Source organism: Collinsella aerofaciens (assembly GCF_018785265.1).
Classification (GTDB): Bacteria; Actinomycetota; Coriobacteriia; order Coriobacteriales; family Coriobacteriaceae; genus Collinsella; species Collinsella aerofaciens_AI.
Genome location: NZ_WQPK01000045.1, coordinates 1 through 57,671, shown reverse-complemented (window position 1 = coordinate 57,671; position 57,671 = coordinate 1). Strand labels below are relative to the sequence as shown.

General features: G+C 59.4%; 49 protein-coding genes and 7 tRNA genes (1 of these 56 running past the window's edge). 18 read left to right on the top strand and 38 right to left on the bottom strand.

Going from position 1 to position 57,671, the window contains the following annotated elements:
• From GPK42_RS07685 to GPK42_RS07640, 10 genes are all read left to right on the top strand, one after another.
• On the top strand, nucleotides 1–514 hold the 3' portion of the coding sequence (locus GPK42_RS07685) for a PTS sugar transporter subunit IIA (protein WP_040359007.1). Its footprint begins 50 nt before the window's first position; 514 of the gene's 564 nt are visible here — the last part of the coding sequence; its start codon lies beyond the left edge, outside the window; it ends in the stop codon at nucleotides 512–514.
• A 181-nt stretch (nucleotides 515–695) separates the two neighbouring features.
• Nucleotides 696–2,099, top strand: coding sequence for an asparagine--tRNA ligase (gene asnS / locus GPK42_RS07680; protein ID WP_117635367.1), 1,404 nt, complete (start codon nucleotides 696–698; stop codon nucleotides 2,097–2,099).
• A gap of 258 nt (nucleotides 2,100–2,357) precedes the next feature.
• A complete protein-coding gene (locus GPK42_RS07675) occupies nucleotides 2,358–3,143 on the top strand; it encodes a hypothetical protein (protein WP_196032551.1) in 786 nt (261 codons plus the stop codon).
• Between the two features lie 160 nt (nucleotides 3,144–3,303).
• Nucleotides 3,304–4,284: an ABC transporter substrate-binding protein gene (locus tag GPK42_RS07670; RefSeq protein WP_215694687.1), complete on the top strand. Its 981-nt coding sequence runs from the start codon at nucleotides 3,304–3,306 to the stop codon at nucleotides 4,282–4,284.
• A gap of 203 nt (nucleotides 4,285–4,487) precedes the next feature.
• Nucleotides 4,488–5,411: an ABC transporter permease gene (locus GPK42_RS07665; protein ID WP_006234992.1), complete on the top strand. Its 924-nt coding sequence runs from the start codon at nucleotides 4,488–4,490 to the stop codon at nucleotides 5,409–5,411.
• A complete protein-coding gene (locus GPK42_RS07660; RefSeq protein ID WP_215694685.1) occupies nucleotides 5,404–6,198 on the top strand; it encodes an ABC transporter ATP-binding protein in 795 nt (264 codons plus the stop codon). The genes GPK42_RS07665 and GPK42_RS07660 overlap by 8 nt, the downstream gene beginning before the upstream one ends.
• 158 nt (nucleotides 6,199–6,356) lie before the next feature.
• Nucleotides 6,357–8,381 carry a bifunctional metallophosphatase/5'-nucleotidase gene (locus GPK42_RS07655; protein ID WP_215694683.1) on the top strand — a complete coding sequence of 675 codons (2,025 nt, stop codon included), beginning with the start codon at nucleotides 6,357–6,359 and terminating at the stop codon, nucleotides 8,379–8,381.
• Nucleotides 8,382–8,509: 128 nt separating this feature from the next.
• A complete protein-coding gene (locus GPK42_RS07650) occupies nucleotides 8,510–9,277 on the top strand; it encodes a mechanosensitive ion channel family protein (protein ID WP_215694680.1) in 768 nt (255 codons plus the stop codon).
• A 93-nt stretch (nucleotides 9,278–9,370) separates the two neighbouring features.
• Nucleotides 9,371–11,287: a BMP family ABC transporter substrate-binding protein gene (locus GPK42_RS07645; RefSeq protein WP_215694678.1), complete on the top strand. Its 1,917-nt coding sequence runs from the start codon at nucleotides 9,371–9,373 to the stop codon at nucleotides 11,285–11,287.
• The gene (locus tag GPK42_RS07640) at nucleotides 11,284–11,994 is read left to right on the top strand and encodes a metallophosphoesterase family protein (protein ID WP_215694676.1); all 711 of its coding nucleotides are present in this window, start codon (nucleotides 11,284–11,286) and stop codon (nucleotides 11,992–11,994) included. The genes GPK42_RS07645 and GPK42_RS07640 overlap by 4 nt, the downstream gene beginning before the upstream one ends.
• 125 nt (nucleotides 11,995–12,119) lie before the next feature.
• On the opposite strand, the gene rplA is transcribed toward GPK42_RS07640, so the two are convergent.
• From rplA to GPK42_RS07585, 11 genes are all read right to left on the bottom strand, one after another.
• The gene (rplA, locus tag GPK42_RS07635) at nucleotides 12,120–12,827 is read right to left on the bottom strand and encodes a 50S ribosomal protein L1 (RefSeq protein WP_022093892.1); all 708 of its coding nucleotides are present in this window, start codon (nucleotides 12,825–12,827) and stop codon (nucleotides 12,120–12,122) included.
• Between the two features lie 117 nt (nucleotides 12,828–12,944).
• Nucleotides 12,945–13,373, bottom strand: coding sequence for a 50S ribosomal protein L11 (rplK, locus tag GPK42_RS07630; RefSeq protein WP_022093893.1), 429 nt, complete (start codon nucleotides 13,371–13,373; stop codon nucleotides 12,945–12,947).
• A gap of 120 nt (nucleotides 13,374–13,493) precedes the next feature.
• Nucleotides 13,494–14,030 carry a transcription termination/antitermination protein NusG gene (nusG, locus tag GPK42_RS07625; protein ID WP_006234984.1) on the bottom strand — a complete coding sequence of 179 codons (537 nt, stop codon included), beginning with the start codon at nucleotides 14,028–14,030 and terminating at the stop codon, nucleotides 13,494–13,496.
• A gap of 3 nt (nucleotides 14,031–14,033) precedes the next feature.
• Nucleotides 14,034–14,372, bottom strand: a complete 339-nt coding sequence (secE, locus tag GPK42_RS07620) for a preprotein translocase subunit SecE (protein WP_117635375.1) — start codon at nucleotides 14,370–14,372, stop codon at nucleotides 14,034–14,036.
• A gap of 76 nt (nucleotides 14,373–14,448) precedes the next feature.
• A tRNA-Trp gene (locus tag GPK42_RS07615) sits at nucleotides 14,449–14,524 on the bottom strand.
• Between the two features lie 13 nt (nucleotides 14,525–14,537).
• Nucleotides 14,538–14,687, bottom strand: a complete 150-nt coding sequence (gene rpmG / locus GPK42_RS07610) for a 50S ribosomal protein L33 (RefSeq protein ID WP_022093895.1) — start codon at nucleotides 14,685–14,687, stop codon at nucleotides 14,538–14,540.
• A gap of 279 nt (nucleotides 14,688–14,966) precedes the next feature.
• Nucleotides 14,967–16,157 carry an elongation factor Tu gene (gene tuf / locus GPK42_RS07605; RefSeq protein WP_215694674.1) on the bottom strand — a complete coding sequence of 397 codons (1,191 nt, stop codon included), beginning with the start codon at nucleotides 16,155–16,157 and terminating at the stop codon, nucleotides 14,967–14,969.
• Nucleotides 16,158–16,253: 96 nt separating this feature from the next.
• Nucleotides 16,254–16,330, bottom strand: a tRNA-Met gene (locus GPK42_RS07600).
• 3 nt (nucleotides 16,331–16,333) lie between these two features.
• Nucleotides 16,334–16,409 (bottom strand) — tRNA-Thr (locus GPK42_RS07595).
• A gap of 10 nt (nucleotides 16,410–16,419) precedes the next feature.
• A tRNA-Tyr gene (locus GPK42_RS07590) sits at nucleotides 16,420–16,501 on the bottom strand.
• Between the two features lie 399 nt (nucleotides 16,502–16,900).
• Complete coding sequence (locus tag GPK42_RS07585) at nucleotides 16,901–17,737, bottom strand: MurR/RpiR family transcriptional regulator (RefSeq protein WP_195232391.1); 837 nt, start codon at nucleotides 17,735–17,737, stop codon at nucleotides 16,901–16,903.
• Nucleotides 17,738–17,888: 151 nt separating this feature from the next.
• Here GPK42_RS07585 and GPK42_RS07580 point away from each other — a divergent pair, with 151 nt between their 5' ends.
• Together GPK42_RS07580 and GPK42_RS07575 are read left to right on the top strand one after the other, a co-directional pair.
• Nucleotides 17,889–19,307 (top strand): glycoside hydrolase family 1 protein, encoded by a 1,419-nt coding sequence (locus GPK42_RS07580; RefSeq protein ID WP_195444114.1) that lies wholly within the window; start codon nucleotides 17,889–17,891, stop codon nucleotides 19,305–19,307.
• A gap of 9 nt (nucleotides 19,308–19,316) precedes the next feature.
• Entirely contained in the window at nucleotides 19,317–20,717 is a 1,401-nt protein-coding gene (locus tag GPK42_RS07575; RefSeq protein ID WP_215694670.1) for a PTS transporter subunit EIIC, read from the top strand.
• A 533-nt stretch (nucleotides 20,718–21,250) separates the two neighbouring features.
• On the opposite strand, the gene GPK42_RS07570 is transcribed toward GPK42_RS07575, so the two are convergent.
• Nucleotides 21,251–21,325 (bottom strand) — tRNA-Thr (locus tag GPK42_RS07570).
• 224 nt (nucleotides 21,326–21,549) lie between these two features.
• Here GPK42_RS07570 and GPK42_RS07565 point away from each other — a divergent pair.
• On the top strand, nucleotides 21,550–22,890 hold the full coding sequence (locus GPK42_RS07565; RefSeq protein WP_215694668.1) for a DNA-binding protein: 1,341 nt from the start codon (nucleotides 21,550–21,552) through the stop codon (nucleotides 22,888–22,890).
• Nucleotides 22,891–22,917: 27 nt separating this feature from the next.
• Here the strand turns inward: GPK42_RS07565 and GPK42_RS07560 are convergent, their stop codons facing one another.
• The 6 genes from GPK42_RS07560 to disA all read right to left on the bottom strand — a co-directional run bounded on the left by GPK42_RS07560 (nucleotide 22,918) and on the right by disA (nucleotide 28,379).
• Complete coding sequence (locus GPK42_RS07560) at nucleotides 22,918–23,595, bottom strand: NYN domain-containing protein (protein ID WP_215694666.1); 678 nt, start codon at nucleotides 23,593–23,595, stop codon at nucleotides 22,918–22,920.
• Between the two features lie 3 nt (nucleotides 23,596–23,598).
• On the bottom strand, nucleotides 23,599–24,513 hold the full coding sequence (gene rlmB, locus GPK42_RS07555; RefSeq protein ID WP_215694664.1) for a 23S rRNA (guanosine(2251)-2'-O)-methyltransferase RlmB: 915 nt from the start codon (nucleotides 24,511–24,513) through the stop codon (nucleotides 23,599–23,601).
• A gap of 143 nt (nucleotides 24,514–24,656) precedes the next feature.
• Nucleotides 24,657–26,123: a cysteine--tRNA ligase gene (gene cysS, locus GPK42_RS07550; protein WP_215694662.1), complete on the bottom strand. Its 1,467-nt coding sequence runs from the start codon at nucleotides 26,121–26,123 to the stop codon at nucleotides 24,657–24,659.
• Between the two features lie 3 nt (nucleotides 26,124–26,126).
• The gene (gene ispF, locus GPK42_RS07545) at nucleotides 26,127–26,621 is read right to left on the bottom strand and encodes a 2-C-methyl-D-erythritol 2,4-cyclodiphosphate synthase (RefSeq protein WP_215694660.1); all 495 of its coding nucleotides are present in this window, start codon (nucleotides 26,619–26,621) and stop codon (nucleotides 26,127–26,129) included.
• On the bottom strand, nucleotides 26,611–27,339 hold the full coding sequence (ispD, locus tag GPK42_RS07540) for a 2-C-methyl-D-erythritol 4-phosphate cytidylyltransferase (RefSeq protein WP_215694658.1): 729 nt from the start codon (nucleotides 27,337–27,339) through the stop codon (nucleotides 26,611–26,613). Before ispD ends, ispF begins: the two co-directional genes overlap by 11 nt.
• Nucleotides 27,339–28,379: a DNA integrity scanning diadenylate cyclase DisA gene (gene disA / locus GPK42_RS07535; protein ID WP_369796797.1), complete on the bottom strand. Its 1,041-nt coding sequence runs from the start codon at nucleotides 28,377–28,379 to the stop codon at nucleotides 27,339–27,341. Before disA ends, ispD begins: the two co-directional genes overlap by 1 nt.
• Nucleotides 28,380–28,627: 248 nt before the next feature.
• On the opposite strand from disA, the gene GPK42_RS07530 reads away from it, so the two are divergent.
• From GPK42_RS07530 to GPK42_RS07520, 3 genes are all read left to right on the top strand, one after another.
• Nucleotides 28,628–29,206: a manganese efflux pump MntP gene (locus GPK42_RS07530; protein ID WP_215694656.1), complete on the top strand. Its 579-nt coding sequence runs from the start codon at nucleotides 28,628–28,630 to the stop codon at nucleotides 29,204–29,206.
• Nucleotides 29,207–29,330: 124 nt separating this feature from the next.
• A complete protein-coding gene (locus tag GPK42_RS07525) occupies nucleotides 29,331–29,801 on the top strand; it encodes a helix-turn-helix domain-containing protein (RefSeq protein WP_215694654.1) in 471 nt (156 codons plus the stop codon).
• Nucleotides 29,802–29,804: 3 nt separating this feature from the next.
• The gene (locus GPK42_RS07520; RefSeq protein WP_215694652.1) at nucleotides 29,805–31,109 is read left to right on the top strand and encodes a type II toxin-antitoxin system HipA family toxin; all 1,305 of its coding nucleotides are present in this window, start codon (nucleotides 29,805–29,807) and stop codon (nucleotides 31,107–31,109) included.
• A gap of 127 nt (nucleotides 31,110–31,236) precedes the next feature.
• Here GPK42_RS07520 and GPK42_RS07515 read toward each other — a convergent pair whose 3' ends face one another.
• From GPK42_RS07515 to GPK42_RS07420, 20 genes are all read right to left on the bottom strand, one after another.
• Entirely contained in the window at nucleotides 31,237–32,694 is a 1,458-nt protein-coding gene (locus GPK42_RS07515) for an aminoacyl-histidine dipeptidase (protein WP_215694650.1), read from the bottom strand.
• A gap of 148 nt (nucleotides 32,695–32,842) precedes the next feature.
• Entirely contained in the window at nucleotides 32,843–33,364 is a 522-nt protein-coding gene (locus tag GPK42_RS07510) for a PIN domain-containing protein (protein ID WP_215694648.1), read from the bottom strand.
• Entirely contained in the window at nucleotides 33,361–33,720 is a 360-nt protein-coding gene (locus tag GPK42_RS07505; protein WP_215694646.1) for a type II toxin-antitoxin system RelB/DinJ family antitoxin, read from the bottom strand. The genes GPK42_RS07510 and GPK42_RS07505 overlap by 4 nt, the downstream gene beginning before the upstream one ends.
• Nucleotides 33,721–33,825: 105 nt before the next feature.
• Nucleotides 33,826–36,468 (bottom strand): ATP-dependent Clp protease ATP-binding subunit, encoded by a 2,643-nt coding sequence (locus GPK42_RS07500; protein ID WP_215694644.1) that lies wholly within the window; start codon nucleotides 36,466–36,468, stop codon nucleotides 33,826–33,828.
• Between the two features lie 192 nt (nucleotides 36,469–36,660).
• Complete coding sequence (locus GPK42_RS07495; RefSeq protein WP_055285228.1) at nucleotides 36,661–37,350, bottom strand: TetR/AcrR family transcriptional regulator; 690 nt, start codon at nucleotides 37,348–37,350, stop codon at nucleotides 36,661–36,663.
• Complete coding sequence (locus tag GPK42_RS07490) at nucleotides 37,334–41,773, bottom strand: acyl-CoA dehydratase activase (protein ID WP_215694642.1); 4,440 nt, start codon at nucleotides 41,771–41,773, stop codon at nucleotides 37,334–37,336. Before GPK42_RS07490 ends, GPK42_RS07495 begins: the two co-directional genes overlap by 17 nt.
• Before the next feature lie 281 nt (nucleotides 41,774–42,054).
• Nucleotides 42,055–42,603: a DUF2798 domain-containing protein gene (locus GPK42_RS07485; RefSeq protein ID WP_055285230.1), complete on the bottom strand. Its 549-nt coding sequence runs from the start codon at nucleotides 42,601–42,603 to the stop codon at nucleotides 42,055–42,057.
• Nucleotides 42,604–42,916: 313 nt separating this feature from the next.
• Nucleotides 42,917–44,485 carry a threonine/serine exporter family protein gene (locus GPK42_RS07480; protein WP_252200209.1) on the bottom strand — a complete coding sequence of 523 codons (1,569 nt, stop codon included), beginning with the start codon at nucleotides 44,483–44,485 and terminating at the stop codon, nucleotides 42,917–42,919.
• Between the two features lie 321 nt (nucleotides 44,486–44,806).
• Complete coding sequence (gene lysS / locus GPK42_RS07475; RefSeq protein ID WP_215694638.1) at nucleotides 44,807–46,771, bottom strand: lysine--tRNA ligase; 1,965 nt, start codon at nucleotides 46,769–46,771, stop codon at nucleotides 44,807–44,809.
• Nucleotides 46,772–46,850: 79 nt separating this feature from the next.
• Nucleotides 46,851–47,321, bottom strand: a complete 471-nt coding sequence (gene greA / locus GPK42_RS07470) for a transcription elongation factor GreA (RefSeq protein ID WP_006234960.1) — start codon at nucleotides 47,319–47,321, stop codon at nucleotides 46,851–46,853.
• A 106-nt stretch (nucleotides 47,322–47,427) separates the two neighbouring features.
• A complete protein-coding gene (tatA, locus tag GPK42_RS07465) occupies nucleotides 47,428–47,703 on the bottom strand; it encodes a twin-arginine translocase TatA/TatE family subunit (RefSeq protein WP_022094895.1) in 276 nt (91 codons plus the stop codon).
• A 112-nt stretch (nucleotides 47,704–47,815) separates the two neighbouring features.
• Nucleotides 47,816–47,892: transfer RNA gene (locus tag GPK42_RS07460), tRNA-Pro, on the bottom strand.
• Between the two features lie 49 nt (nucleotides 47,893–47,941).
• Nucleotides 47,942–48,838 carry a 4-(cytidine 5'-diphospho)-2-C-methyl-D-erythritol kinase gene (gene ispE / locus GPK42_RS07455; protein ID WP_233543014.1) on the bottom strand — a complete coding sequence of 299 codons (897 nt, stop codon included), beginning with the start codon at nucleotides 48,836–48,838 and terminating at the stop codon, nucleotides 47,942–47,944.
• Between the two features lie 2 nt (nucleotides 48,839–48,840).
• A complete protein-coding gene (locus GPK42_RS07450; protein WP_117799674.1) occupies nucleotides 48,841–49,137 on the bottom strand; it encodes a Veg family protein in 297 nt (98 codons plus the stop codon).
• A gap of 130 nt (nucleotides 49,138–49,267) precedes the next feature.
• Entirely contained in the window at nucleotides 49,268–49,714 is a 447-nt protein-coding gene (gene dtd, locus GPK42_RS07445; protein WP_215694636.1) for a D-aminoacyl-tRNA deacylase, read from the bottom strand.
• Nucleotides 49,715–49,717: 3 nt separating this feature from the next.
• Nucleotides 49,718–50,359, bottom strand: a complete 642-nt coding sequence (gene rdgB / locus GPK42_RS07440) for an RdgB/HAM1 family non-canonical purine NTP pyrophosphatase (RefSeq protein WP_022094898.1) — start codon at nucleotides 50,357–50,359, stop codon at nucleotides 49,718–49,720.
• Nucleotides 50,360–50,503: 144 nt separating this feature from the next.
• Entirely contained in the window at nucleotides 50,504–51,229 is a 726-nt protein-coding gene (rph, locus tag GPK42_RS07435; RefSeq protein WP_215694634.1) for a ribonuclease PH, read from the bottom strand.
• 53 nt (nucleotides 51,230–51,282) lie between these two features.
• Nucleotides 51,283–52,167, bottom strand: a complete 885-nt coding sequence (gene murI / locus GPK42_RS07430) for a glutamate racemase (protein ID WP_215694632.1) — start codon at nucleotides 52,165–52,167, stop codon at nucleotides 51,283–51,285.
• Nucleotides 52,168–52,218: 51 nt separating this feature from the next.
• The gene (locus GPK42_RS07425; protein WP_215694630.1) at nucleotides 52,219–53,130 is read right to left on the bottom strand and encodes an HAD family hydrolase; all 912 of its coding nucleotides are present in this window, start codon (nucleotides 53,128–53,130) and stop codon (nucleotides 52,219–52,221) included.
• A 30-nt stretch (nucleotides 53,131–53,160) separates the two neighbouring features.
• A complete protein-coding gene (locus GPK42_RS07420) occupies nucleotides 53,161–54,645 on the bottom strand; it encodes a Mur ligase family protein (RefSeq protein WP_252200207.1) in 1,485 nt (494 codons plus the stop codon).
• Nucleotides 54,646–55,077: 432 nt separating this feature from the next.
• Between GPK42_RS07420 and asnB the strand changes: the two genes are divergently transcribed.
• On the top strand, nucleotides 55,078–56,946 hold the full coding sequence (asnB, locus tag GPK42_RS07415; RefSeq protein ID WP_215694626.1) for an asparagine synthase (glutamine-hydrolyzing): 1,869 nt from the start codon (nucleotides 55,078–55,080) through the stop codon (nucleotides 56,944–56,946).
• Between the two features lie 57 nt (nucleotides 56,947–57,003).
• Nucleotides 57,004–57,079: transfer RNA gene (locus GPK42_RS07410), tRNA-Val, on the top strand.
• Nucleotides 57,080–57,671 lie beyond the last annotated feature (592 nt).

Below are 57,671 nucleotides of genomic sequence, written 5' to 3'. Positions count from 1 at the left end.
GTCCGTTCCGCCCGCAGCAAGCTTCGCTACCCGCGAAGGCGTCATCTATGCCCCCGTCAACGGCGTGCTCGTCAACCTGAACGAGGTTCCCGACGAGACGATCGCCTCGGGCATGCTTGGCCAGGGCTATGGCATCGAGCCCATTACCGGCACCATCTATGCGCCCGCCAACGGCCGCATCGGTGCCACCACTGTCACCAACCACTCCATCGGCATGATTACCGAGGACGGCCTGCGCGTGTTCATCCATGTTGGCCTGGGCACCGTGGAAATGAACGGCAAGGGTTTTGCCCGCTTTGTCGAGATGGGCGATGTGGTCAAGGCAGGCCAGCCGCTCATCAGCTTCGACCGCGAGGCCATTAAGGCCGCTGGTCACGAGGACATCGTGACCGTCATCGTCTCCGAGCTCGATCGTCTTAAGAGCATCGACCATGTCGGCGAGTCTGGAACGCTTATCGGCGGCAACCCGCTCGTCAAGCTTGGCGACCCGCTGCTGGTTGCCAAGACCAAGTAGCCAGGCCCCGCGCCACACAGCCAAAAGGCACCTCGTCAAGCGCCCACGACCATTAGGCCGCGGGCGCTTTTCGTTTGAAAAACCATCCCGCCAATGCCTTATCTGTATAGCCCAAATGAGCCGAGCTGCTAAAATATCGAACTGTATGGATAACTATCATTCAACCGTTATGGGAGGATACGTGAACCGCACCAAAATCGCGCAGCTCTATGCCGATGCCGAGTCGCTCGGCGGCCAGACCGTCACCGTCGCCGGCTGGGTCAAGTCCGTCCGCGACATGAAGAACTTTGGCTTTGTTACGCTCAACGACGGCAGCTGCTTCCGCGACCTGCAGGTCGTCATGAACCGCGAGGCACTCGACAACTACGACGAGATCGCCCATCAAAACGTCTCGGCCGCACTCATTTGCACCGGCACCGTCAAGCTGACCCCCGATGCGCCCCAGCCTTTCGAGCTTTCTGCCACCTCCATCGAGGTCGAGGGCGTCAGCGCCCCGGATTACCCGCTGCAGAAGAAGCGCGCAACCGTCGAGTTCCTGCGCACCCAGCAGCACCTGCGTCCGCGCACCAACCTGTTCCGCGCCGTGTTCCGCATCCGCTCTGTCGCGGCTGCCGCCATCCACCGCTTCTTCCAGGAGCAGGGCTTTGTCTACGTCAACACCCCCATCATCACCACGAGTGACTGCGAGGGCGCCGGCGAGATGTTCCGCGTGACCACGCTCGACCCCAAAAATCCGCCCCTCACCGAGTCCGGCGAGGTCGACTGGAGCCAGGACTTCTTTGGCAAGCATGCAAGCCTCACCGTGTCCGGCCAGCTCAATGCCGAGAACTTTGCCATGGCCTTTGGCGACGTGTACACCTTTGGCCCCACCTTCCGTGCCGAGAACTCCAACACCACGCGCCACGCCGCCGAGTTTTGGATGATCGAGCCCGAGATGGCCTTTGCCGACCTTAACGACTACATGGATAACGCCGAGGCCATGCTCAAGTACGTCCTTAAGGACGTCATGGCAACCTGCCCCGACGAGCTCAATATGCTCAACAAGTTTGTGGACAAGGGTCTGCTCGAGCGCCTGGACCATGTCGCCAACTCCGACTTTGCCCGCGTTACCTACACCGAGGCCGTCGAGATCCTGGAGCAGGCCGTCGCCGCCGGTCACAAGTTTGACTATCCCGTGAGCTGGGGCATCGACCTGCAAACCGAGCACGAGCGTTTCCTGACCGAGGAGCACTTTAAGCGCCCGACCTTCGTGACCGACTACCCGGCCGAGATCAAGGCGTTCTACATGCGCATGAACGAGGACGGCAAGACCGTCGCCGCCGCCGACTGCCTGGTGCCGGGCATCGGCGAGATCATCGGTGGCTCCCAGCGCGAGGAGCGCCTGGATCTGCTCGAGGCCCGCATCAAGGACCTGGGTATGAATCCCGAGCAGTACAAGTACTACCTTGACCTGCGCCGCTACGGTTCCTGCAAGCACGCCGGCTACGGTCTGGGCTTCGAGCGCTTGGTCATGTATCTGACCGGCGTGGGCAACATCCGCGACGTCCTGCCGCACCCGCGCACCGTGGGCAACGCCGACTTCTAATCGTCGAACGCTAGCTCGCGTCGCCACACGCCAACGCTCATCGCACAAGCGTCTCTCGACATCGGTCGAGAGACGCTTTTTTCAACAGCATCCGTCAAGCTTTTGGCAAGTTTTTGGTCAGTTGAGCAGGGCTGTTGAAAACTCGACCCGCCGTTTGCCGACGACTACCGACCGCCCAGAGCGCCCTGCGCCCCTGGGAAAGCCCCGCGTCCTAGGCTCCATACCGTCGCCACCCAAAACGGAAAGGACGTGGGCACCATGACCGAAGCCGCTGTTGAAACCTACGACACCACGACGAGGGGCGCCGCCTCGATGGCAGCCTATCGCGCCGTTCGTATCCTGCAGCTCTTGAGCGAAAACACCGGCGAAGACAAGGCCATGCTTTCCGATGAGCTGATCCGGCGCCTCGCCCATCCCGACGACCCCGCCCGCATGCCCATCTCGGCGGCGCGGCGCAGCATCTACACCGCCATCTCCGCGCTTCGCCATGCCGGATACGAAATTGAATACAAACGCGGCGTGGGCTACAAACTTCTTACCCGCCCGCTCACCGATGAAGAGATCATCCGGCTCCACGGTATGGTCATGCGCAACCGCTCCACGCCTATCGCTATCCGCAAGAGCATGGCGCAGCACTTAGTTGCCATGGCGAGCGCCGACGTTCGCGGCTACCTCGATACACCCGAACCCGCTCCAAGCGCAGGCAGCAAGGCTACCAAGGCAACACGCACGCCCATCAAGCGCATCGACACGTGCGAGCTCGTCGAGCAGGCCATCGACCACGGAACCACGGTGAGTTTTGATATTTCGAGCGTCACGACACGTGGCGAAACCGAAGCAGCACGGATGACACTCCGTCCCTTTGCCATCAGGCAGCGCGATGGCATCTCGTATCTGCTGGGAACGGTCTACGACGCCCGAGGCGCCGATGACACGTTGCGTACTGTAGAGATTGGCCGAATGAGAAACGTCAGCACGCGCCTGCTCGACGGCAAGAAGCTCTTCGCCGCCTTGGACGAGGACGACGCCTCCTCCGCCGCATAAGACCCTCCGCCGCCCATTCGACTACCCGTACCGCCCATCCGATTCTGTATTAAAAAACCCGCCAGGCTGTTGTAAAAATGGACATCAGCGCTACTATAGTTCCACTTGCACTTTGTCCCAGTGCAGTGTTTCCAGCCATTTTTATACTGGGGGTAATGATATGAAGGACATCACCATCAGCCGCAGGAGCCTTCTGGTCTCCGCCGGCCTGCTCGCGCTCGCCCCGCTCGCCGGATGCGGCGGCAACTCTGGTTCCGGCTCTGCTGCCGCCGGTTCCGACTACACCATCGGCGTTCTGCAGCTCACCGAGCACTCCGCACTCGATGCCGCCAACGACGGCTTTGTCAAGGCCATCAAGGAGAGCGGCCTTAAGGTTAAGATCGATCAGAAGAACGCCCAGAACGACCAGTCCACGTGCAAGTCCATTGCCGACAAGTTCGTAGGCGACGGCGTCGACCTGATCTATGCCATCGCTACGCCCGCCGCGCAGGCTGCCGCCGGCGCCACCGCCGATATCCCCATCGTGGGCTGCGCCATCACCGACTACGCCGCCTCCGGCCTGGTCCAGGACAACGACAAGCCCGGCACCAACGTCACGGGCGCTTCCGACCTCACCCCGGTCGCCGAGCAGCTCGAGATGATGCAGAAGGTCCTGCCCGACGTAAAGAAGGTCGGCCTGCTCTACTGCACCGCCGAGTCCAACTCCGACGTCCAGATCAAGGCCGCCAAGAAGGAGCTCGACAAGCTGGGGCTCGAGTACACCGATTTCACCGTCTCGAGCTCCAACGAGATTCAGTCCGTCGTCGAGTCTGCCGTGGGCAAGGTCGACGCGCTGTACTCCCCCACCGACAACACCATCGCCGCGGGCGCCTCGCAGGTCGGCCAGATCTGCAAGGAGAACAAGCTTCCCTTCGTGACCGGCGAGGAGGGCATGTGTAAGGCCGGCGGCCTGTTCACCCTCTCCATCAACTATGAGGACCTGGGCTACGCCGCGGGCGAGATGGCCGTCAAGATCCTGAAGGGCGAGGCCAAGCCCGAAGACATGCCGATCAAGCACCTCTCGAGCAAAGACCTGGTCGTCGTCAAGAACGACGAGATGGCCGAGGCCCTGGGCATCGACCTTTCCGCTCTGGACGCGTAATGCTATACGCGGCATGCGTCTAGAGCCCGTGCTCGCGCTTTAGCCGCGTTATTCAATATCTGAGCCACAGGGGCGGGCGCTGTAGACCGGCGTCCGCCCTGCTTGTTTCAGGTAAAACAAAACGTCTGTCCGCAGCTCTTCTATGCATTGTTACCGCTATTATGGTGAATCACGTGTCCACCCTATCCTAGGAGGTATGAAGCATGCTCATTGCATTGCAGGGCGCCGTTTCGCAGGGCGTCCTCTGGGGCATTATGGTGCTTGGCGTGTTTATCACGTTCCGCCTGCTCGACATTCCCGATATGACCTGCGACGGCAGCTTTGCCCTCGGCGGCTGCGTCTGCGCTGTGCTCATCGTCAATAACAACGTCGACCCGCTGCTCGCCGTGCTGGCCGGTATGTGCGCCGGCGCCATCGCGGGTGCCGTCACGGGCATTTTGACCACCGTCTTCGAGATTCCCGCGATCCTCGCCGGAATCCTCACCCAGATCAGTCTGTGGTCCATCAACCTGCGCATCATGGGCAAGTCCAATACGCCCATTCTTGCCAAGGGCACCGTGTTTTCGGCCGTCAGCAATATGACCGGCCTGCCGCAGTCCACCGTTGCCATCATCTTGGGCATCCTGCTCGCCGTGGCTATCGTTGCCATCCTGTATTGGTTCTTTGGCACCGAGATCGGCTCGGCGCTGCGCGCCACCGGCAACAACGAGTACATGATCCGCGCTCTGGGCGTCAACACCAACTCCACCAAGATGATCGCCCTCGTGCTCTCCAACGCCCTCATCGGCCTTTCGGGCGCACTCATCTGCCAGAGCCAGAAGTATGCCGACATTGGTATGGGCACCGGTGCCATCGTTATCGGTCTTGCCGCCATTGTTATCGGTGAGGTGCTCGGCCGCCTGCTGCCCGGCGGCCTCACGCAGTTTAGCGTCCGTCTTGCCTCCGCCGTCTTTGGCTCCGTGGTGTACTTCCTTATCCGCGCCATCGTGCTGCAATTGGGCATGGACGCCAACGACATGAAGTTGCTCTCCGCCGTGATCGTCGCCGTGGCCCTGTGCGTACCCGTGGTTTGGGAGCGCTATAAGCTCCGCAGCTCCTACACGAAGGGGGATGAGGCAGATGCTTAAGCTCTCGCATGTCAAGAAGACCTTTAACAAGGGCACCGTCACCGAGAAGCGCGCGCTCACCGGCGTCGACCTCACCCTGAATGACGGCGACTTTGTAACCGTGATCGGCGGCAACGGCGCCGGCAAGTCCACGCTGCTCAACATGATCGCCGGCGTATATCCGCTCGATTCGGGCGTTATCGAGCTCGACGGCAACGATATCTCGCGTCTGAGCGAGTCGCAGCGTGCCAAGTACCTGGGCCGCGTGTTCCAGGACCCCATGCGCGGCACCGCAGCCGACATGCAGATTGCCGAGAACCTGGCCCTCGCCAAGCGTCGCGGCCAGCGTCGCGGCCTTTCATGGGGCGTCACCAAGGCCGAGAAAGATGAGTACGTTGAGCTGCTCAAGCGCCTGGACCTTGGTCTGGACACGCGTCTCAACGCCAAGGTCGGCCTGCTCTCGGGCGGCCAGCGCCAGGCACTCACCCTGTTGATGGCCACGCTCACCAGGCCGCGCCTGCTGCTGCTCGACGAGCACACCGCGGCCCTCGACCCCAAGACGGCATCAAAGGTGCTCAACCTGACCGAGGAGATCGTCGACGAGAACCACCTGACCACGCTCATGGTCACGCACAACATGAACGACGCCATCCGTCTGGGCAACCGTCTGATCATGATGCACGAGGGCCATGTGATCTACGACGTGGCCGGCGACGAGAAGAAGTCGCTCACCGTGGCCGACCTGCTGCAGAAGTTCGAGGAGGTCTCGGGCGGCGAGCTCGCCAACGACCGCATGCTGCTAAGCTAAAACCTGCCAAATAGGGACAGGTTTATTTTGGCAGGTTTTATCTGCGCAAACGTCAAAACCGCCGCTAAGGGACAGACGCCCTTGCGGCGGTTTTCGCATATGATGTCGATAATCCGATATTCAACCAGACATTCTGGCTAAGGACTAAGGAAACTGCCATGAAAAGACTCCCCCGCCTTGCGTTAGCCGCCGCGTTGTTTGCCGGCGCGCTCGCAGGCATCCCAAGCCTCGCTTTCGCGGGGAACCTGCCCGCCGCTATTGACGGCTCCGTGGCCGTCATGCACACCAACGACATCCACGGCAGCTACAAGTACAGCTACAACGAAAGCAAGGGCACCGGCACCGTCGGCTTCGACGGACTGGCAGTTCTCTATAGCGCCCAAAGCAGCGCCCCCGATCTTTTGCTCGATGCGGGCGACACCTTCCACGGACAGTCCTTCGCCACCATGAGCGAGGGCAAGAGCATCGCCGAGCTCATGGACACCTTCTACGCCGACGGCTACGACGCGACCACGCCAGGCAACCATGACTGGAGCTACGGCGCAGACAAACTCCGTACCATGACCGGCTACAGCACCACCGGCACGCCCTTCGCCATACTCTGCGCGAACGCGAAGTCTACGAGCGGCGTATGGAGCTCGAGCATCACGAAGACGCTCAATCGCACCTGGGAGGATAGCGAGGATCACTCCACATTCGACTACAAAATCAAGGTCGGCGTCGTCGGAGCCATGGATGAGTCGCTAGGTTCCTCGCTGCGCGCAGACCTGGTCGCGGGCACCAGCTTCTCGAGTGCCGCAAACGCCATCAATGCCGAGGCAGAGCAGCTGCGCAAGGAGGGCTGCGATGTTGTTGTGTGTATCGCGCACACGCTCGACGCTAAGACCTTTGCCACACAACTCGCTGGCGTCGATGCCCTTATCGCAGGCCACGAGCACATCAACCTTAACGAGAAGGTGACGGGAGCCGACGGCAAGACGATCCACGTTGTCGAGGCAGGCAGCGCCTTTGCCGAGGTGGGGCTGCTTTCCGTCCCCTACGAGTACGACACCAAGGGCACCGAAAGCACCGACGATGACACGGTCACGGTCCCTGCAGACGGCAGCGACGAGAAGCTCTACACCGCCAAGAACGTCAACGACCTTTTGGCAGACCCCGACAAGGGCTCCGACTACCAAAGCCGCCTTAAAGCCGTCCGCAACAAGATCAAGCCGCTCGACGACGCCTTTGAAATCGAATCGAACAAGGTGCTCGGCACATCCGCCACTGACTATTTCTACGGCGAGGACGCGGCAGGCACGCATGGTTGGGAAATGGTGCGCACCACCGATTTCCGCCCCAGCAACCCGGGCGACACCACCAAGGCCCAGACCATCGGCCATGTGATTTGCGGCTCCTATCTTGCCCTGACGAGCGCAGACCTCGCTATCGAGAACGCTGGCGGCATCCGCGGCGGCATCGCGGCGGGCAACGTGACCGCCGGCAACGTCATCGCTATCTCGCCCTACGGCAACACCGTGGAGACCTGGACCATGACCGGCGCGGACTTCCTCGCAGCGCTCGAGCACTCGCTACAAATTAGCGACGATTGCAACGACAGCTACGAGCTTCAGCAGGCTTATGTGGCGGCCGGTCACACCGAGCAGGAGGCGCAAGACAAGTACAAGTGGCGCGATGACTCTGGCAGCGTTCTCTCCTTTGGCGGCATCAACGTGGCGATTGATTGGACGCAGCCCGAAGGCAAGCGCATTGTGAGTGCCACACTCACCAAAGACGGCAGTACGCTCGACCCCGCCAAGACCTATACCGTCGCCACCAACAACTACATCATTACCAACACGACCGACTTTCCCACCTTTGCACACGCCACCAAGTACACCGAGTGGGGCACGTGCGAGGCGGCGCTGAGGGCGCTGATTGGGCAGAACGGCTGGGAGAGCAAGATGGCCGGGCTCGCCGGCACCATCAGCTTTGGCTCCGCAGCCGTGGACCCCACGCCCACACCGGCCCCGACGCCTAAACCCTCGCCTAAGACGGACACGACGACCACGAAGGTCATCACCAAGAAGACGACCGGTAAGCTCGCTGCAACGGGAGACCGCACGCTGGCAGTAGTTGGCGCGTGCCTTATCGGCGGCATCATCGTCATCATGCTCGGCATTATCTGGAAGCGTCGACGCTAAGCTACACCGCCGGGCCTTGCAGCCCCGCCGCGTAAACCTTATATCGAGCACAGAAGCCCGTCCGAATTTGATCGGACGGGCTTCTTGGTGGGTATCATGGTTGGACGATCATTAGGAGGTTTCCCTACATGGAATTGTTTGAGCCAATTCTTCATTTCTTTGAGCAACGGTGGGTCCACAACATCATCTGGGCCGTCATCTTGGCGATAGGCACCGCCGTCGCCGCCAAGGTCGTATCCAAGACCCTGAACCATCTGCTTAACCGAGACGATAACCCGCTTCCGGCATCGAGTATCTTCATCAACATCGCGCGCGCCGTCATCTGGATGATTGGCGGCAGCTTTATCCTCGACAACTGTTTTGGCATTAATGCAAACGCCCTCGTCGCCGCTCTTGGCGTCGGCGGCATCGCCATCTCGCTCGGCTTTCAGGACACGCTATCAAACCTTATCGGCGGCATGCAGGTGACCTTTATGGGCATCATCAAACCCGGCGACAATATCGAGGTCGGCGGCGTATCCGGCGTTGTCCAAGACATCACTTGGCGCCATACGACGATTGAGGATGCCTGTGGACAGACCATCATTGTGCCCAATTCCAACATCTCCAAGAACACGCTCGTGCATTTGATGCCCTTTGGGCGCGTGGCCGTGCCCGTCGCGGTCAAGGACACGTCCAAGTGGGCTTCACTGGACGCGCTGGCAGATGAGCTCACCGACGCCACCAAGGCCGCCGTGCTTCCCATCTCGGGCTTTGACAAGGAGCCCTACGTACTCTTTAGCGAGATCGGCGACTTTGGCATCAAGGGCAAGATCATCTTTATCGTCAGCGACGACAGCACTACTTTCACGGCAGCCGACGCCTGCATCCGCGCCATCGCCCCCATCATCGCCTAAACCACCGCAAAGGGGACAGGCATCTTTGTAGTGGTTTTCATTCGTGGTACCATGGTTTATATCGTTGTTTAAACGACTAAGGGAGTAGACACCATGGAAGAGGCCTATCGTCAAGCACGCAAGCGCGGCGAGCAGGGACGCCGTCGCGCCATCAGCCAAAGCGAGCATCCATACCTTACGGACCTCGATAGCTTGGTTGCTCAGCTCCCCTTAGGTCAGCGAGTGAGCGTCGGCCTGCGGGATATTCCGCTCGAAATGGTCGTCGGCACGGTCACCAAAGGCCGTCAGTCCGCCTTTTCATGCAACTTTATGCCCCTGCTGCCGTTTAACACCGAGTTCGCCCGCAAGTGGTCCAACCTCTACGATATCCAGGTAACCGAGGGCTATCGCGACCCCATCATCGTCACCGAGTTCATGCATCGGTTCTATGTCCAGGAAGGCAACAAACGCGTCAGTGTCCTCAAATTCCTGGACGCTCCAACGGTTTCGGCCAGGGTTACCCGTCTCTACCCCGGCACATGGGATTCCGTCGAAAGCCGCCTGTACGGTGAATTCTGCGCGTTTTGGCGCGTCTGCCCCCTATACGAGATCGAGTTCTCGCGTGAGGGAAGCTACGAGACGCTCGCCAAGATGCTCGGTCAGAACCTTATCGAAAAATGGCCGCAGAAAAAGGTCGACTACCTGCGCCACACCTTCCTGCTCTTTAAGCGCGCCTACCTTCGCGCAGGCGGCGACCACCTGGACATTACGCCTGCCGACGCCATGCTCGTTTACCTCAATGTGTACAACCAGGACCGCCTGCTGGATACGCCGACGGATATCGTCGTAAACCGCCTGTGCAAGATTTGGCGCGAGCTGGTCATTGCCGGCAAAAATGACGAGGACAAGGTCGATCTTGTCGAAGCGCCGAGCGTCGATGAGGAGGAGTCGCCCGCCAAGTCCACCTCTGGCGTGCTCAACTTCTTTATGGGCAAGACTGTCTATTCGGCGGCCAACCCCCTGCGTATCGCCTTTATCCATGAGTTCCCCTGTGCGGCGTCGAGCTGGGACAGTCTGCACGACCAAGGGCGTCAGTATCTCGATGAGCACTTTGGCGGTATCGTGCGCACCGAGGCGTTCGAGGACTGTCACGATCCGGATGTGTTCTACGCCGCCGTGGAAACGGCTGTCAAACATGGAGCAAACGTCATCTTCTCGACCTCGCACCGCCTGATGGAATACACGCTCAGGGCTGCCGTTGAGTATCCCCGGGTTCGGTTCCTCAACTGCTCTATCGGCCTTCCCCATCAAAGCGTCCGTTCGTACTTTGGCAAGATGTACGAGGCCAAGTTTCTGCTGGGCGCCCTTGCCGCCAGCATGGCGGACAACCACCGCATCGGTTACCACGCGTCGGTCTTCGCCTCGGGCGCACTCAGCGAGATTAACGCCTTTGCGATTGGCGCCTCACTGCTCGACCCCCGCGCGCAGGTAATCCTCACCTGGGGCGATGTGCCTGCCGGTGGTCTTGCCGAGGCCATGTGCCGCGAAGGCGTGAGCGTCATGACCGGCGCTGACATGTCAAAATCGCTCGAAGACCCAAGGGCCTACGGGCTTCACCGCTTGGTCGACGGCAAAGTCACCGGCATCGCCATGCCCGTATGGAACTGGGGCCGTTACTACGAGCTCATCGTTCGCAGCCTTCTGCACGGCACGTGGGACGAGACCAGCGACGACAACCAAGTGCGCGCTGTCAACTACTGGTATGGCATGAGCTCCGGCGTTATCGACATCCGTTACGCTCCGGGCCTACCCTACCAAACGCGCAAACTCGTGCAGTTGCTCCGCAACGGCATTGTTGTGGGATCCATCAACCCCTTTGGCGGCGAGCTCCACAGCCAGAACGGCGTGGTACAGATCGAAGGCTTCCCTCCGCTGCCGAGCACGCAGATTGTCGAGATGAATTGGCTGGCGGACAACGTGGTAGGCACCATTCCGCAGCTCGACGATGAGCCGAAAGTCCCTGCCCTATGAAAATCCTTGCCATAGCCGATACCGAAGAACGATGCCTTTGGGAGTGCTTTCGCAAGGAACGCTTTGAGGGAGTCGACCTGATTTTGTCCGCCGGCGATCTGGACCCGGACTATCTTGAGTTTTTGGTTACGGTCATCAACAAACCGCTCATCTACGTGCGCGGCAATCACGATGACCGCTACGCACGTCATGCACCGGGTGGATGTATCTGCGTAGAGGACAGCGTGTACACGTACCGAGGGATTCGCATTGCGGGCCTTGGCGGGTCCATGCGTTATCGCGACGGCGCCAACATGTACACCGAACGCGAGATGTCCAAGCGCATGCGTAAGCTGTCGCGTAAGGTTAGGATGGTCGGCGGGTGCGACATTCTGCTTACCCATGCACCCGCCGCCGGTATGGGTGATCTGGACGATCTGCCGCATCGAGGATTCGAATGCTTTAACACAGCACTCGAATCCTGGAATCCCGACTACATGGTGCACGGGCATGTGCACCAAAGCTACGGTTGCGATTTTCGGCGCGAGCGTCAGCATGTGTGTGGAACGACGATCATCAACGCCTGCGGCTATACACAGTTTGAGCTCGACCAGAAGCGCTACCCCATCCGTGGCTGGCAGGCAGCCTGGCTCAATTCGCAAACCATGCGCCGGGAGCTCAAACGCCACGAGGCAATCGAGTCCTCAACCGCAAGAACACCCTGGTAACCACCTCAAAGGGGACACTGTCCCCTTTGAGGTGGTTTTGACGCGATAGCAAGAAACCCGGTCCTGCGCAAGGCAGAACCGGGTTTCTTTAGCAATGCTTGCTTTGCTCAAGCAGTAACTAGCAGTTACTCAGCCAGGAAGTCACGCTGGACAGCGGGATCGACCTTGACGCCAGGGCCCATGGTGGAAGACACGGAGATGGACTTGACGTACTTGCCCTTAGCAGAAGAGGGCTTGACGCGCAGGATCTCGGTGTACAGGGCAGCGTAGTTCTCGACGAGCTGCTGCTCAGAGAAGGACTTCTTGCCCAGGGGCACGTGGCAGATGCCGTAGCGGTCGGCGCGGTACTCAACGCGGCCAGCCTTGAGCTCGGAGACCATCTTGGCGACGTCCATGGTCACGGTGCCGAGCTTGGGGTTCGGCATGAGACCACGGGGACCAAGGATCTTACCGATGCGGCCAACCTTGGCCATCATGTTCGGCGTAGCGATAGCGGCGTCGAAGTTGATCTCGCCCTTCTGGATCTGGGCGACGAGCTCGTCGGAACCGATGATGTCGGCGCCGGCAGCTTCAGCCTCGCGGGCCTTCTCGCCCTCGGCGAAGACGGCAACACGAACGGTCTTGCCGGTGCCGTGGGGCAGGGAGATAGAACCACGGATGTTCTGGTCGGCCTTACGAGTATCGATGCCCAGACGGAAGTGGGCCTCGACGGTCTCGTCGAACTTGGCGGTGTCGAGCTCCTTGATGAGCTTGGCAGCCTGAAGGGGGGTGTAGAGCGTGGCGCGGTCGATCTTCTCGGCAGCGGCGTTATAGCTCTTACCATGCTTAGCCATGTGCATTACCTCCTGTGGTTAAACGGGCGTGAGCCCTCCCACATCGTATCGTGTGCCCTATTGCACACATTTAACGGGCGCCCCGCTCGGAGCACCCGTCGTTACCATAAGAAATCGCTACTCAGCGATGGTGACGCCCATGGAACGGGCGGTACCGGCGATGATCTTCTTGGCGGCGTCAATGTCGTTGGCATTGAGGTCCGGCATCTTGATCTCGGCGATCTTGGTGAGCTGCTCCTGGGAGAGCTGACCAACCTTGTCGGCCTGGGGCTTAGCGGAACCAGACTTGAGGTTCAGCTCCTTCTTGATGAGGTGAGCCGCCGGCGGGGTCTTGGTGATGAAGGAGAAGGACTTATCCTCGTAGACAGAGATCTCAACGGGGATAATGTCGCCCTTCTTGTCCTGCGTCTCGGCGTTAAAGGCCTGGCAGAACTGCATGATGTTCACGCCAGCAGCGCCCAGGGCGGGGCCGACGGGAGGAGCGGGGTTAGCTGCACCAGCAGGAATCTGGAGCTTAATGACGTTGGCAACCTTCTTCTCAGCCATGGTCATTCCTTTCGAATCACGAGTGTGAAGTACTTGCTATATCGTAAGCACGCACGTGTTAGAAGCACTCCTGAGATGAGCAGTCACAGAAGAAGCACGCTCGCGCGAACGGACGAAAACTTAAGCGATGACAGCGACCTGGTTAAAGTCGAGCTCGACCGGCGTCTCGCGGCCAAAGATCATCAGCGTGACCTTGAGCTTACCAGCCTCGGTGTTAACCTCGGAGACCTTGCCATCAAAGTCGGTAAGCGGGCCATCGGTGACGCGGACGGACGTGCCGACCTGAATATCAACCGAGGTGCGCTTGGGCGAATCGCCCTTACCGGGACGACGAGTCATCTTATTGTACTCATCGCGGGAAAGCGGTGCGGGCTTACCGTTGCCGCCCAGGAAACCGGTGACGCCGGGCGTGTTGCGAACACACGTCCAAGCATCGTCATCCATCTCCATGCGGACCAAGACATAACCCGGGAAGATCTTGGAATCCTTGGTCTCGCGCTTGCCACCCTCTTTAATCTCGGTGACGCGCTCCATAGGAATCTCGATATCAAAGATACGGTCCTGCATGCCCATGGTCTCGATACGATGCTCGAGATCGGACTTTACGCGGTTCTCGTATCCGGAGTAAGTGTGAACGACGTACCAACGCTTAGACATGGTTTAGCCCCTCAATCCAGAGAACAGAGCAAGAGCCTCGCCAAAGCCAGCATCGAGCAGAGCGATGACGACGCCGACGACGACCAGAGAAGCGCAAACGACGACCGAGTAGTTCACGAGCTCCTTCTTATCGGGCCACGTGACACGCTTCATCTCGGACTTGACCGAAGCGAAATACTTCTTGGTGCGGGCGAAGAAACCAGGCTTCTCGTTCTTCTTGGACTTCGCAGCCTTCTCGTTCTTCTTGGCAACGGCCTTCTTGGCCTCAACCTTGGAGTTGGCGGCAGCGTTGTTGGCAGGTGCCGGCTGCTGAGCCTTCTTCTTGTTCTTCTTGTTGGCCATTTGGGTTACCTCCGCGCAATGCGCTTATACATGAGTAAACCGTAAGCTCCCAAGTGGGAGCTTACGGAATAATGACTGGCACGCCAGGAAGGACTCGAACCCTCAACACTCGGTTTTGGAGACCGATGCTCTACCAATTGAACTACTGGCGTATGTGACTAGAGACTAGCGAGTCTCTTTGTGCAGCGTGTGGTGACGGCACCAGGGGCAATACTTCTTGATCTCCATACGATCAGGCATGGTCGACTTGTTCTTGGTGGTCGTATAGTTGCGGCGCTTGCACTCAGTGCACGCAAGAGTAACTAGAGTACGCATGTATCCTGAACCTTTCATTTCCGCCCCGTACGGGCACGAGTTGTTACTTTATCAGCTCCACGTAAGTGCTGTCAATGAAAACCTCGAGTCAATTGGTTCTCGGTGGATCCATTCATATTTGGAACACATCAATGAAGCCATCGAGAGCTAATCGACGGTGCATCCAGGACCATTATCGATCCTCTCGACACCAGCAACGGCTCAATATCCATTGCAGAAAAGAACCCGGCACCCATATAAGTGCCGGGTTCTCTAAGTCAGCTATATCAAAGAGCTAATTTACTCAATGATCGTGGAGACGATGCCCGAACCGACGGTGTGGCCACCCTCGCGGATAGCGAAGCGCAGGCCCTCCTCCATGGCGATCGGGTGGATGAGGTCGCCCTCGATGCTGATGTGGTCACCAGGCATAGCCATCTCGGTGCCCTCGGGGAGCTTGACCGTACCGGTAACGTCGGTGGTACGGAAGTAGAACTGAGGACGATAACCATCGAAGAACGGGGTGTGACGGCCGCCCTCCTCCTTGGTCAGAACGTAGATCTCACCAGTGAACTTGGTGTGCGGGGTAACCGAACCAGGCTTGCAGAGAACCTGGCCGCGCTCGATGTCCTCGCGCTTGATGCCGCGGAGCAGCAGACCGACGTTGTCGCCAGCCTCGCAGAAGTCCATGGACTTACGGAACATCTCGATACCGGTAACGACGGTGTTCTGGGTATCCTTGATGCCGACGATCTCGACGGGCTCGTTGAGCTTGAGCTCACCGCGCTCGACACGGCCGGTAGCAACGGTACCACGGCCGGAGATGGTCATAACGTCCTCAACGGCCATCAGGAACGGGAGGTCGTTGTTACGAGCAGGCGTCGGGATGTACTCGTCGACGGCGTTCATGAGCTCGCGGATAGCGTCCATCCACTTGGCGTCGCCCTCGAGAGCGCCCAGAGCGGAACCACGGATGACGGGGATGTCGTCGCCGGGGAAATCGTACTCGGAGAGGAGCTCACGGGTCTCCATCTCGACGAGGTCGATGAGCTCGTCATCGTCGACCATGTCGCACTTGTTCAGGAAGACGACGATGTAGGGAACGCCGACCTGACGGGCGAGCAGGATGTGCTCGCGGGTCTGAGCCATGGGGCCGTCGGTAGCGGCGATGACCAGGATAGCGCCGTCCATCTGAGCAGCACCGGAGATCATGTTCTTGACGTAGTCAGCGTGGCCCGGGCAGTCAACGTGAGCGTAGTGACGGGCAGCAGTCTCGTACTCGACGTGGGAGACGGAGATCGTGATGCCGCGCTCGCGCTCCTCGGGAGCCTTGTCGATGTTCTCGAACGCAGTGAAGTCAGCCTTGCAGCCCTCGGTCTCGGAGAGAACCTTGGTGATGGCAGCGGTCAGCGTGGTCTTGCCGTGGTCGACGTGACCAATGGTGCCGATGTTAACATGCGGCTTAGTGCGCTCAAACTTCTCTTTGGCCATAAAGCCCTCCTCTTAACAGGTCGTCCCCGGACGGGACTTTGCCTTTATACCATAGTGGCCTCTCAACATACTATTGAGAAGCCACCGTGTTACCTATGGTAGCGGTGACTGGATTCGAACCAGTGACGCCACGGGTATGAACCGTGTGCTCTAACCAACTGAGCTACACCGCCGGATGGAGCCTGCAACCAGACTTGAACTGGTGACCTCTTCGTTACCAACGAAGTGCTCTACCGACTGAGCTATACAGGCACTTGACGGGTGGGAGCTATAGGATTCGAACCTATGTAGGCAGAGCCAACGGGTTTACAGCCCGTCCCCATTAACCACTCGGGCAAACTCCCAATCGTTCAAGTATCCGCAGGTTCTTTGGTCTTTTGGACCGCCGCCCCCGCGAACGAAGAAGATAATACGATGCAACCTTGGGGGCTGTCAACGAAAACCTCTAGATACACGGCCCCGGGCGTATCTATATACCTTTGACCTGCTGTTTTGTTGAGTTGGGATATGAGGGACGGTGGTTTTGGCTACGCTTGTGACATTTCACGAGGGAACACTTTGTCACGGTGGAGTACATCTGCAGCATCGACCTTCGATACCGACCCTCTTGCACTATTACATAGGTCACGATCGTGCTTCCACGGCACGTTCAAGCGTGGATAATCTCCCGCTTTTAGCGCGGCTCTAAGCCCAAAGCGGAGATTATCCACGCTCATTCTCCAGACGGGAGAACTATAGAGCCGCTACTGCTCGGGCCAGACCAAAGTAGACCCATAGAGCGGCTCCCCCTTGGTGCAGGGGTAGCGACTCAAGTAACACGACGATAGCAAGTCGAAGAAATAGGTCATGGCGTATTTCGAATAAACGCCGAGTCGGTCAATTCCGTTTCCCGCATTACCAAGACGATATACACGGTCAAAAGACCTCGATTTGTCATCGTTGCTAAACGCAGTAATTAGAATCTTCCTGCCCGAACGGCAATCAAGATACTCACGCGCCTGGGACGCAAATAGCCCGGAGACCGATACGAGAATTATCAATGACTGCGAAGCGTCTCCCATGTTTTTCAATTCCGCGACGTTAGCCCCAGCAACTATGCGAACTATCTTGCCCGCATAAAACATTTCCTGCTGAAATCGTACGAGATTGGCGCTCACATTATTGGTGCACCAGATTTCAACGTTTTTATGGCCATCAATTTCGTCGGCAAGGTGCTTAATAGCGATATCGGACACGCCGCTTTCAACCTCAGCGAACATCTCGATCATGCGAACGTCGAGCTCTGCCCTGTACTCCTCGTAGCCAAATTCCTCCTCTCGATGGCTTAAGTCGCTTGGAAAGACTGATTGAGTAAATGATTCTTTCAAATCGCTAAGAGACTGGTAGCCCAATCGATTGCAGAAACGACGAACAGCGGAACGGGTCACGAATGCATCGCGGGTTATTGTGGCAACATTGATTTCGCTCGAACGCCTAATGTGAGCGATGAGATATCGAGCGATGGCGGCATCGTTTGACCCAAACTCGCTGTTGATGATGGAGCTAATGCGATTGAGCACATCGAAGTCATTGATATTCACGTGATCCCTCTTTCCGCTCTCCTCGAAATCATAGTTCATTTATTGAATCAAACAGCTTTGGTCGTTCTCCTATGATTCAAATCAGTTGACGTCATCTTAATCGTAATTCCGCCACACGTATCCACCGTGTTGAATGATGGAAAGGGGATTCATGGGCAACGTGAACAACATCCCGTTTCTCTGGGGTTCCGCCACGGCGTCTTATCAGTGCGAGGGTGCCTGGAACGAAGACGGCAAAGGCCTTGGCGAGTGGGATTTCTTTAACCACACAAGCAATAAGAACATCAACCATGTTGACGGTGATGTATCTTGCGACTTCTACCATCGCTATGAAGAAGATATCCGCATGATGAAAGAAGGCGGACAAAACACCTATCGCTTCTCTCTTTCATGGAGTCGAATCATCCCCACGGGTATCGGTGAAGTGAATGAAAAGGGTATCGATTTTTATAATCGGGTCATTGATTGCTGCCTCGAAAATGGCATAGAGCCCAACGTTACGCTGTTCCATTACGATCTGCCATTCACGCTTGCTTGCAAAGGCGGATGGCTGAACAACGATATGGCAGAGTGGTTCTGCAAATACGCCAAGATTTGCTTTGAGCGCTTTGGAGACCGCGTCAAAATCTGGGCTACCGTTAACGAGCCGCATTTCTACAGCTACTGCGTAAACATGTTGGGCAACTATCCCCCCAATCGATCGCTCGACGTTCAGTCGTACATGCAGTTTCAGTACAACCTGATGCGCGCAAGCGCACTCGCAGTCCGAGCATATCGTCAAATGGGCTACGACGGCATCATCGGCGCCGTCCACGATGGCGGCGTTGTCGAACTCGACCCGGCAACCGAGCACCCCGATGACGTATTTCGATACGCAGACTTTTTCGCCAATCGCATGATTCTGGCACCAGCACTTCAGGGTCAACTGCCGCCAGAAATGGACGAAATCCTTGAAAAACTTGGCGTCTCGCTCTATCGATCCCCAAATGACGTAGAAGAATTCAGAGACGGTAAAGTCGATTTTATTGGACTCAACGTGTATTGCCGAGAGTATGTAACCGACTGGCACGGTGGAGAGCTTGCCGTTTCGGCGAACAATAAGGGCGGTTCGAGCAAAAAGGTCGAAGGAAAATGCATTGCGCCCTTGTTTGAAAGCGCCCGCGACAGCAATGTTCCCCGCAATAAATGGGGCCGCGAAATACTCCCAAGTTGCATGTATTCAACCATCATGGATGTCCACGAGCGCTATGACGCGCCCCGCATCTTTATTACGGAAAACGGACATGGCGCCTATGAGCAACCAGACGCAGACGGAATAATCCACGATGATGACCGCATCGAGCTTCTGGGCCAGTTCATCGAGCACATGATGAGGGCTAAGCGCGACGGCGCGCGCGTTGAGGGCTACTACCTCTGGTCGACGATGGATCTGTATAGCTGGATCAACGGCTACGAAAAACGATACGGACTTGTCCATATCGACTTCGAGAACAATCTGGAGCGCACCCCCAAAAAGAGCTGGTATTGGTACCGAGACCTTATCTCGAAGTATCAGGAGCAGGAAGGTTAGGAGAAAGAGATGAAATATCAGGCAATGTCCGAAACAGTCCTAAAGGCTGTTGGCGGCAAAGAGAACATTACATCGGTAACTCATTGTGCGACGCGCCTTCGCATCGACGCACGAGACACCTCGATCATCGATCTCCAGCTCGCCAAATCGGCTGACCAGGCGCTCGGGGCAGTAGTCAGCGGTGGCCAGCTTCAGGTGATCATCGGCCCCAACGTCACCGAGGCCTACAACGACTTCCTCGACTTCGCGGGAATCGAAGTCGGCGGTGGCACGGTTGCCGACGATGCCCAAACCGCCAGAGACCTTGCAGAAGGCATTAAAAGCGGTAACACCGCCATGGGCTTGATTGAGAAATTCGGGAACGTCTCTGCACAGGTATTCATGCCCATCGTCCCGGCGCTCATCGTTGGCGGACTCATTCTTTCGATCAAGAATCTCCTGGTCAATTATTGTGGATTGAGCACCGATAGCGGAACCGCCCAGGTTCTGCTGGCGATCTTCAGCGCCTCATTTAGCTTCCTGCCCGTTTACCTCGGCTATCAGCTCGCCGCCGTCATGAAGATGCAGCCTATCATGGGCGCACTGCTGGGCGCAATCATGATTAGCTCGTCTATTAGCGGTGCTGAGGGTCTCGACTTTCTTGGCATCCCCATCCCGACGAATGACTACTCGAGCACGGTGGTGCCAATCGTACTGGGCGTTGTGTTCATGTACTTTGTTGATCGCGGTCTTCAGAAAATCATCCCCGACATTACCAAACTGTTCTTGAAGCCGCTGCTCACCATGTTCATCGTCGTGCCTGTTGAGCTGATTATCCTCGGCCCCGCCGGCAGCATGATGGGCTACGCGCTGAGTGATGCCGCCACGTGGCTCATGGATAACGTGGCATTTATCGCTACTCCAATCCTTGCAGCCCTTAACCCCTATTTTGTCATGCTCGGTCTTGATAAGGCCTACATCGCGATCGAAGTTACGAGCTTGGCGCAGCTCGGCTGGGCGCCCATCATCTTTGGCTTCATCTCAAACCTCTGCATTGGCGGCACGAGTCTCGCCTTGGCAACTGCAATGAAAGGCAACAAGGAGAAGAGAGGTATGGTCACCACGGTTGCCGTCACCGCACTCTGTGGCGTAACTGAGCCCGCATTTTACGGCTGCCTCATCGAGCGTCCCCGCCTGCTTGTCGGCACAGCAATCGGCGCCCTCTGCGCGGGGTTCCCTGCAGGCATCTTCGTCCTGAAGGAGTATGTTGCGGGAGCATGCCCCGGTCTTCTTTCTGCGCTGATCTTTATCGCTCCCGATGGATCCATGGGCAACTTCGTACTGGCGTGCGTTGTCGCCGTCATCGCCATCGTTGTCTCGTTCATCGCTGCACGCGTGATCATCAAGAAGAATCCCAACTATATTGAGTAGATGCGCGCTGCTTGCATTGGGGACATCCTCGGCAGACCATTAGCAAGAACCCAAGAAGTCCCTTAGGAGCTCGATTAATCCATTCGGATTCCTCAGGCACAAACGACCCCGATTCCACAATGAAATCGGGGTCGTTGTTTCTAAAGCCTTCGATAGACAATCGGTGTTTACCTTAGCTCCCTATCCAAGTTAATTATCCACGCTCGTTCTCCGGTCGGAAGATTTTCTTCTCTCGCGTGTCCAGAAATCCACGCTCGAGCAGAACATCCAGGTCCGCACCCGCCCTTGTCTCGATCTGTAACAGCAAGAGGCCTATTCCGCTTCTACATGTTACAGATCAAGATATTCCTAAAACACCCTAAGTTTCATCTCAATCTGTAACAGTTAGATGCCAAATATCGGTCTTGGTGTTACAGATTTAGACAAACTGGAGGACGAGACAAACCAAAAACGGGATGGGCGCTAACCCGATGGCGCACCACCTAAATAGAAACGGGCTCTGTCCCATATAGAGACAGAGCCCGAAACTCTCATGGAGCCAGTGACAGGAATCGAACCTGCAACCCACTGATTACAAATCAGTTGCGCTACCGTTGCGCCACACTGGCACACTTGGCGCTTTCGCGCGAAGCCTGTTAAGAATAAAGGAATTACGGACGGGGCGCAACAGGCCACACGGCGTTATACAAATATGCAAAATCCAGCAACAACAGGTACCAGGCCCGTTCATTTCTGTCGGTTCGCCCTCAATCTCAAAACCATTCGTCAGAACGAATAGTTTTAATTACAATTGCTATATATAAAACTATTCGTTTTGACGAAGGGTTTCGTGATGCTCACTACCAAGGAAGCCGCCGAGCTGCTCGGCATCACCCCGCGCAGGGTGCAGGAGCTCATTAAGAACGGCGCGCTGACCGCCCGCAAGGCTTCTGGCGTGTGGCTTATCGACAAAGACAGCGTAGACACGCGACTCCGCTCCGCAACCAAAAGAGGGGGACGACCTCGTCGCGGGCATGGGAAAAGCGAAATCGCATTTACTCTCATGAACCGCACGCACGAAGTCGCTCGGCTGGTCTACAGCACATCGCGAAAAGACTTTACCCACATCGGCGCCGACGTCGATCGTGCCCACGCCCCTATTGGAGTATTTGGCCCTAATAGTCCCATATCGCTCGACTCCTTCCGCATCTGGTGGCGCGGCCGCGGTATCCCGCTCGCACGCATTGGGCTAGCCTCCCTGCTTGCAGAAGCCGCAGTCGATGTTCCCGATGAACTCGTACAGCGAAATCTTGGCCTCTCCTTATCCGACCAGTATTGGATTAGACCCCAAGGCTCCGGTCTCGCGTGGGAAGATATTAACTTCTTCAATAATGCTTTTGACGACGTCTCTCTGTCCATCGCGTCCTTCGCCCCAGAGGGCAAGGCAGCTGCCGCAAAGCCCGACAACACCTCGGACGGCAATCTTCAAAAGTACTGGACATGCGAGGGCGGGCGTCGAATTCTGCATAAGGCAGGAGCGCACCTGAACCAGGAACCTTATAACGAGCTGGTGGCGACCGCGCTCCATCGTCGCATCCTAAATGCCAGCGATTTTGTGCCTTACTCGCTCGAGGGCACGGGCACTTCCGCCCTGAGCATATGCGATGTCTTCTTAACTGATGAAGAAGAGTATGTCCCTGCGTTCTATGTAAACCAGTACGCAAACGCAGGTGAACGACTAGCCGACTACGAGCGATACGTAGCAAACTGCGAGGAGCTCGGGGTGACAGGCGTCAAGGATGCCCTTGACCGCATGATCGTATGCGATGACATCATTGCCAACTACGATCGTCATTGGCGCAACTTCGGCCTCGTGCGAAACGTCAACTCACTGGCCTGCAGACCAGCCCCCATCTTCGATTCGGGCTCATCACTCTGGTGCAACATATCACTAGAGGAGCTTAGGGCGGGAGAGCACAGTTTTACCAGCGCACAATTTCATTCAAGCCCCGCCAAACAAATGTTGCTCGTCGAGGACATGGGCTGGTTTGACGGCGACAAACTCGAAGGCTTCGTTGACGAGGCAATCGAGATTCTGTCCAGAAACGACGCGCTCACGGCAAGGCTGCCATATCTAAAAGAGGCGCTTACATGGCGCCTCCGTAGAATGATCGACATCGCTGAATGGAGTTAGCGAGACAGCGCCACGCCGGCAGCTCCCCTACCTCCCGCGCAGGGCCTTGAGCTTGGCCAGGGCATCGGGGCTCAGGCGACTGCCCAGAGTCATCTTGATCTGCGGAGCTTCCTCTGCCTCGTGAACGTCGCTATCGATCTGTTTGATCTCGTCCACCAGCATGCGGCTCGAGATGCGCGTGACACCCTTGCCCATGACGACGGCTTGAATCGTGCCGTCGCTCGATACCACGGAGCACGCACGGCCTTCCTCGCGTGCCTCGATGCAGAGCTTCTGCACCACGGTATCGGCAGAGACGCCCGTCGGCGAAAACTCAATGCGCACGCCACGGGCCGGCAGGTTGGGGCGCTCGCTGGAGATATTGCCCGCGCCGTCGAACACGATCACGGCCTCGTAGCGGCCCTGGGCAAAGGCGGCGACGTCGTTGATGAGGGCGGTGCGCGCCATATCGTGAACGTCGTTGGAATACGGATCGTCGGAATGGTCGTAGACGAGCTTTTCGTAGCGTGGCGTGCAGTGGATCACGTTGTAGCCGTCGACCACCAGCAGCTCGGGCTTATTGGAGTGCACCGTCGAGACCGGATCGGCGATGGCCTGCGCAAACGCATTGCCGCCCACGCCGTAGGTCGCGGCCGAAACAATCGGCTTGGCCGAGCCTTCGCCAAAGCGCTTGGCCTTGGACTTGGCACGGTTCTTTTTGGACATGCGCTACTCCTCCCCCATGAGCTCGCCGGCGTTGCGGCGCAGCCACTCAAAGCACAGCGCCGTGGTCGCCTGGGCAACATTGAGGCTCTCGGTCATGCCGCGCTGGGGAAGCTTGGTCAAAAAGTCGCATTTCTCGAGCACCAGACGCGAGATGCCGTCGCCCTCGGACCCCATGACGAGCGCCACGCGGCCCTCGAAGGGAGCATCCCAGCAACTGCCTTCGGCGTGCTCGGAGGCACCGCCCACCCAAAAGCCAGCGGCCTTGAGGTCATCGAGTGCACGGGCGATATTGGGAACCTGAGCGATAGGCAGATGCATGACGGCGCCGGCTGAGGTCTTGTAGCTGCCCACGGTCACGCCGGCGGCACGCTTGTTGGCGATGACGACGCCCGCGGCGCCCACAACCTCGGCAGAGCGCACGATGGCGCCAAAGTTGCCGTCGTCGGTCACGTGGTCGAGCACCACGACAAGTGCCGGACCGTCGCCCGCGCGGTCGAGGATATCGACGACATCGGCATAGGGGAAATTACCCACCTCGAGCGCAATGCCCTGGTGAGCACCATGGCTCGACAGTGCGTCGAGCTGCGCGCGCTGCACATACTTAATGCGGACACCCGCGGCGTTGAGGTCGTCGACCAGGCGCGACAAGGCTGCATCGCGCTCCCCGCCCTCGGCAATGAGCGCGCACTTGATGGGAAAACCGGTGCGTAGCGCCTCGGCGGCAGCACGACGGCCTTCGATAAACTCGCCCTTGGGAGCCTGGACAGCGTCGCGGTTGCGATCGTGCTGCGGACGTGCGGCCTGGGTGCGATCGCGCCGGCCCTTGGGAGCGGTAGCGCGGTCATTGCGGCGAATCGGACGCGAGCCAGAAGCAGCCTGCTTGCCACCACGAGGTGCACGCTTGCGATTGTCGGCCATAAGACGGCCTCCTTAAATAGATAACGAACAAGAATCGACCGTCCGAGCCACGGCACCTTGCCTTTCAATCGTCGGGCATGACCACCAGGTCTATGCCCTCCTCTTTCAAGGCAATCTGCCGCACCTCAAACGGTCGACAAATACTAGAGACTCTTAATACGAGTGCCCGCGGCCGTATCTTCAATGGTGAGGCCCAGGTCCTTGAGCTGGTCGCGGATGGCATCTGCCAGATCCCAGTTCTTGGCGGCACGGGCCTCGGCGCGGGCCTCGAGAATCTTGGCAGCTGCCTCGTCCACATCGTCACCCGTGTAGGCAACAAGACCGGCGGCAACGCCCAGCAGCCCCAGCGGCAGCTCGACCTTGGGCTCGGGAAGCTCGACGCCAAACGTATCGAGCAGCTCGGTCAGCGTATCGGCGGCAGCCAAGACTGCGGCCTTGTCGGCAGCATCGCCCGCCTGCTCCAAATATTGATTGCACTCGGTGACAAAGCCAAAGACGGCACCCATGGCACCGGCGGTGTTAAAGTCGTCGTCCATGCACTCCTTAAAGGCGGCACGGGTCTCGGCGGCCTTGGCGGCAAACGCCTCGGATGCTACCTCATCGGCGTCGGCCGTCGCGTGGCTTGCAGCCCAGCGCAGGTTCTCGACCGTTCCGGCGATACGCGTGAGCGAGTTCTCGGCACCCTCCAGGCGCTCCCAAGAGAAGTCGAGCGGTGAGCGATAGCTCGTCTGCAGCATCAGCAGACGCAGAGCCGCGGCAGAGTGCTGCTCGAGGACCTCGGCCAGCGTAAAGAAGTTACCGAGCGACTTGGACATCTTCTCGCCGTCGACCAGCAGCATGCCCGTGTGCATCCAGGTGTTGGAGAAGCCCTGGTGCCAGGCGCAGGTAGCCTGGGCGCACTCGTTCTCGTGATGCGGGAAGGCAAGGTCGGAGCCACCGCCGTGGATGTCGATCGGGGTGCCCAGGTAACGGTGCACCATGGCGGCGCACTCGGTGTGCCAGCCGGGACGGCCCTCGCCCCAGGGGCTCGGCCAGCTGGGCTCGCCGGGCTTGGCGGCCTTCCACAGGGCAAAGTCGAGCGGGTCGTTCTTGTCCTCGTTCTCCTCGATGCGCGCGCCCACCATAAGGTCGTCGATGTTGCGGCCCGAGACCTGGCCGTAGTTGGGATCGCTGCGCACGGCAAAGTACACATCGCCGTTATCGGCTGCATAAGCGTGGCCCTGCTCGATAAGCGTCTTGATCATGGCGATCATGGGGCCGATCTCTTTGGTGGCGCGGGGGCGCACATCGGGATCGAGCACGTTGGCGGCGCGCATGACGCCGATGAACTTGTCGGAGAACTCCGTCGCGACCTCGGCGGCCGTACGGCCTTGCTCGTTGGCGCGCTTGATGATCTTGTCGTCGACATCGGTGAGGTTCTGGGCGAACGTGACCTCGTAGCCGCTCGCGATGAGCCAACGGCGGATCACGTCAAAGCTGATGAACGTGCGGGCGTTGCCGATGTGAATGTTGTCGTAGACCGTGGGGCCGCACACGTACATGCGGACCTTGCCGGACTCGATGGGCTGGAACTCTTCCTTTTTATGGGTAGCGCTGTTGTAGATACGCATTCGTTACTCCTTAGCGGTTTTCTGTAGCAGGCAGACGGCCCAGGCGCCAATTCCCTCGCCTTGGCCTTCCCAACCGAGCTTTTCGGTCGTAGTGGCGGCGACGCCCACGTTTTCGACGTCAACGCCCAGGGCATGAGCCAGGTTAGCGCGCATGGCATCGCGGTGTGGGGTGATCTTGGGCTGCTGGCAGGCAATGGTGCAGTCGGCATCGACAAACTCAAAGCCCAGCTCGCGCGCATAGTCCATCACACGGGCAAGCAGTACCATCGAATCGGCACCCTCGTAGGCAGGGTCGGTATCGGGGAACAGCTTGCCGATGTCTCCCCCGCGGCAGGCGCCCAGAATGGCGTCGGCCAAGGCGTGCGCGAGCACATCGGCATCCGAGTGGCCCAGCAGGCCGCGCTCGTAGGGAATGTCGACACCGCCGATGATACATCGACGCCCCTCCACCAAACGGTGGACGTCGTAGCCGTGTCCAATACGCAGGTTACTGAACATGGGGAAGGTCCTCTCCCTCGGCCATGCGGCCGAGCAGAATCGCGGTTACGGGACGCAAGTCCTCGGGTACCGTCACCTTAAGGTTGTCGCGCGGGCTCTGGACGCAGCGAACGCGTCCTCCCATGCGCTCGACCAGCGAAGAATCGTCGGTCCCGATAAAACCCTCGGCGATAGCTGCGGTGTGGGCGCGCTTCATGGCGTCGACGCTAAAGATTTGCGGCGTCTGCGCGGTCCAATAGAGCTCGCGCGGCGGCGTCTCGACGATATTATCGCCGTCGACGATCTTGAGCGTGTCGATCGCGGGCTGGCCGCACACGACACCGTCGAGGTCGCGGTCGCTCACGAGCACGTCGATAGCGTGATCGATGGCCTCGGTAGTAATGAGCGGACGAGCGCCGTCGTGAATGGCGACGTATTCAAAGCCCGCCGGAACCGCATGCACGCCGGCACGGGTGGAATCCTGGCGGGTATCGCCGGCATCGGCAAAACTGATGGGCGTGTCATAGTCAAACGGGTCGATGGCCAGGCGGCGCATCTCAGCACGACGCTCAGCAGGGCAAACCACGACGATGTGGCCGACCCTTTCGACCCGATCAAACGCGCAGATGGACCAGCTCATAAGCGGACGACCCGCTACATTGACGAGCTGCTTGCCACCAGGGTTACCAAAGCGCTGGCCGCTGCCACCGGCAACGACCACGGCGCATACGGGCGCCATTATGCGTTCCCCTGTTTGGTGCCCTTCATGCGGTACAGGGAGTCCGCAAGAATGGCAGGGTTGTTAACGCCAAAGTCGCCCAGGCGCTCCGGATCCTCGCTGATGTCGTCCATGAGTTCCTGCAGCGAGCCGTACTCGTCGACAATCTTCTCGGCTACGCCGTCGCGCACGACGGACACGCGCGAAAGCGTGCGCAGGCCCAGCGGCGTCATGACGGAGTCCTCATCCAGGTCGTCATAACCCAGAACCGCCGCCACATGCTGTGGGTCGGACAGGTCCTTAGGCGTCATGCGGCTAAGCTCGGCGCGAATCTTCTCGGCATTGGCCTCGGAGGAGTCGCTCGCGTAGTCGCGGATCATCAGGTCATACTCGGTATCCATACTGGAGCCGGCGAGCTGCTCGAGCTGCATCTGCACGAGCTTGCCCTGGTTGCCCAGCTTGACGATACAATCCTTAAGCTCAGTCTTTGCCTGCTGCATGATCTCGAAACTCGAGAAAATACCGGTAATGTCGGCGAGCGTAACGTAGTCGTCGAGCTCAAGGGCCGTCAGGCGCAGCAGGGAGCGATCAAGCGACTGACGGGTGGTCTGGAGCGTGGCGACGAGCTGGTTGACCGAGCTCATGATGGTGGTGACGGGCTGGATCTCGTAGCTCTTGCCGTGGACATACACGTTGACGACAGCACGACGAGCCGAAACCGAGATCACGATGGCGTCGGTGAGCACCGACATGCGAGCGGCAGTACGGTGACGCATGCCCGTCTCGCTCGTGGCGAGTGAGGGATCGGGATTGAGGTGGAAGTTGGCGCGCAGAATCTGGGTGAGGTCACCGTCAATGACGATGGCGCCGTCCATCTTGGAAAGCTCGAACAGACGGTTCGAGGTGAACGAAATGTTGAGCGGGAAGCCATCGTTACCGGCAGCGAGCACGTTTTCGGTGTCGCCGACGCAGATAAGGGCGCCCAGGTGACCGGCAATGATCATGTCGAGGGCGGTGCGGATCGGCTGGCCAGGTGCCGTCAGACGAATGGCCTGTTCCATACGCTTTTGCAACTCGTTCTTATCCAAGGCATCGCTCCAATCCTATACGCTCCATAAACGCTAAATAGTTTCTCACGGTTTGCCCCCGCCACGCTCGCGAAATCCGATGCTTACAGAATGAGCGAACGCCGCTTAGGTAGCCCATTTGGGACGGGACTCTTTTGGCTGCTCATGTGGTAGCATCGGGTCTCATATAAATGAGGGAGTAGTCGTGTAATCGGGTTCGCCCGCAGAGAGGGAGCCAGACTATGGGACTCGCAGAGCTCGTGTTGCTCGCCGTTGGCCTTTCGATGGACGCCTTTGCCGTTTCCATCTGCAAGGGTCTCGGCATGAAAAAGATCAACCTTAAAGTCGCCGTGGTGCTCGGCCTGTTCTTTGGTGGCTTCCAGGCCGGCATGCCCGTGATCGGATGGGCGCTTGGCAGCCAATTCATGGGCATCATCGGACCCATCGACCATTGGATCGCCTTTATCCTTTTGGCCTTTATCGGCGGCAAAATGCTATGGGAGGCCTTTACCGAGGACGAGAATGAAGGCGACGGCAAGGATGCCGAAAAGATCGACCTGGGAGAGTACCTGATCCTCGCCATCGCCACCTCAATCGACGCGCTCGCCGTGGGTATCTCGTTTGCCGCGCTCTCGGTCGACATCGTTCCCGCCGTGTCGCTTATCGGCATCACGACGTTTATCTTCTCTGTTGCCGGCGTGGCAATCGGTCATACCTTTGGTTCGCGCTACGAAAAACCTGCCGCCATCGTGGGCGGCGTCGCGCTCATCCTCATCGGGCTTAAGATCTTGCTTGAGCATCTGGGGATTCTCGCGATATAAAAAGTGCCTCTCATAAGCTCAACGTCAATGTAGAAGTCTCATGCAGAGTTTTGCATAATGCCTATTCGTGCAGACTTTTGCATGTCATACTGATATGCAAAAGTCTGCACGTTAGGAGATTGCCGTGGATACCCTTCCCATCACCACGCCGCGCCAAGCTGGCATCTACGTGCGCCAGGCACGCGACTCACAGGGAATCCCCCGTGCGGCCCTCGCTAAAAAAGCCGGTGTTTCGGAGCGCCTGCTCGCATCGCTCGAGCTGGGAGATGCCACCGGCATTCGACTCGACAAGCTATTGGCGATCTTTAATGCTCTCGGACTGGCGCTCGCCGCTCAAGGGGATATCGTCAAAACGAATAACGAGCAATCAGCCAACGTTCCGCATGCCGATCTGCAAACTCGCAGCACCCCCAGACGCCATCGCGCTCAACGTCCCTCTCATAGCTACCGTTGCTGCGCCGCCATTCCGGTTCTTGCAGACGCCCCCTTTACGTCTGAACTCTACGACAAAGCCTTCGCAGATTTCGCCATGTCCAATCTCGGAGTCTCGATTGCCGCGAACGCATCTGTCCAACCAAAGCCTGACGGGAAATAGCCAATGGCCACCACATCGCTTCGGACTATTATTTGCGGCGAACCTGCAGGAACGCTCATGCAAGATGAGAACGGTCTAGTCAGCTTTGCCTATGATCAAGACTATGACGGGCCAGCATTATCTATCAACATACCCGTATCAAATCGTACATACAGCCAACAGGTCATGAATCCGTACCTGTTTGGCCTTCTACCCGACAGCGAGGACCAACGAAAAGCGATTGCCGCCGAATTCGACGTTAGGCCCAACAATCCCGTTGCGTTGCTCAGCCATATCGGACTCGACTGTCCGGGCGGAGTGCAGTTTTGTGCCGAAGAAGATGCCGACGCCGTCCTGCATCGCGCTGGCGAATACCGCCCTATAGACGACCACGAAATTGCTCTCCGTCTCAAGTCGATCAGAGATGACCGCGATGCATCGTGGATGGGTCTAGATGAAAGTTGGTCACTTGGAGGCAACCAGGGCAAGTTCGCACTCGCACTCATAGACGGTCGCTGGTGCGAATGCGTAGGTTCCTCGCCCACGACGCATATTTTCAAAAATGGCGTTATCGGATTTAAGCTCGAAGCGCTTAATGAGTTTGTCTGCATGAAAAGCGCCCAGCGCGCGGGTATCGCAACGGCGAACGTTGAGTATCGCTTATTTGAGAACGAACCCGCCCTCATTGTTGAGCGCTATGACCGTGTGAATGTCAAAGACGGGACAATCATGCGTCTACACCAAGAAGACCTCTGTCAGGCCCTTGGAGTGATGCCCGCTCAAAAGTACACGGCAGACGGCGGCCCGACCGCACGCGATATTCAGGAACTCCTCGTCAATACGAGCCATCATCAACTTAACCTGTATCTGTTTACGCAGATACTTTTCTTTAACGCCATCATCGGCGCACCGGACGCGCATGCGAAGAACTATTCCCTGCTTCTTGGAAACGGCGGCACAGCTATGATGGCCCGTATGTATGACGTTGCATCTGGGCTGGCATACGAACGTATGCGGCGAAAAGCGCGCCTCGCCATGAGCGTTGGCGGCGAAAACCGTGTGGGACGCATCGGTCCAGGCGCTATCCGCCGATACCACGGTATGGGCGACCCCGCGCTGGAGGCGGCACTCACCGATGCCGGGCTATCCGAGAAGTTTTGCTTTGCGACCATGATGGACCTCGCCTACGAGGTACCCATTTGCATGGAAGAGGTCATGGACGAATACGCCGATCTGCCCGGCATGGCGGACCTGCGCAAGCATATGCTCGGGCCCGTCCGCGAAAACTGCCAGCGCACCCTCGACCTCATCAAGGCGGATATGGGCTAGACGCCAATCAATTTCCCATTTCTTAAAAGAAGAGAGGGGGCACCCGTCGCAAAAGCTCGGGTATCCCCTCTCGTAATGTCATTTGCAATCCATCAGCAAAGGTTTTGGATCGCCGTCAATGCGACCTTTACGCAGCGAGGCGCTTGAGGACGTCGATGAGCAGCTCGTAGAAGCGCTCGGCAGAAGCGAGCTCCATGCTCTCGTCCGGGGTGTGGACATCGGAGAGCGTCGGGCCCACGGCGATGGCGTCCAGGCCGTGCAGGGCCTCGGCAAACAGGCCGCACTCAAGGCCGGCGTGAATGGACTCGATGCGCAGCTCGGAGCCAAAGAGCTCGCGATAGCTCTCGACAAAGATGTCGCGGACCGGCGAATGCTCGGCATAGCTCCAGCCGGGATACTCGAACTCGAACTTGGCGTCGAAGCCCAGGACATCGGCCAGCGTCTGCAGGCGGTCCTTGAACTCGTTCTGCAGCGAGGTAATCGAGGAGCGCGGGGACAGCATGATCTTGACCTCGTCGTCAGAAGTGGCAACCACACCGATGTTGGAGGAAACCTCGACGGAGCCGTCGGTGGCGACGTTGCGGCGAATCACGCCGTTAGGGGCAAGACGCAGGGCGCGGATGAGGGCAAGCGCGGACTTCTGATCCATGGCCTCGACCTCGGCGTCGTCGGCAATCTCGACGGTGCAGGTAAAGCCGGGGTCAAAGACCTCGAGCTCGGCAGTGACGTCGGCAATGATGCCCTTTGCGATCTGGGCCGCGGCCTCGGCGGCAGCGTGATCAGTGTAGACCAGCTCGGCCTTGCACTCACGGTTGATGGCGTTGTCCTTAGTGCCGCCGTTAAAGCTGACGATGGCGGGCTCGCCGGCGACCATCAGGCGGTCGATGATGCGGGCCATGATGAGGTTGCCGTTGCCGCGCTCCAGGTGGATGTCGGCGCCGGAGTGACCACCCAGCAGGCCGGAGATCTCGAGCGTAAGGGTGCTGCCGGTCTTGTGCTCGCGCACGATCGGGCAGGTGTAGGTAACGACGACACCGCCGGCGCAGCTGACGGTGGCCACGCCCTCCTCCTCGGAATCGAGGTTGATCATGGTGCGGGCGCTAATCTGGGACTTGTCGAGCGTCTCGGCGCCAACCAGGCCAGTCTCCTCGTCGGTGGTGAACACGCACTCGAGGGCCGGATGAGCAATCGAATCGTCGTTGAGCACGGTGAGCATCAGAGCGACAGCAATGCCGTTGTCGGCGCCCAGGGTGGTGCCGTTAGCGGTGAGGACGCCGTCCTTGACGACCAGGTCGATACCATCGGTCGTAAAGTCGTGCTCAACGGAGCCAAGCTTGTCGCACACCATGTCGATGTGGCCCTGCAGCATCACGGTCGGGGCATTCTCGGCGCCGGCAGATGCGGGCTTACGAATGATGACGTTGTAGACCTCGTCCTGATACACGTCGAGGCCGCGCTCCTTGGCAAACGCAACCAAGAAATCGCTGATGCCCTTCTCGTTGCCAGACCCACGGGGAATCGCGCTGATCTCCTCAAAGAAATGGAACAGCTGGGCGGGCTCGTAGCCAGTAATCTTGTAGTCCATGGTGCCTCCTTGGCGCAACTGGTTAGACAATAAGACATGCGCCTTGTATATTCCCAGACTTCGTTTGCATAAACCACTCGAAAACGCCGAGCGCCCTCGCATCATCGGCTAACGGCGGGGAAACACCACTTTATCAAGATAAAGCATGTTAGACGGGCCGCGCCGAAGGGACGCTGGACCCTTCAACCAACCTCAACGCCTGATCAACGTTTATGCATACACCATTGGTATGCTTAATGAGATTTTTGTCCTCCGTCACGACGTAATCGACGTCGATGCGATTGGCAACGCCCAGCATCAGGTCATCCTCAAAGTCATTGTGATGATACTTGAACACAAAGGAGTCGAAGACCTCGTCTGCACCGACCGGCGCGATGAGGGCGAGCTCGCGCATCTGCCGAACGCATGCCCAGGCCGTTTCGTCCGCCGCCGCAATGGCGTTATCGCTCAGCGAACCATTCTTCCTTCGGCACTCCCTCTTAATCGCCGCCGAGACAAGATACGAGACATCTTTGACCGAAAGAGACGAGGCAAACAGGGCAATCTGCTCCGAGACATCGGCAATCTCGAATAGACGGACAACATCCGCTGTCCGGTCCGACCTTCCAGAAAAGTAATCCATCCATACGTTGGTGTCGATGAGCAACTTGAGAATGCCGTCTGCACTCATAGCTCCACCCACTCGGGATAGCGCTCCGCCATTGCTTCCTCATAGAGGTCATCGTAGTCACCCGAGAGGTCGGGAACAGGGATGCCGTATTTGAGGCACGCATCGCGCACGATGTGGCTGCCTTGCGTAACCCTTGATTCCACCGACGCAGTCGCTGGCACGTTAGAGCTCGGTACCGCAATCCCCGATCTCGAGGGCATGCATCCGTTGACGACCAGATATTCCCAAAGTGTCCGCACCGCTTGAGACGGCGTCATGCCGATATGCGCCAGCACGGCGTCCCCAGCCTCTTTGAGTTGGCGATCCATGCGTACATTCATCTGGACCGGCCGTGAGTCGAGTACCGATATAGGCATGCTAGCTCCTTCTGCTATACATATTTGTATTTCGAGTATAGCACCATTTACTCATAAAAAGGAGCGCCCCGACAGGAGTGCCCCTTCGCAAAGCTATGTTAATCCCTACAGCGCGCCGGAACCGGCTTGCATCATGCCGCCGGGGTCCGAGGTCACGCCGCCGCTCACGGGCGCGGCGTTGCCGGTGTGCGGTGCCGCCGGGGCGGTATCGCCACCGAGCGTGCCCGCCGGACGCGGTGCCGGGATCTCGCCCGTGCCGTGGCTAAAGACAAACTTGCCATCGGCCACGTCGCACAGGACGGTATCGCCCTCGCCCCACTCGCCGGCCAGAAGCTCCTCGGACAGCGGGTCCTCGATGAGCTTTTGGATGGCACGGCGCAGCGGACGCGCACCGTTGGTGAGGTCGGTGCCCTCGGCCACGATCTTGTCATAGGCCGCATCGGTGAGCTTGATGTTCATGCCGTTGGCAATCAAACGCTGACGCAGGTCGTCCACCAGCAGGTGCGCGATCTTGGTGAGATTCTCGCCCGAGAGCTTCTGGAACACCACGATGTCATCGATACGGTTGAGCAGCTCGGGGCGGAACAGGCGCTTGAGCTCGCCCATCGCGCGACCACGGATCTCACTCGACGTGAGACCCTGCTCGCCGGTGGTGCCAAAGCCCACGCTCGCATCCTGCGCAATCTCGCGGGCGCCCACGTTGGACGTCATGATGATCACGGTGTTGCGGAAGTCTACCGTCTTGCCCTGGCTATCGGTCAGACGACCCTCTTCCAGCACCTGCAGCAGGATGTTGAAGATATCGGGGTGCGCCTTCTCGATCTCGTCGAACAGCACGACCGAGTACGGGTGGCGACGAACGGCCTTGGTGAGCTGGCCGCCCTCGTCGTGACCGACGTAACCCGGAGGGCTACCGATGAGCTTGGAGACCTCGAACTCGCTACCGAACTCGGACATGTCGAAGCTGATGAGTGCGTCCTTGCTGCCAAAGAGGTACTCGGCGAGCGTCTTGGCGAGCTCGGTCTTGCCCGTGCCGGTGGGACCCAGGAAGATAAAGCTGCCGCCGGGGCGACGCGGATCCTTGAGCGGCGAGCGGCTGCGGCGCACGGCCTTGGCAACTGCCTCGACAGCCTCATCCTGACCGATGATGCGCGTCTTGAGTACGCTTTCGGCCTGCAGCAGGCGACGGCTCTCGCTCTCGGTAAGCGAGGACACCGGCACGCCCGAAGTCACGGACACGATGTCGGCAATCTGACTCACGTCGATGGTGAGCGGGCTGGCGTCGAGCTCGGCCGTCCAGGCGGCCTTGGCCTCGGCGAGTTCAATCTCGGCAGCCTTCTGCTGCTCGGTGATCTCGGCAGCCTTGTTCATGTCGTCGCTCTCGGTGGCCTCCTGCGCGGCGGCCTTGAGCTCCTCGATGCGATGCTCGGCCTCGCGCACCGGCTCGGGTGCGCGATTCGCGGCGATGCGAGCGCGGGCACCGGCCTCGTCGATGAGGTCGATTGCCTTATCGGGCAGGAAGCGATCCTGGATGTAGCGGTTGGAGAGGTTCGCGGCGGCCTCGATGGCACCCTGCGTGTAACGCACGTGGTGGTGCTCCTCGTAGCGTGGCTTGAGCGCAGTCAGAATCTTGACGGTGTCCTCGACACTCGGCTCCTCGACATCGATGGTCTGGAAGCGACGCTCGAAGGCCGGGTCCTTGGTAAGGTACTTGCGGAACTCCTCGGCCGTGGTGGCACCGATAATCTGGAAAGCGCCGCGCGCGAGCACCGGCTTGAGCATGGAGCTCGCGTCGATGGAGCCCTCGGCGGAACCGGCACCGATGATGGTGTGCATCTCATCGATAAACAGGATGACGTCGTCGGCCTCGGTTGCCTCCTGGATCACGTTCTTGAGGCGCTCCTCGAACTCACCGCGATACTTGGCGCCCGCAACGAGACCCGGCAGGTCGAGCGTCCAGATATTCTGGTTCATGAGGTTCTCGGGCACGTTGCCGGCGGCGATCTGCTGGGCCAGACCCTCGACGATGGCCGTCTTGCCCACGCCGGGATCGCCCAGGATGAGCGGGTTGTTCTTGGTGCGACGCGAAAGAATTTCCATCATACGCTGGACTTCCTTTTCGCGGCCGATCACCGGATCGAGCTCACCGTCGCGCGCCTTCTGCGTAAGGTTGGTCGCGAACTGCTTAAGTGTATCGGTACCGCCCCCCCTTTGCTGGGAGGTATCCGAGCCGCTAAAGAACGGCAGGCCCGTACCGGGACGACCAGCACCGGCGCCAGCGAGCGGGCGCTTCTTATCCTGGTCCTTGGCGGTGAGTTTCTCGATAGCCTTTTTGATGGAGGCAGACGACACGCCCAGGCGCATGAGGATGTCCATGGCCATGCCGTTGCCTTCTTCGACGATGCCGATCAGCAAGTGCTCGGTCGAAACGTAGGTCTGGTTGTTCTCGCGTGCCACGCGGAAGGAGCGTTCCATCACGCTGATGACGAGCGGCGTAAAGGCGAGCTTGGCCGCCTCGGTCTCCTCGCTGGGCTCGGGAACCGTGGTCTGGACCTCTTTGAGGGTATCCATGATGTCATCGTAGGAGATATCGAGCGAACGCAGTGCCTCGGCGGCAATACCCTCGTCCTCCTTGGCAAGCGCGAGCAGCAGGTGCTCGGTGCCCACCTTATTTGAATGAAGATCGAGCGCCTCCTGTTTGGCCATCGACATGACCTTGCGCGCTCGATCGGTAAATCTATCTAACATGCTCGTTTCCTTACATGAGTTCATCGAAATCAAAACGCCCGCCCGTCGGCGGCGCTTTTGTCTCTTTACCCACAGGTTGTCTATGTTAACAGCTGGAGGAATATCTATAAACCCGGCTCACATGAATGCAGGTTATGACCGCATCGCGGGACTCACCGCGCGATGCGCGACAGGCGCCCCGCAAGAGAAACCCTAGGCGTCTTTCACCACGTCGGGACTCGTCGCACGCGATGCGCGATAGGCATCGGCCTCCTTGGAGACGCGTTCGAGCAGCTCGGATGTATCGACGCCCTCGACTTGCGCGACCGTTTCCACCGTCTGCATGGCGACCGCCCTCAGGTACGCGCACGCGCTGTCCCCCAGCTGCTCGAGGTCTATCTCCTCGCCGCCCTCCCGGGCAAAGCCGACCGCCATCACAAAGTCCATGATGCCCGAGACCAGAAAGCCCACCGCAAAGCTCGAATCCGCCTTGAGCTCTTCTCCGTCGGGGTGGACGATCTCTCTCACGCGGTCGATGATGATCGTATGGATGCCCTGCACGACCTGCTCGGCGGCACCCGCCCTCATGGTGATGACGATGCGCCGCAGCAGGCAGCGGACGTCGCGCCGGTCGAACGCCGAAAGGTCGCCCTCGCTCGAAAAATGCCAGAGGGCATCGGTGATGAGCTCGTTATCCTGCAGCAGTTGGGCTATGGCGATGGCGACGAGTTCATCGAAATCGTGAAAATAGTAGTAAAACGTTCCGCGATTGCACCGGGCGGCGCGGGTCACCTCGCCAACCGACAGCTCGAAGATGCTGTTGTTCTCGATGAGCTCCCAAAACGCCTCGATGATACGGGTGCGTGCATCGGGCGCATCGGCGTCCTTACGCGGTCTCGCCATGCGCCTCACCGCACCCCTGCGCCTTGGCGTTCATGATGAGCATCTGAAGACGGTTCTCCACGTTGGCGAAGCTCACGTCGGGATCGTAGTCGAGCGGCAGGAACTGCGCCGTGGGATACTGCTCCTTGAGCGCATGGATGAGCCCGCGCCCCACGACATGGTTGGGCAGACACCCGAACGGCTGCAGGATCACGAAGTTGCGGCAGCCGCGCTTGGCGTGCTCGAGGATCTCCGCCGGAATCAGCACGCCCTCGCCCGCATCGAACGTATGGTGCAGGATCTTATCGCTCGCGCGCACGAGCTCGGGCATGCGCGTCGGCGGCTCGTAGAGCGGGCTCGCCGCGCCCAGGCGGTCGCAACGGTCGTGCGCGAGCTCGAACAGGTTGTCCGCCGTGGCGTACCAGGCCTTTTCGGGCAGCGACAGGTCGACGTGGAACTCGCGCGACTGCGCATGCTTGTAGAAATAGGTCTTGCGGATCACGTCGGTCATGCGCGCCTCGATGACCTCGAGCCCGTTGTCCTCGAGGTAGCGCTCGATCTCGTGGTTGGCGCCGAGATGGAAATTGAGCAGGTACTCGCCCACGATGAGAACGGTCGGATGCGGGTTCGAGCGGTCGTACGGAACGGCGTCCATGATCGCAAGCGCGCGTTTGAAGCCCGTCGCCTGGCCTCTCAGCCCGGAGCGCTCCATGCCCTCGATAACCTCATCGAGCGCGCGGTCGAACGCAGCGTCCGCCGCGCCCTTCTCGAGCTCGTAGGGACGGATGCGCCTAAGCATGGCCTCGAGGGTATCGATCATGGGAAGACCGTAGGCGATCTGGATGCTCGGGCCAAGGCCGAGCTTGAAGCCCGGATGCGCATTGTGGGCATCGACGTCGTCGTTGGTGAGCACCGGGACATAGTCGTATCCCGCGTCGTCGAGCGCGCGGCGCAGCAGGGGCATGTAGTGCGTCAGGCGGCAGTCGCCGATATACTTGCCAGTCACCACGGCGACGTCGTGCGGGTCGTACTTACCGCTCTCGAGTGCCGCGAGCGCCTCGCCGATCACGATTTGCGCGGGGAAGCAGATGTCGTTGTGCACATAGCGTTTGCCCAGGCGGATGGCATCCTCGCGCCCGATATCAAGGGCCTCGGCGCGCACGCCCTGATTGCGCATCGCCGCGGTCATGAGCCTGCAGAACGCATGGGAGGTGTTGGGGACCAGCGCGATCTTGTCGTGCCGGTCGCGCTTGGTGTACTTGACCTTATACGGGTCGTCGAGCGGATGGACCGCGTGCACCCGGGCGCCCTCGGCACGCTCCTCCGCGCGACGACGGTTGACCGACTCGATAAACGAACGCACGCGAATGCCCATGGGACCGGCGACGTCGCTCTCATCGAGCTTGATCATCATCGGAACCTTGGAGCCCATCTCGCCCATCATGCGCGCGATCTCGTCGGTGAGATACGCATCGTGGCCGCAGCCGAAGCTGCCCATCTGCACGAGCTCGAGCTCGGGCGTCGATGCGACGATGACCGCGCACGACAGCATGCGCGCATGGTAGTTGTTCACGATGTCGATGCGGCTGTTGGAAAGATCGACGTCGCAGACCCCCGGCACCGCATCGGGCGTCAGCACGGGGATGCCGCGCTCAGAGAAGAGCTTGGGCAGCCCGTGGTTGACCAGCGGGTCGTTGTGGTACGGGCGCGAAGCGATCACCACCGCGTAGCCGCCGTCCTCGCGCACGTTCTCGAGCACCTGCCTGCCGCGCAGCTGCAGCTGGTTCTCAAACGTCTGCTGCGCGCGGTCCGCCTGCTCGGTCGCCTTGGCAACCAGGTCGGCATCGATATCGAAGGTCTCCTTGCACCACGCCTTGAGCTGGCGGTTTCGGTCGCCCTCGTCGTACCAGTGGAACAGCGGCGTATCGAACGGAACGCCGAAACGCTCCTCCGGGTTATCGGAATTGCGCATCACGTAGGGGTATCCCTTTACGACGGCGCACATCCACTCGCTGGTAGAGGCGGTGTTTTCGGTGGGCACCGTCGTGATGATGGGCATGAAGATACGGTCGACGCCGGCGTCGACGAGATTGCGGATGTGCCCGTGGACGAGCTTGGCCGGGAAGCACACGGTGTCGGATGTGACGTGCGCCAGACCGCGCTCGTACATCGCCTTGGTGCTGCGTCCCGAGACGCGCACCTTAAAGCCGAGCGTGCTGAAGAACGTCGACCAGAACGGCATGGTGTCCCAGAACTCGAGCACACGGGGAATGCCGATCGTGACATCGCGCCCCCCGCAGACGGGAACCGTGGGGCACGACTCGAACAGCAGCTTCTCGCGGTCGACAAAGAGATTGGGGGCAGCCGCGGTCCGGTCGCGCCCCGTGCCGGGTGCCTGTGCCTCGCAAGCACCCTGCGGACGCAGCTCCTCCGCCGCGGGAACCTCGCGCACGAGCTCATCCCATGAGATGGCGCCGCCGCGCGGGCAGCGATTGCCCGTGACGTAAAGCGAGCCGTCGCCAAATGCCACGACCGCGCGCTGGCAGCGGTTGTTGCACCGACGGCAGGTAACGCCGCCGAACTCGCGATGCTCGAAGCGCTCCACGGCATCGAGCCCGATAAACGACGTGCCGGCGTCGCCCTTGCGGCATTCCTCGCGCGCGAGCAGGGCGATACCGATAGCGCCCATCAGCCCCGGGTGGGGCGCACGCGTGACGGGTTTGCCCAGATACTGCTCGAATGCGCGCAGCACCGCGTCGTTTCGGAACGTGCCGCCCTGGACGACGACTTTGTCGCCCAGACGGTTGAGATTTGAAACGCGAATGACCTTGGTGAACACGTTCTCGATAATCGAACGGCAGAGACCGGCCATGATGTCGCCCGGACCCTTACCGCGCCGCTGCTCGGAAACGACGCTGCTGTTCATGAACACCGTGCAGCGGCTGCCGAGAACGGCGGGGGCTTTGGACGAAAATGCCTCGGTCGCGATATCCTCAACGGCTATTCCGAGGTTTTTGGCAAAACCCTCGAGGAACGAGCCGCAGCCCGCAGAGCACGCCTCGTTGACGACGATATCGGTCAGCACGCCGTGGTTGAGCCAGATGGCCTTCATATCCTGTCCGCCGATGTCGAGCACGAAGGTCGCATCGGGAACGCATGCGCACGCGGCGCGGGCGTGCGCGACCGTCTCGACCGTATGGTAGTCGGCGTGGAACGCGCGCGCGAAAAGCTCCTCGCCGTATCCCGTGGTGCCCACGGCATCGATCGCAAGCGTGACTCCCGCTGTCTCCCAGCGGTTCTTCAAGCTGACAAGACCCTGTTGGGCGACGTCGAGCGGTCTGCCGTTATTAGACGCGTAGAACGAATCGACAAGCTCACCCGCCTCATCGACCAGGGCGAACTTGGTCGTCGTGCTCCCCGAATCGATACCGAGCGCCACGCGCACCGTCTCTCCGGGCGCATACGCATCCGGACCCTTTGCCGGCGTCTCTTTGCCATGGCGTGCCGTAAAATCCGCCTGCTCGGCAGGTGTGGCAAAAAAGGGCTGGGCAAGACGTCCCTCCCCGCTTGCGGGCGCGACCGTCTCGAGCTTATCCAGCCGGACAAAAGCGTCGGGAAGGTCGATCGGTTGGGACGATGCGAACATGTCGGTCAGCGACAGGGCGGCACCGCGCGCGACCATGATCTGCGGATCGCGCGGGACGATAACCTGATCGTCCGATAGATTCAGTTGCTCCCGGAACACGCGGACCAGCGTGGGGTTGTAGGCGAGCGTACCGCCCTCGAAGATTACCGGCGGCTCGATGTCGATACCCTGGGCCAGACCGCCGATCGTTTGGCGGGCGACCGCGTGAAGCGCCGAAAGCGCCAGGTCGGTGGTAGGAATGCCCTCGTTGAGCAGCGGCTGGATATCGGTCTTTGCGTACACGCCGCAGCGGCCCGAGACCTCGTGGACGGTCGTTCCCCGGCTTGCGAGCTGCTCGAACTCGCCCGATTCGGTGCCGACCCCCATGAGCTTTGCCATCTCGTCGATAAATGCACCGGTACCGCCTGCGCACGAACCGTTCATGCGCATGTCGGCAACCTCGATGTCTCCCTTATCGTTGGTGCGGAAGAAGATCATCTTGGCGTCTTGGCCGCCCAGCTCGATGGCGCAGCGCGTCTGCGGATAGAACCTGCTGATCGCGAGCGCGTTGGCGACCACCTCCTGAACGTACGAGGCGCCCAGCGCGGTCGCGATATCGCGCGCACCCGAGCCGGTCACCGCAACGCGCAGCGACTCATGGGGAAAGCGCTCGGCGAGCTCGCCGAGCATGGCGCGCACGCTCGCTGTCTGACACGCCCCGTGGCGGCGATATCCCCACCACGCCTCGGTCATATCCTCGTGCATCGCGTAAACTTTGGTCGTCGTCGACCCTACGTCCAGTCCTACTAGCAACGCCATAATGCTCCGTCTCTCGCATTTTTCCTGCTAGAGATATACCACTCTACGTAATACAACAGACTGTTGTATTTAAACTCCGTATAAAAAGCGGCTGCCGAAACGCTTCAGCAGCCGCCGAATGCACCAACAGATTCTTCTGCGCGCTAGCACGTCGGGCAACGGAGCAGCACGGGCCCTCCGGTCATGCGCACCGCTCACGCCCGCGATGTCGCCGAGAGAGCTATCCACGCTTAGGGCTCCAACCAAGCAAGTCGCCCGCGCTCAGCAGATCCCTAAGCGAGCTACTCGCACTCAGGAGCCATAGCCTGCTCCAAGAGCTCGGCATGCTCCTCCTCGAAAACCGTCCCCACAGGGAAGGCGCGACGGAAGACGAAGTGGGAAATCGGACCGGCTACCAAAAGGTTCCACGGCAGCGCCATCACAAAATTATGCGGGATGTTGATCATCCAGATCGCAGGCACGGAATACAGGTTCGCAAGGATGCCGCCGGGCATGTGCGTCAGGCCCTCGCAGGCACCGTACAGCGACATGATGATGACCATGGGAACGACCATGCAGGAGCTGACGGCGAGCGTCATGGCAAGTGGCGAGCTCTTGCCCGGCGTGACCAAGTACTTAAAGGCGAAACCCTTGGCGAGCGGGCTGGCGACGAACCAGTCGCAGCACATGGCAAAAATGTAGGCAACGGGGAAGCCGAGCCACGCAGCGGCAACGACCTCGCCGTTGATGGCCCCGTGCTGCAGGGCAACGTTGTAGATGCTCATCCAGAGCACCATGCAAAAGCACATGATAAAGGTGAACAGCAGGCTCTCTCGTTTGTTGATAGGCATAAAGGGCAGATTCCTCTCTGTGTTGTACCGCGGCGCCACGCAACAAAAACGGGCGGGCAAGATGGAGCTGTTGGAACTTCATCTCGCCCGCCCGTGGTACGCGCGTCTGCGACTACTTATGTGGTGGAACCAGCCTAGCACGAAACGCATGCGCTTCGTAAGCGTTGAGTTTATGAAGATGCAGGGCACCGATAATCCCCCGACCCCATAAGTTGCGGTGGAATACGGACTGTTTTGACCCTTTAAGCAGCAATTCAGTCCCTATTTCACCGCAACTCATTTGGTGCAAAGTAACCTGTCCCCCTTGTACCAATTAGCTGGTGTGGCGCCAGCGAGGGTCGGTGAGCGTACGCGCCACACCCAGACCAACGGGCAAAAACGCCACGATGAGCACCGCACGCACAAACCAGCCGAGCATATTGACCGTGTCGAAGGTGCACATGTAATACATCGAGCGATACAGATACAAGCCAGGCACCATAATGACAATTGATGGCACCGTGAGGGCGATGCGTGGGTAGGTGAGCTTGATTTCGGCTAAGCTCGCGAGCAACCCCGATACCAGTGCGCCGATAAACGCTGCTGCCTCGGGAGGCATACCTGCGCTCAGGCCCAGGAAAGGAAGTATCGTCGGCGCATCGACGAGCGTAAGGCGCAAGGTATTGGACACGGCGCCGATGAGCCCTGCCGCCGCTGCCATCTTTACCGGGCTGTTGAACATAACCGAGAAGCCAAATACACCGATAAAGCTCATCAGTATGCGCAAGAGCGTAAGAGCCAACGGTGAGAGGCCGAGCGGGGCGAAGTCATCCGGCGCCAGTCCCACACACTCAGCAACCATCCAACCTACGAGGGTCGCCATCACAATAATCGACACAGCATACGAAAGACGCTCGATACCGCTTCGCATGTCAAGCTTAGCGATGTCGAGGCCTGCCGTAATGAGGGGAAAGCCGGGAATCACAAAGAGCATGGCGCCGATATAGCCTTCTTGGTGCGACATTGCCCCTGGAATGACCTGGCTAAGGCCGAGCAATGCCAGCAGATACGAAACGCAAGCGAGCGCAACGCCAGTCGTCAGCGCGCTGAACTGGCCAAGACCCTGCTTGAGAATATGGGAGCGAGCAAAGTTGCCGACACCAGCGCCTACGAACGCGCAGGCCATCTCGATAGGGCCGCCGCCGAGCAAAAAGACGAAGGCGCCACAAGCACAGGCCGCCGCAAGACCCTGTTGCCAGAGAGCGTAATCGGGCTTCGAGCTCTCAACGGTCTTGAGCATCTCGTGGTACTCATGCACGGTAAACCGGCGCCCATAAATCTCGATTTCCTTTAAGAAGCTCTCCATCATCCAAATGCGATGAGTATTGACCCCCGTTGTGGGCAGGCTGACAACCTCGTTAAAGCAGTGGCCATCTTCGATGCAGGTGCATTCAAACGACAGAAGACTCAGGTCGACGTGAATCGTAACGCCGAGCACGGCGGCAACACGATTCATGGTATCGCGCACGCGCCAGGCACCTGTTCCGCTTGCCAGCATAAGCATGCCGGTGCGGCAGATGATGGATGACTTATCGGTGAGCGGCGCATCGACAGCAAGCTCATCGCCTGCCGTCACGATCTGGTGCCAGTCAGTTTTCATATGGAGCGCGCCGGCACGAACGCCGTGGTGCATGGGGGCTCTCGAAAGCAGCGAGTCAAGGCGCGAAGGCTGTGGGGGCTCCGTTGATTCGCCCTCGTCCTCGTCGGGCTCTTCATCGACCAGATCAAATGAGTCAAGCGGTGCCGGCTCGCGACGATCGATCAGCTCCTCATCCTCATCGTCAAAGTAATTGAACTGATCGAGCATGTCCTCTTCGATTGCACGCTCGCTCGCGTCGTCCATATAGACACTCCCTTCCTCCCGACTAACCCCCATCCTAAGCAGCAACGGCTAAAGGAAACATAAAAGAGACGGCTGTCATGCGAGCCATGTGTGCAATAGCCGTTGGGTAGTCGTTTGAGAACGCCCCCAATGACTATTGACGGCCAAGGCAACGCCGATGCCCTGGCAACAACAGCGAAAGCCCGCCAGAGCGAGCAAGGTGTCTTGAAACAAGGCGGCATTGACCTTTTGGTCATGCCGCCGAAGTTGAAAGGCAGATTGCCGCTCTGGCGGGCTTGCAGCGTCAACTGGTTACGCGGGTTGGTAAACCCGCGTAACCCCCTAGTACATCTTTGCGCCGGCGGGGATGGAAGCGTCGAGTTGGATCAGGTTGAGGCGCTCCTCGCCCTCCTCCTCGTGGATGGCGCTGATCAGCATACCGCAGCTGGGAATACCCATCATCTTGCGCGGAGGCAGATTGGTGATGGCGAGCAAGGTCTTGCCGACCAGGTCCTCGGGCTCATAGTAGCCATGGATGCCGGAGAGGATGGTGCGGTCGGTGCCGGTGCCGTCGTCGAGCGTAAAGTTCAGCAGCTTCTTGGACTTCTTGACGGCCTCGCATGCCTTGACCTTCACAGCGCGGAAGTCGCTCTTGGAGAAGGTATCAAAGTCGACGAACTCCTCAAACAGCGGCTCAACGGCGATCTTGGAGTAATCGAGCGTGGGCTTAAGCGACGTAACGAACGGGCTCGCGGCGTTGCCGGCCTCGGCAGCCTTGGCGGCAGCGGCACCGGACTGGAAACCCTTCTCGGGCTTCATGTGCGGGAACAGCAGCACGTCGCGGATAGAAGCCTGGTTGGTGAGCAGCATGACCACGCGGTCGATACCAATGCCAATGCCGCCCGCGGGAGGCATACCGTACTCGAGGGCGCGCACGTAGTCCTCGTCGTACTCCATGGCCTCGTCGTCACCGCCGGCCTTCTCGGCCATCTGGGCAGCAAAGCGCTCAGCCTGGTCGACCGGGTCGTTGAGCTCGGAGAATGCGTTGGCGTACTCGTGGCCGGCGATGACCAGCTCAAAGCGGTGGGTCAAACGCGGGTCGTCCTCAAAACGCTTGGCAAGCGGGCTGACCTCGATGGGGTAATCGCACACGAAGGTCGGGTTGACGATGGTATCCTCGCCCAGCTCATCGTAAAGCTCGGCGATGATCTTGCCAGCAGTCCACTCGGGCTTGATCTCCAGGCCCTTCTCGCGCGCGGCGGCAGCAAGCTCCTCGACCGGCGTGTCGATGGTGACCTGCTTGCCGAGCACGTCGGAGACGATGTCGGTCATGGGACGGCTGGCCCACTCACCAGAAAGGTCGATGGTCTGGCCCTGGTACTCGATGACCTCGGGGTTGCCGATGGCCTTGTTAGCCGCCTTAATGACGCCCTGGGCGAGCGCCTTCATGCCCTCGAGGTCGGAGAAGGCACGGTAGGCCTCCATCGTGGTGAACTCGGGGTTGTGGGTAAGGTCCATGCCCTCGTTACGGAAGATGCGGCCGATCTCGAACACGCGCTCAAAACCACCGACGATGCAGCGTTTGAGGTGCAGCTCGGTGGCAATACGCAGGTAGCACTCCTGATCGAGCGCGTTGAAGTGGGTAATGAACGGCTTGGCAGTAGCGCCGCCCTGGATGGTCTGCAGGATGGGGGTCTCGACCTCCATGTAGCCGTCGGACTCCATAAAGCGACGGAAGGTGGAGAGAATCTGCGAACGCTTACGGAAGGTCTCGCGAACGTCGTCGTTGGCGATCAGGTCGACATAGCGCTGGCGATAGCGGGTCTCCTTATCGGAAAGACCGTGGAACTTCTCGGGCAGCGGACGAACGGCCTTGGAAAGCAGGGTCGCGCTCTTAGGGGCAACGGAAAGCTGGCCGCGCTGGGTACGCACGACCACGCCGGTCACGCCCAGGATGTCGCCCAGGTCGAGGGCCTTGAGCGTATTCCAGGCAGCCTCGTCCATGTCGTTGATGCGGCAGAACAGCTGAATCTCGGCAGTCGCATCGCGCACGACGATGAACATAATCTTGCCCTGACCGCGCTTGGCGACCACACGGCCGGCGATCTTCACGACGTCCTCGGTGTCCTCGCCATCGGCAAGCTCGGCGTACTTAGCCTCGATATCGGCGACGTAGTCCTCAAGCTCAGAGTGCTCGGGATAGGGGTTCTGGCCCGCCTCGAACAGGGCGGCGCGCTTGGCCAGGCGGGTGGCGCGCTCGTCGTTGAGCGTCGATGCCTGATCGGCGACGTTCTGGTTCTCTGCCATAAGTTAGCTCCTCAAACTAAAACGCTCCCCAGGATTCGGTCCCAGGGAGCGAAAACATACCTTTACGCGGGACCGTGGTCTAGCGTGCGATCTTGGCGATGGTGTAGACGCGAGTCTTGCCGGAAGGCGTAACGACCTCGACGGAGTCGCCCTCGCCGTGACCGATGATGGCGTGACCGACCGGAGACTCGTTGGAAATCTTGTGCTCGAGCGAGTTGGTCTCGGTGGTACCAACGAGCGTGACTTCCATGACCTCGCCGTTGGGATCAATCAGCGAAACGGTGGAACCGATGGAGACGGTCAGATCGCCCGTAGTGGCAGCAACCTGAGCGTTGGCAAGAATGGCCTGGATCTCGGCGATACGAGCAGCATTCTGGGCCTGCTTGTCCTTGGCGGCATCGTACTCGGAGTTCTCCGAAAGGTCGCCGAACGCGCGGGCTTCCTTGATGTCCTCGACGATCTCCTTGGCGTAATCGCCCTCACGCCAGGCGAGCTCCTCGACGAGCTTCTGGCGGCCCTCAGCGGTCAGTACGATCTGGCTTGCGTCCATACGGATATCTCCCCAACTCTGATCAAACAATCAACTGTCAACAAAACGAAAAAGACCGGCTAGCCTGCGGGCAAGCCGGTCAGGTGCTCACCCCAAAGGGATGGGACTACTCTGCGTCCGCGTCGCTGTCCTCTGCCTGCTTCTTCTTGGCAGCAGCGAGCTTGGCCTCGAGCTCAGCGATCTCCTTGTCCTCCTCGGACTGCTCGACCACGACCTCCTCGGCCTGCTTGGTCTCGGCCTTATCGTCGCCCTCCATACCCTCACGGATATTCTTGACGGTAGAGCCGAGGGACTTGCCGAGCTTCGGCAGGTTCTTGGGCCCGAAGATAATCAGGACAACGACGAGAATAATGATGAGCTCAGGAGCCCTCAGTCCAAACATGTAGACCTCCACAATACAGCGAGACAAGCTCGAATGAGTATACCGCGGGTATCGCGGTATCACAACACTAGCTAAAAAAAGGGACCGCAAGAAGCGGTCCCTCCTCATGCTCTGGTCGGGTTGACTGGATTTGAACCAGCGACCCCTGCGTCCCGAACGCAGTGCTCTACCAAACTGAGCCACAACCCGTTAGCTCGACTATAGTAACAAAGATTTTCGCCGCGTGCTAGAGAAATTTTTATTTCTTTGGCGCGTCGATTTGAACCGTGTTGGGAATAAGCTCAGTCGCGCAGGCCCACCAGCCATTTTGCTGGGCAGCTCCCGCAAGATGGGCTGCTGCAGCGACGGTATCGCAAATGGCAAACGAGCAAGCACCCGAACCGCACACGTCCACGGCAACGGTTCCCTCCTGTGCGCGCAGCCAGTCGAGAACTGCCTGGATCCGCGGCTCCATCTGCGCGGATATGACGCCCAGATTGTTATGAACGAGCGCATATGCCGCCTCGGCATCGCCGGCGCGTAAGACAGAAGCAATCGCATCGGGTTTTTCCGCGGGCACCGGGCTCTCATCAAATCGTCGATACGCTTCAACCGTTGAAACGCTCGTCTCGTGCGGTTTGACCAATACGACAGGTGTCGCCGGAAGCACAGGATACTCAGTGGCCAGCACATCTCCCCCGCCGACGTAGAATGCGGGACTCGTGTGCAAAAAGAACGGCACGTCGGCGCCGATACCGCGAGCGATGTCATCGAGCGCGGGGTCGGCGCGGTCGATACCCCACAGCTCGGCCAAGGCAACGATGACCGCAGCGGCATCCGTCGAGGGGCCTCCCAGGCCGGCGCACAGCGGGATACGCTTTTCGATCGTCACGCACACGTTGGCATCGCGACCGTAACGCTCGGCCATAGCGATTGCCGCCCGATAGGCCGTATTTTTTTGCATGGGAAAATCGGATGCCGGAACCGTCTGGACGGTCAACGCCTGCGCCGGCGTGACCGTCACGGTATCGGCTAGACCGACGGCTGCCATCAGGGAATCGACCCTGTGATAGCCGCGGGCGTCGCGCTCGGTATGAACCCCCAGATAGAGGTTAATCTTTGCCGGCGCGGTAAGGATGAGGGACCGATCGGTCACCGTTAGTGCTCCTCGAGCTGGTTGCCGAGCGGGGTAAAGATATGTTCGCCGCTCTCGGGGTCGAACAGTTCGACCTGGCCGGTAAGGACATCGATGTACTGGTAGGACTGACGCGATTTGCGGCCGCGACGCTCGTCAACCTCAACGATAAAGACAGCGGGGTGGACGCTCTTGATGGTGCCCATGCGCTCGATGACGCGGGTACGGCCCATGTTGGCCTTAACCTTGACGCGATCGCCCACCATATCGGTCAGCTTCTCGTGGATGTCGTCGACGTGATTGACTTCCATCTCTTCCATGAATAGGGCCTCCAGAGGGTGCAATTCAAAAAGGGGATAATACCCCTAAGATAGACAAAACTCTAATACTATAGCACCCTGCTGCAGCCATACGCAAGCAGCTAAAAAAGCCCGGTCCCAAATTGACTACTTACAGATTGTCTGTGTCCAGGACGATGGTGAACGGACCGTCGTTGACCAGGTCGACCTTCATATCGGCGCCAAAGATACCGTGCGCCACATGCTCAACGTCCTGAGCGACGAGTGTCAAAAAGTACTCGTAAAGTTCGTTAGCGACATCGGGCGCGCCGGCGTCCGTAAACGATGGACGGCGGCCGTGGCGGCAGTCGGCAAACAGTGTGAACTGCGACACCACGAGCACCTCGCCGTCGACATCGTCCAGTGCCAAGTTGGTCTTGCCGTTCTCGTCCTCATTGATGCGTAGCCCGCGGAGCTTGCCCCACAGCTTGTCGGCTTCGGCGCGTGTGTCGCCGTGGCCCACGCCCAGCAGTACCAGGTAGCCGCGTCCAATGCGGCCCACGCACTCACCGTCGACCGTCACGCCGGCGTTGAGCACGCGCTGCACCACCGCACGCACGGCCTACTCCTCGCCCGTCAGCTTGGCGGACAGATGCTCGAGCGCATGGAAACGATGGCTGATGGCGTTCTTCTCGTCCGCCGTGAGCTCGGCCATAGTCTTGCCCGGCGTATCGACCGGCAGGAACAGCGGGTCGTAGCCAAAGCCGTGATCGCCGCGACCCTCGTGCGCGATAACGCCCTCGCAGGCGCCCTCGCCATAAGTGACCAGGCCGTCCGTATCGATAAGCGCGACGACGCTCATAAAGCGCGCGGTACGATCCTCGTCTGCCACGCCTTCCAGGTTAACGAGAAGCTTGGCGTTGTTGGCGGCATCGTCGCCATGCACGCCCGCATAGCGCGCGCTATACACGCCCGGCTCGCCGTCCAGCGCGTCGACGACCAAGCCAGAATCGTCGGCGATGGCCATAAGGCCCGTCTCCTCAACGGCAGCCTGCGCCTTGATGATGGCGTTCTCCAAAAACGTCGTGCCGTTTTCCTCGGGGTCCTCAAAATCGCCCAGCTGGCCGAGCGCCACAAAACGCACCTCGGGCATGACCTTGCCCAAAATGGCCTCGATCTCGGTGAGCTTATGGGCGTTGCCGGTTGCAACGACGATGGTCGCCGCCGGGTCGAGGGTGTCGATGTCAATCTTCTCAAGTGCCATGGCTGGCCTCCTTGTCTCTTATAGCAATGCCGAGTTGAGGGCGACGAGGACCTCGGCCTCTCTCCCCTCTCAATCAACGGCAGTCTTATACTTCGACGTTTTCCCAGATAAAACCTGCCAAAATTAACATCCCTTTTTGGTAGGCTAGGCGAGGGCTTGGTGCTGAAGCTCGATGAGCTCGGCAATGCCCTTGTCGCCCAGGTCGAGTAGGGCGTTGAGACGCTTACGGTCGAAGGGCGCCTGCTCGCCGGTACCCTGAAGTTCGATCATCTCGCCGGTGTCGGTAGCGACGAGGTTCATGTCTACCTCGGCGTGGCTGTCCTCGGAATAATCCAAGTCGAGCAGGGTGTTGCCATCGACGACGCCCATGGAAATGGCGGCAACCTGGCCCGTGAGCGGGATGCGCTCGAGTTTGCCCGCCTCGACCCACATGGCAAGGGCGTCGTGCAGCGCCATCCAGGCGCCGGTAATGCTCGCCGTACGCGTGCCGCCATCGGCCTGGATCACATCGCAGTCGACGGTAACGGTGTACTCGCCGAGCGCCTTCATATTGACAACGGTACGCAGGCTGCGGCCGATAAGCCGCTCGATCTCCATGGAGCGCCCCTTGCGGTTGGCATGCTCGCGCTTGCAGCGTTTACCGGTCGAGGCCGGCAGCATCGCATATTCCGCCGTTACCCAGCCGGCCTTGGCGCCCTTGCGCCAACCCGGCACACCCTCCTCGATGGTGGCGGCGCACAGTACGCGCGTGTCGCCGAACTCCGCCAGGCACGAGCCGTGGGCGTGCTTCATGACGCCGCGGGTGAGCTTAACGGGGCGCAACTCGTTGGCGGCGCGGCCGTTGGCGCGGTTGACCTGCATGTATTCCATGGAACTATCCTTTCGGCAAAAGATGTGGCGAAGACTCCGGCGACATTGCGAGCCTAACCGAGTTCGTCGATATCGACATGCTCGATGCTTTTAAGCGGCTGGCCAAAGATAAAGCTACCCGCCACCGCAAACTCGGCAATGTTGTCAGACGTGGTGGCAAAGCGATGCTGTGGCTCGGCGGTATCGCCCGCCAGCTGCTCACGACGCGTGAGGATATCAGTCAGCTCGCGGGTGGTCTCCTCGGCGGAGCTCACCACGCGCACCCCGGGTCCCAGCGCATGGCGGATGGGACCCACCAGCAGCGGGAAGTGCGTACAGCCGAGCACCACGGTATCGATGCCGCGATCGTGCAGCGGCTCGACTGTGGCGCCGACCAGCGCGCGAACGGCTGGCGTATCAAAAATATCCTCGTTCTCGAGCCACTGCTCCTGCAGATGCGCGCCCGAGGCGAGCTCGTGCTCGACGACCTCGACAAAGCTCGAGGCCGGGCAGCCATACACATCGACACCAGCATCCAAGTCCTGGATGGCGCGCGTGTAGGCACCCGAGCGAATGGTGAGGTTGGTGGCCAGCACGCCCACGCGACGCGTACGCGTGCTGTTGATGGCGGCGCGCGCGCCCGGGGCGATCACGCCGATCACGGGAACGTCGAGCACTTGTTGAGCCAGACGCAAGGCCGCGGCGGTCGCCGTGTTACAGGCGATGACCATGATCTTAACGTCGTGCCTCGATAGCCAGCGGCCCGCCTGCAGCGCAAACGAGCGAACCTCGTCCTCGGTGCGGGTGCCATAAGGGCAGCGCTTAGTGTCACCGAAATAGTAGACGGACTCGTGCGGAAGCGCTGTTGCGATCGCGCGCGCGACCGTCAAGCCGCCCAGGCCCGAGTCGAACACGCCGATCGGACGCGTGTCCCCGGCCAGATTATCGATATCGGACATTACCTCACCAGATTCTCTCTCGAAAAATGCGACCACGCGTGATGCGTCGCACTACGAACGGGCTGCGACCAGCAGCTCGGCCGTTGCCACCCAACCGTCGACAATCTTGCCGCGCGTTACATAGGCATTGTCGCAGGTGTCCAAGAACTCCGGGGCACCGGCGCTCGTCAGACCGTTCTCGACCAGGCAGAACATGCCAACATGGTCGGCCATGTAGAAGTCGGACTCGGAGTCGCCGAGTGCAAGCGTCTCCTCGCGCTCGATCCCCAGGTGCTCGCAGAAGCGCGCAATGGCAACGCCCTTGTTGAGCCCCGCCGGATTGATGTTGAAGGCGCGACCGTCCTCGACGCGATTAAGCTCGAGCGTCGTCGGCTTGGACAGGTGCGTCAGATGGCCGTTGCAAGCCCAGACCAGACCGCAGCCGGCCTCGTCCAGGATGGCCTGGACCTCATCGTCGGGCACATCGCCGCGCATGCCGACGGTGACCTCACGGTACTTGTAGCCGGTCGACATGTCGTTGTGGTATTCGATCTTGTGCGGCCAGCGGGCAAGGATCTTCTCGCACACGCCGGTCTGCTCGATCACCTGGTGCGGCGTGAGACCGCAGGCGGGGTCGTAGGGCATGTCGCCCGTCAGGTACTCCCAGTCGTTGGCCTTGAGGTCGTACATGACCAGGCCGCCCATCTCGCCGATGTAGGAGTTGAGGCCGAGCACGCGGGCGTCCTCATGGATCATGGTGCGATTGCGACCCGAGGTGGGGACCACCTGGATGCCGGCACGAGCGAGCGCGACAACCGCCTCGACGAGCTTGGTCGAGGGATTGCCGTCGTTATCGCGCAGTACACACGAGCCGGGGGCGAGCATCGTGGCGTCCAGATCGGTAAAGACATACTTGACCTTGGCAAGACGCTCGCGCACCTCGCCCGAAAGCTCGGCAACGGTCGGCAGGATGTTGTGGGACATGGTCACTCCGTTTACATAGAAGGGGCTGGTCTAGGCGTCGTACGCCGCAAGGGTGCGCTTGAGAATCGAACCGTCGCGCTCACAAGGCTCGGGTCCGTTCTTGCGCAGCATACACTCTTCCTCGCCCTTACCGGTCACGATGACCACGGCAGGACGGACAGTTTCGCGCACGGCAGTCTCGATAGCGGCAACGCGATCAGTCACGATTTGCCAGTTATCATTTCCCTGCGCTTGAACGTTGCGCGCGATCTCGGCGCAGATGTCCTCGACATCCTCGGGGCCGGGGTCATCCTCGGTAATCACGATTCGGTCGGCATACTTGCCAGCGGCGATGCCCATCGTGGTGCGTCGATCGACACCCTTACCGCCCGTAGCGCCAAATACAACCGCCAGCTCGCGCTCGGGATAGTTCTCGCGCAAGTCGCGCAGGAGTGTCTCGAGGCTCATGCCGTTATGTGCAAAATCGACGATGCCCAGGATTTTGCCCGATACGGACGGATAGAGCTCCATACGACCGGGAACGAAGACGCCCTCAAAGCCATGGACGATACCCTCTTCGGAAATGCCCAGGGCCTCGGCGCAGGCAATAGCGGCAAGCGCGTTGGACACATTGAACTTAACCGGCGTGGGAATCACAATGTCACGCGTAAAACGGGGCGTGCGCACCGTTGCCACCACGCCGCAGTCGCCATTGCGAATCGCCAGCGCAAGCACGTCGGCACGCTCGTCGGTCAGGGAGAACGTCACCGTACGTTCGCAACGAGATGCCGCCTCGAGCACGCGATCGACCTTATCCATATCGAGATTGACCACGGCAAAACGGCTCTGCGAGAAGATTTTGAGCTTGCTGGCAAAGTAATCCTCGAGCGTCGGATGCTCAATCGGCGAAATGTGATCCTCGCCGATATTGGTAAAGGCGCCGACTTCAAAGTCAATCTTGCCCGTGCGCTCGTATTTGAGGCCCTGACTCGATGCCTCCATAACCAGCCACGGGGCACCCGCCTCCGCAGCATGTGCGATGCGAGACTGCAGCAGGAAGGATTCGGGGGTCGTCAGCTTGGAAGGGCCCGTCTCGATGCCGTCGTCGAACTCAATGCCCGTATTAAGAGCGGGTCGATGACAGCCCGTAAGCTTGGCCTCGTTGGCGAGGATGCCGCGCAGATAAAAGCTGCAGGTCGACTTGCCCTTGGTGCCTGTAAAGGCGCAGACCTTCACCTTACCCGACGGGTGCCCATAAAAGGCATCTGCCACCACGGCGAGCGTGCGACGAATATCGCTCACAATCACCGCGGGAAGATCAACATCGTAATCGACCTCGGAAACGTAGGCCACGGCGCCATCGGCGATTGCCGAAAGCAGGTACTCGCGCTTAAACGCACGGCCTTTGCAGACAAACAACGTGCCCGGACGCACCTGGCGCGAGTCATCAGTCGCAAACTCAATGCGCTGGTCGCACGAAGCGCTCGGTCTGGAAACAACAAGGTCATCTTCCTCGAGCAACTCTATATAGCGCATCAGAGTTAGCTTCTCTTGTGTCGGACTCGACATACAAAGACCTCTCTCGCTAAATTCAGCCTTAAAGGGCAGAAGGCGTCCCGCGGCAGAAACGATGAAACATTCTGTATTATCAACCATCCTAATATGCCACCTGACCTTGCGCGCATCACAGCCTTCTAAAAAATTGCATGGACTGTGCCGTGGTCTAATAAATGGCAACAGTGTTCACCCCGTGTAAAACCAAGGAAATCTGGGTGCTGTTCTTTAACATAGCGTTCGCAACCACGTCCCGCCGCTTCGCCTGAAGATCGGGACGTGGTTTTTTCGGTTCGCTCGGCGCTTATGCCCTATCACGAAACAAAAGATTGGCATGATAGTAAAGATTATTTGACATCAGCTGCCGCAATCCTTGCGGCAGTACACCTGAGCCGTCAGCAGAAAGGATCTTGCATGTGCGGTTTTGTCGGTTTTACCGGTACAGATGAACAGAGTGAGCTGGTTCTCACGGCCATGATGAATCGCATCATCCACCGTGGTCCCGATATGGGCGGCCAGCATATCGTCGACAACGTTGCCCTTGGCTTCCGTCGTCTTTCGATTCTCGATCTTTCCGAAGCTGGAGCCCAGCCCATGTCGAGCGACGACGGCAAGGTCACGATTGTCTTCAACGGAGAGATCTACAACTTCCAGGAGCTTCGTGCCGAGCTGGAGGCGGCCGGCTACGCCTTCCACTGCAACGCTGATACCGAGGTCCTGGTACACGGTTACGAGGAGTGGGGCGAGGACCTGGTCAACCGTCTGCGCGGCATGTACGCGTTCGTGATTCACGACCAGAACAAGAACAAACTCTTTGGTGCTCGTGACATCTTTGGTATCAAGCCGTTCTATTACTACCAGGCATCCGATGGCTCGCTGCTGTTTGGCTCCGAGATCAAGAGCTTCCTGGACCATCCCAAGTTTGAGAAGGCTGTCAACCACGACGCGCTGCGCCCCTACCTGACGCTGCAATTCCCCGCCACGGAGGAGACCTTCTTTAAGGGCGTGTTCAAGCTTGCCCCGGCGCATTGCTTTACGTATGACCTGACGACCAACACCATGGACATCAAGCGTTACTGGAGCTGCGACTTCACCGACGACAACTCCAAGACCTTCGAGGAGTACGTGGACGAGTGCGACAAGGTCGTGCACGAAAGCGTCGCTGCGCACCGAATCGCCGATGTTAAGGTGGGCTCGTTCCTTTCTGGCGGTGTCGATTCCAGCTACATTGCCGCCTGTCTCATGCCCGACACCACGTATTCTGTCGGCTTCGATTACAAGAACTTCAACGAGACCAACTACGCCGCCGAGCTTTCCGACAAGCTGGGCATCAAGAACGTGCGCAAGATGATTACCGCCGACGAGTTCTTTGATGCACTGCCCGATATCCAGTACCACATGGACGAGCCGCAATCGAACCTGTCCAGCGTGCCGCTGTACTATCTGGCGCAGATGGCTTCCAAGGAGGTCACCGTCGTCCTTTCGGGCGAGGGTGCCGACGAACTGTTTGCCGGCTATGAGTGGTACGAGGACACCCCCGAGATGCGCACCTTTAAGAAGCGCGTGCCGCTCGGCGTACGTCGCGCCCTGGGCTCACTCGTTCAGCATCTCCCCTACTTTAAGGGCCACAACTTCCTGACGAAATGCGCCGAGGTTCCCGAGCGCTGGTATGTGGGTCAGGCAAAGGTGTTCGATCCCTCCGAGGTCGACGAGGTGCTCAAGCCCGCTTATGACACCGGCAAGAACGCCGCCGAGATGTGCGCCGAGTACTACAAGCAGGTTCCCAACTGCTGCGAGCTTTCCAAGAAACAGTATCTGGATATGAACATGTGGCTGCCGGGCGACATTCTGCTCAAGGCCGACAAAATGTGCATGGCGCATTCTCTGGAGCTTCGCGTCCCGTTCCTGGACAAGAAGGTCATGGAGTTTGCCGAGCACATTCCCGCCAACTACCGTGTTAACGAAGAAGGCTGCAAGCTCGTCCTGCGTCACGCCGCCAACCGCACGCTGCCCGACGAGTGGGCAACGCGCAAGAAGGTGGGCTTCCCTGTACCGGTCAAGTTCTGGCTGCGCGAGCAAAAGTATTACGACTACGTAAAGGAATACTTCACCGCGCCGTGGGCTGCTGATTTCTTTGACACCGATGCGCTCATGAAACTGCTCGACGATCACTTTAAGGGTCGCGCGCTCAACCAGCGCAAGATCTATACCACGCTGACGTTCCTCATTTGGTACAAGCGCTTCTTTATCGACGAGGACAAGGGCGCTAAAGTCGCCGCTTAGTTTTCGTTATGAATTAGCGGTGAACCACGCAGGGTTTCCGCTATACTCAATCCCTGCGGGCGATTGGCGCAACGGTTAGCGCAGGTGCTTTACACGCACAAGGCTGGGGGTTCGAATCCCTCATCGCCCACCATTGAATTGTTAGGCCTCCAGTGATGGAGGCCTTTCTTTTTTGTGCCCGGTACATGGAATTCGAACCCGCAAGGGTGCGGAGCTGAGGAAACGCGAAGCGTTTTCCAGCGCAGCACGCGAGGGCCGTAGGCCCAAAGCGAGGGCGGGCGGCGAAGCCGCACGCGGACATCCCTCATCGCCCACCACTGATTTGATAGGCTCCCAGCTATGGGGGCCTTTCGTTTTTGGGCCCATCGCAGAGGGATTCGAACCCGTCAACACGTCTGTCACAAAGGCCGTGGCCAAAAAATGGCAAAAATGAGTACTGTTACTAATTTTGTAGCAGCGGTATTTGGATATGACTGGGTAAATCTAGCCTTGAATCAGCGATTTGAAGCCTTTGCTACTAGTTTTCCACTAACATAATTGAACATGTGTGGTCTAACTAATCCTAAATAGTCGGTTTCATATGAGATTCAACTGGTGACAGTACTCATATTTGGCATTTTTTGTCCAGAGGCTCTCCTGACCATTGGTAGCGCACAGAGATGTGGTGTAAGAGGCGGGGCATGCCCCGCCTCCGCCCTTTCTTGAAAGGGAGGGGACACCGCCTA

Coding starts and splice junctions, on each gene's coding strand:
- GPK42_RS07420 (WP_252200207.1), bottom strand. CDS start 54,645: ATGCGCTATATAGAGTTGCTCGAGGAAGATGACCTTGTTGTTTCCAGA.
- tatA (WP_022094895.1), bottom strand. CDS start 47,703: ATGTTTGGACTGAGGGCTCCTGAGCTCATCATTATTCTCGTCGTTGTC.
- GPK42_RS07490 (WP_215694642.1), bottom strand. CDS start 41,773: ATGGCGTTGCTAGTAGGACTGGACGTAGGGTCGACGACGACCAAAGTT.
- greA (WP_006234960.1), bottom strand. CDS start 47,321: ATGGACGCAAGCCAGATCGTACTGACCGCTGAGGGCCGCCAGAAGCTC.
- asnB (WP_215694626.1), top strand. CDS start 55,078: ATGTGCGGTTTTGTCGGTTTTACCGGTACAGATGAACAGAGTGAGCTG.
- GPK42_RS07650 (WP_215694680.1), top strand. CDS start 8,510: ATGGAATTGTTTGAGCCAATTCTTCATTTCTTTGAGCAACGGTGGGTC.
- GPK42_RS07675 (WP_196032551.1), top strand. CDS start 2,358: ATGACCGAAGCCGCTGTTGAAACCTACGACACCACGACGAGGGGCGCC.
- rplA (WP_022093892.1), bottom strand. CDS start 12,827: ATGGCTAAGCATGGTAAGAGCTATAACGCCGCTGCCGAGAAGATCGAC.
- lysS (WP_215694638.1), bottom strand. CDS start 46,771: ATGGCAGAGAACCAGAACGTCGCCGATCAGGCATCGACGCTCAACGAC.
- GPK42_RS07425 (WP_215694630.1), bottom strand. CDS start 53,130: ATGTCCCACAACATCCTGCCGACCGTTGCCGAGCTTTCGGGCGAGGTG.
- GPK42_RS07510 (WP_215694648.1), bottom strand. CDS start 33,364: ATGAGTGCAGACGGCATTCTCAAGTTGCTCATCGACACCAACGTATGG.
- GPK42_RS07565 (WP_215694668.1), top strand. CDS start 21,550: ATGCTCACTACCAAGGAAGCCGCCGAGCTGCTCGGCATCACCCCGCGC.
- rpmG (WP_022093895.1), bottom strand. CDS start 14,687: ATGCGTACTCTAGTTACTCTTGCGTGCACTGAGTGCAAGCGCCGCAAC.
- GPK42_RS07660 (WP_215694685.1), top strand. CDS start 5,404: ATGCTTAAGCTCTCGCATGTCAAGAAGACCTTTAACAAGGGCACCGTC.
- GPK42_RS07500 (WP_215694644.1), bottom strand. CDS start 36,468: ATGTTAGATAGATTTACCGATCGAGCGCGCAAGGTCATGTCGATGGCC.
- GPK42_RS07530 (WP_215694656.1), top strand. CDS start 28,628: ATGGGACTCGCAGAGCTCGTGTTGCTCGCCGTTGGCCTTTCGATGGAC.
- GPK42_RS07520 (WP_215694652.1), top strand. CDS start 29,805: ATGGCCACCACATCGCTTCGGACTATTATTTGCGGCGAACCTGCAGGA.
- rph (WP_215694634.1), bottom strand. CDS start 51,229: ATGGAATACATGCAGGTCAACCGCGCCAACGGCCGCGCCGCCAACGAG.
- GPK42_RS07505 (WP_215694646.1), bottom strand. CDS start 33,720: ATGCCTATATCGGTACTCGACTCACGGCCGGTCCAGATGAATGTACGC.
- GPK42_RS07485 (WP_055285230.1), bottom strand. CDS start 42,603: ATGCCTATCAACAAACGAGAGAGCCTGCTGTTCACCTTTATCATGTGC.
- murI (WP_215694632.1), bottom strand. CDS start 52,167: ATGTCCGATATCGATAATCTGGCCGGGGACACGCGTCCGATCGGCGTG.
- GPK42_RS07495 (WP_055285228.1), bottom strand. CDS start 37,350: ATGGCGAGACCGCGTAAGGACGCCGATGCGCCCGATGCACGCACCCGT.
- GPK42_RS07665 (WP_006234992.1), top strand. CDS start 4,488: ATGCTCATTGCATTGCAGGGCGCCGTTTCGCAGGGCGTCCTCTGGGGC.
- rlmB (WP_215694664.1), bottom strand. CDS start 24,513: ATGGCCGACAATCGCAAGCGTGCACCTCGTGGTGGCAAGCAGGCTGCT.
- GPK42_RS07575 (WP_215694670.1), top strand. CDS start 19,317: ATGAAATATCAGGCAATGTCCGAAACAGTCCTAAAGGCTGTTGGCGGC.
- disA (WP_369796797.1), bottom strand. CDS start 28,379: ATGGAACAGGCCATTCGTCTGACGGCACCTGGCCAGCCGATCCGCACC.
- secE (WP_117635375.1), bottom strand. CDS start 14,372: ATGGCCAACAAGAAGAACAAGAAGAAGGCTCAGCAGCCGGCACCTGCC.
- GPK42_RS07480 (WP_252200209.1), bottom strand. CDS start 44,485: ATGGACGACGCGAGCGAGCGTGCAATCGAAGAGGACATGCTCGATCAG.
- tuf (WP_215694674.1), bottom strand. CDS start 16,157: ATGGCCAAAGAGAAGTTTGAGCGCACTAAGCCGCATGTTAACATCGGC.
- GPK42_RS07655 (WP_215694683.1), top strand. CDS start 6,357: ATGAAAAGACTCCCCCGCCTTGCGTTAGCCGCCGCGTTGTTTGCCGGC.
- cysS (WP_215694662.1), bottom strand. CDS start 26,123: ATGCGTATCTACAACAGCGCTACCCATAAAAAGGAAGAGTTCCAGCCC.
- GPK42_RS07560 (WP_215694666.1), bottom strand. CDS start 23,595: ATGTCCAAAAAGAACCGTGCCAAGTCCAAGGCCAAGCGCTTTGGCGAA.
- nusG (WP_006234984.1), bottom strand. CDS start 14,030: ATGTCTAAGCGTTGGTACGTCGTTCACACTTACTCCGGATACGAGAAC.
- ispF (WP_215694660.1), bottom strand. CDS start 26,621: ATGTTCAGTAACCTGCGTATTGGACACGGCTACGACGTCCACCGTTTG.
- GPK42_RS07670 (WP_215694687.1), top strand. CDS start 3,304: ATGAAGGACATCACCATCAGCCGCAGGAGCCTTCTGGTCTCCGCCGGC.
- GPK42_RS07515 (WP_215694650.1), bottom strand. CDS start 32,694: ATGGACTACAAGATTACTGGCTACGAGCCCGCCCAGCTGTTCCATTTC.
- GPK42_RS07580 (WP_195444114.1), top strand. CDS start 17,889: ATGGGCAACGTGAACAACATCCCGTTTCTCTGGGGTTCCGCCACGGCG.
- rdgB (WP_022094898.1), bottom strand. CDS start 50,359: ATGGCACTTGAGAAGATTGACATCGACACCCTCGACCCGGCGGCGACC.
- rplK (WP_022093893.1), bottom strand. CDS start 13,373: ATGGCTGAGAAGAAGGTTGCCAACGTCATTAAGCTCCAGATTCCTGCT.
- ispD (WP_215694658.1), bottom strand. CDS start 27,339: ATGGCGCCCGTATGCGCCGTGGTCGTTGCCGGTGGCAGCGGCCAGCGC.
- GPK42_RS07450 (WP_117799674.1), bottom strand. CDS start 49,137: ATGGAAGAGATGGAAGTCAATCACGTCGACGACATCCACGAGAAGCTG.
- GPK42_RS07645 (WP_215694678.1), top strand. CDS start 9,371: ATGGAAGAGGCCTATCGTCAAGCACGCAAGCGCGGCGAGCAGGGACGC.
- GPK42_RS07640 (WP_215694676.1), top strand. CDS start 11,284: ATGAAAATCCTTGCCATAGCCGATACCGAAGAACGATGCCTTTGGGAG.